Origin of the sequence: Paraburkholderia humisilvae (assembly GCF_902859855.1) — a bacterium.
GTDB lineage: Bacteria > Pseudomonadota > Gammaproteobacteria > Burkholderiales > Burkholderiaceae > Paraburkholderia > Paraburkholderia humisilvae.
In genome coordinates, this window is sequence record NZ_CADIKH010000002.1 from 1 (window position 1) to 57183 (window position 57183).

Annotated in this window: 52 protein-coding genes and 1 pseudogene; 30 read left to right on the forward strand and 23 right to left on the reverse strand. The window is 63.7% G+C overall.

Features of this window, described 5'->3' with window-relative positions; translation table 11 throughout:
* Positions 1-359: 359 nt before the first annotated feature.
* Positions 360-6278, forward strand: coding sequence for an excinuclease ABC subunit UvrA (gene uvrA / locus HV796_RS01715; RefSeq protein ID WP_175224568.1), 5919 nt, complete (start codon positions 360-362; stop codon positions 6276-6278).
* A 72-nt stretch (positions 6279-6350) separates the two neighbouring features.
* On the opposite strand, the gene HV796_RS43965 is transcribed toward uvrA, so the two are convergent.
* The 4 genes from HV796_RS43965 to HV796_RS01735 are packed head-to-tail and all read right to left on the reverse strand — an operon-like array spanning position 6351 to position 10631.
* A complete protein-coding gene (locus HV796_RS43965; RefSeq protein ID WP_246355639.1) occupies positions 6351-7217 on the reverse strand; it encodes a TonB family protein in 867 nt (288 codons plus the stop codon).
* Positions 7207-7608, reverse strand: a complete 402-nt coding sequence (locus HV796_RS01725) for an ExbD/TolR family protein (RefSeq protein WP_175224570.1) — start codon at positions 7606-7608, stop codon at positions 7207-7209. Before HV796_RS01725 ends, HV796_RS43965 begins: the two co-directional genes overlap by 11 nt.
* On the reverse strand, positions 7605-8252 hold the full coding sequence (locus tag HV796_RS01730; protein WP_175224572.1) for a MotA/TolQ/ExbB proton channel family protein: 648 nt from the start codon (positions 8250-8252) through the stop codon (positions 7605-7607). The genes HV796_RS01725 and HV796_RS01730 overlap by 4 nt, the downstream gene beginning before the upstream one ends.
* 27 nt (positions 8253-8279) lie before the next feature.
* Positions 8280-10631: a TonB-dependent receptor gene (locus HV796_RS01735; protein WP_175224574.1), complete on the reverse strand. Its 2352-nt coding sequence runs from the start codon at positions 10629-10631 to the stop codon at positions 8280-8282.
* 380 nt (positions 10632-11011) lie between these two features.
* On the opposite strand from HV796_RS01735, the gene HV796_RS01740 reads away from it, so the two are divergent.
* From HV796_RS01740 to HV796_RS01750, 3 genes are all read left to right on the forward strand, one after another.
* Positions 11012-11716 carry a glutathione S-transferase C-terminal domain-containing protein gene (locus tag HV796_RS01740; RefSeq protein WP_175224576.1) on the forward strand — a complete coding sequence of 235 codons (705 nt, stop codon included), beginning with the start codon at positions 11012-11014 and terminating at the stop codon, positions 11714-11716.
* 456 nt (positions 11717-12172) lie between these two features.
* Positions 12173-12451 carry a type II toxin-antitoxin system RelE/ParE family toxin gene (locus HV796_RS01745; RefSeq protein ID WP_175224578.1) on the forward strand — a complete coding sequence of 93 codons (279 nt, stop codon included), beginning with the start codon at positions 12173-12175 and terminating at the stop codon, positions 12449-12451.
* Positions 12452-12514: 63 nt separating this feature from the next.
* Positions 12515-12835: a HigA family addiction module antitoxin gene (locus HV796_RS01750; protein ID WP_175224580.1), complete on the forward strand. Its 321-nt coding sequence runs from the start codon at positions 12515-12517 to the stop codon at positions 12833-12835.
* 97 nt (positions 12836-12932) lie between these two features.
* Here the strand turns inward: HV796_RS01750 and HV796_RS01755 are convergent, their stop codons facing one another.
* Positions 12933-13805 (reverse strand): alpha/beta fold hydrolase, encoded by an 873-nt coding sequence (locus HV796_RS01755; RefSeq protein ID WP_175224582.1) that lies wholly within the window; start codon positions 13803-13805, stop codon positions 12933-12935.
* A 305-nt stretch (positions 13806-14110) separates the two neighbouring features.
* On the opposite strand from HV796_RS01755, the gene HV796_RS01760 reads away from it, so the two are divergent.
* The 5 genes from HV796_RS01760 to HV796_RS01780 all read left to right on the forward strand — a co-directional run bounded on the left by HV796_RS01760 (position 14111) and on the right by HV796_RS01780 (position 17524).
* On the forward strand, positions 14111-14890 hold the full coding sequence (locus tag HV796_RS01760) for an amino acid ABC transporter substrate-binding protein (protein ID WP_175224584.1): 780 nt from the start codon (positions 14111-14113) through the stop codon (positions 14888-14890).
* A 59-nt stretch (positions 14891-14949) separates the two neighbouring features.
* A complete protein-coding gene (locus HV796_RS01765; protein WP_175224586.1) occupies positions 14950-15627 on the forward strand; it encodes an amino acid ABC transporter permease in 678 nt (225 codons plus the stop codon).
* Positions 15627-16394, forward strand: a complete 768-nt coding sequence (locus HV796_RS01770; RefSeq protein ID WP_175224588.1) for an amino acid ABC transporter ATP-binding protein — start codon at positions 15627-15629, stop codon at positions 16392-16394. Before HV796_RS01765 ends, HV796_RS01770 begins: the two co-directional genes overlap by 1 nt.
* A 149-nt stretch (positions 16395-16543) precedes the next feature.
* Positions 16544-17134 (forward strand): hypothetical protein, encoded by a 591-nt coding sequence (locus HV796_RS01775; RefSeq protein ID WP_175224590.1) that lies wholly within the window; start codon positions 16544-16546, stop codon positions 17132-17134.
* Between the two features lie 159 nt (positions 17135-17293).
* The gene (locus HV796_RS01780) at positions 17294-17524 is read left to right on the forward strand and encodes a hypothetical protein (RefSeq protein WP_175224592.1); all 231 of its coding nucleotides are present in this window, start codon (positions 17294-17296) and stop codon (positions 17522-17524) included.
* An 11-nt stretch (positions 17525-17535) separates the two neighbouring features.
* Here the strand turns inward: HV796_RS01780 and HV796_RS01785 are convergent, their stop codons facing one another.
* Positions 17536-19416 carry a glycosyl transferase family 1 gene (locus HV796_RS01785; protein ID WP_377692511.1) on the reverse strand — a complete coding sequence of 627 codons (1881 nt, stop codon included), beginning with the start codon at positions 19414-19416 and terminating at the stop codon, positions 17536-17538.
* 385 nt (positions 19417-19801) lie between these two features.
* Here HV796_RS01785 and HV796_RS01790 point away from each other — a divergent pair, with 385 nt between their 5' ends.
* Both HV796_RS01790 and HV796_RS01795 read left to right on the forward strand, forming a co-directional pair.
* Positions 19802-21748, forward strand: coding sequence for a YadA family autotransporter adhesin (locus tag HV796_RS01790; protein ID WP_246355640.1), 1947 nt, complete (start codon positions 19802-19804; stop codon positions 21746-21748).
* Between the two features lie 89 nt (positions 21749-21837).
* Complete coding sequence (locus tag HV796_RS01795; RefSeq protein ID WP_175224595.1) at positions 21838-22911, forward strand: OmpA family protein; 1074 nt, start codon at positions 21838-21840, stop codon at positions 22909-22911.
* 145 nt (positions 22912-23056) lie between these two features.
* Here the strand turns inward: HV796_RS01795 and HV796_RS01800 are convergent, their stop codons facing one another.
* Both HV796_RS01800 and HV796_RS01805 read right to left on the reverse strand, forming a co-directional pair.
* A complete protein-coding gene (locus HV796_RS01800) occupies positions 23057-24349 on the reverse strand; it encodes a DUF3443 domain-containing protein (RefSeq protein ID WP_175224597.1) in 1293 nt (430 codons plus the stop codon).
* Between the two features lie 70 nt (positions 24350-24419).
* The gene (locus tag HV796_RS01805; RefSeq protein ID WP_175224599.1) at positions 24420-24887 is read right to left on the reverse strand and encodes a DUF2844 domain-containing protein; all 468 of its coding nucleotides are present in this window, start codon (positions 24885-24887) and stop codon (positions 24420-24422) included.
* A gap of 488 nt (positions 24888-25375) precedes the next feature.
* Between HV796_RS01805 and bamC the strand changes: the two genes are divergently transcribed.
* Entirely contained in the window at positions 25376-26677 is a 1302-nt protein-coding gene (gene bamC, locus HV796_RS01810; RefSeq protein WP_175224601.1) for an outer membrane protein assembly factor BamC, read from the forward strand.
* Positions 26678-26800: 123 nt separating this feature from the next.
* Here bamC and HV796_RS01815 read toward each other — a convergent pair whose 3' ends face one another.
* From HV796_RS01815 to thiC, 5 genes are all read right to left on the reverse strand, one after another.
* The gene (locus HV796_RS01815; RefSeq protein ID WP_175225007.1) at positions 26801-27796 is read right to left on the reverse strand and encodes a DMT family transporter; all 996 of its coding nucleotides are present in this window, start codon (positions 27794-27796) and stop codon (positions 26801-26803) included.
* Between the two features lie 252 nt (positions 27797-28048).
* Entirely contained in the window at positions 28049-29647 is a 1599-nt protein-coding gene (locus tag HV796_RS01820) for an L-lactate permease (RefSeq protein ID WP_175224602.1), read from the reverse strand.
* Positions 29648-29975: 328 nt separating this feature from the next.
* A complete protein-coding gene (locus tag HV796_RS01825) occupies positions 29976-30503 on the reverse strand; it encodes a hypothetical protein (protein WP_175224605.1) in 528 nt (175 codons plus the stop codon).
* 347 nt (positions 30504-30850) lie between these two features.
* Positions 30851-31063: a glycine zipper 2TM domain-containing protein gene (locus tag HV796_RS01830; protein ID WP_175224607.1), complete on the reverse strand. Its 213-nt coding sequence runs from the start codon at positions 31061-31063 to the stop codon at positions 30851-30853.
* Positions 31064-31343: 280 nt separating this feature from the next.
* On the reverse strand, positions 31344-33275 hold the full coding sequence (gene thiC, locus HV796_RS01835; protein ID WP_175224609.1) for a phosphomethylpyrimidine synthase ThiC: 1932 nt from the start codon (positions 33273-33275) through the stop codon (positions 31344-31346).
* A 560-nt stretch (positions 33276-33835) separates the two neighbouring features.
* Between thiC and HV796_RS01840 the strand changes: the two genes are divergently transcribed.
* From HV796_RS01840 to HV796_RS01860, 5 genes and pseudogenes are all read left to right on the forward strand, one after another.
* Entirely contained in the window at positions 33836-34495 is a 660-nt protein-coding gene (locus HV796_RS01840; protein WP_377692506.1) for a cytochrome b/b6 domain-containing protein, read from the forward strand.
* Between the two features lie 10 nt (positions 34496-34505).
* Positions 34506-35299: pseudogene (locus HV796_RS01845) on the forward strand (molybdopterin-dependent oxidoreductase).
* Positions 35300-35402: 103 nt separating this feature from the next.
* On the forward strand, positions 35403-35648 hold the full coding sequence (locus tag HV796_RS01850; protein ID WP_175224613.1) for a pentapeptide MXKDX repeat protein: 246 nt from the start codon (positions 35403-35405) through the stop codon (positions 35646-35648).
* A 462-nt stretch (positions 35649-36110) separates the two neighbouring features.
* A complete protein-coding gene (locus HV796_RS01855) occupies positions 36111-37028 on the forward strand; it encodes an EamA family transporter (RefSeq protein WP_175224615.1) in 918 nt (305 codons plus the stop codon).
* 439 nt (positions 37029-37467) lie between these two features.
* Complete coding sequence (locus tag HV796_RS01860) at positions 37468-38253, forward strand: DUF4397 domain-containing protein (RefSeq protein ID WP_175224617.1); 786 nt, start codon at positions 37468-37470, stop codon at positions 38251-38253.
* Between the two features lie 97 nt (positions 38254-38350).
* Here the strand turns inward: HV796_RS01860 and HV796_RS01865 are convergent, their stop codons facing one another.
* Complete coding sequence (locus HV796_RS01865; protein ID WP_175224619.1) at positions 38351-38491, reverse strand: entericidin A/B family lipoprotein; 141 nt, start codon at positions 38489-38491, stop codon at positions 38351-38353.
* Positions 38492-38715: 224 nt separating this feature from the next.
* Between HV796_RS01865 and HV796_RS01870 the strand changes: the two genes are divergently transcribed.
* From HV796_RS01870 to HV796_RS01880, 3 genes are all read left to right on the forward strand, one after another.
* Complete coding sequence (locus tag HV796_RS01870; RefSeq protein ID WP_134195119.1) at positions 38716-38892, forward strand: DUF1328 domain-containing protein; 177 nt, start codon at positions 38716-38718, stop codon at positions 38890-38892.
* A 55-nt stretch (positions 38893-38947) separates the two neighbouring features.
* Positions 38948-39109, forward strand: a complete 162-nt coding sequence (locus HV796_RS01875; protein WP_012400904.1) for a DUF1328 domain-containing protein — start codon at positions 38948-38950, stop codon at positions 39107-39109.
* A gap of 81 nt (positions 39110-39190) precedes the next feature.
* Positions 39191-39754, forward strand: coding sequence for a ferritin-like domain-containing protein (locus HV796_RS01880; protein ID WP_175224622.1), 564 nt, complete (start codon positions 39191-39193; stop codon positions 39752-39754).
* Positions 39755-39919: 165 nt separating this feature from the next.
* Here HV796_RS01880 and HV796_RS01885 read toward each other — a convergent pair whose 3' ends face one another.
* The 7 genes from HV796_RS01885 to HV796_RS01915 form a co-directional block, all read right to left on the reverse strand.
* Positions 39920-41122, reverse strand: a complete 1203-nt coding sequence (locus HV796_RS01885; RefSeq protein WP_175224624.1) for an MFS transporter — start codon at positions 41120-41122, stop codon at positions 39920-39922.
* 298 nt (positions 41123-41420) lie between these two features.
* Positions 41421-42248, reverse strand: a complete 828-nt coding sequence (locus tag HV796_RS01890; RefSeq protein ID WP_175224626.1) for a phosphodiesterase — start codon at positions 42246-42248, stop codon at positions 41421-41423.
* A gap of 81 nt (positions 42249-42329) precedes the next feature.
* Positions 42330-43397, reverse strand: a complete 1068-nt coding sequence (locus tag HV796_RS01895) for an ABC transporter ATP-binding protein (protein WP_175224628.1) — start codon at positions 43395-43397, stop codon at positions 42330-42332.
* A complete protein-coding gene (locus tag HV796_RS01900) occupies positions 43394-44317 on the reverse strand; it encodes an ABC transporter permease (RefSeq protein ID WP_175224630.1) in 924 nt (307 codons plus the stop codon). Before HV796_RS01900 ends, HV796_RS01895 begins: the two co-directional genes overlap by 4 nt.
* 29 nt (positions 44318-44346) lie before the next feature.
* A complete protein-coding gene (locus HV796_RS01905) occupies positions 44347-45171 on the reverse strand; it encodes an ABC transporter permease (protein ID WP_175224632.1) in 825 nt (274 codons plus the stop codon).
* Positions 45168-46136, reverse strand: a complete 969-nt coding sequence (locus tag HV796_RS01910) for an ABC transporter substrate-binding protein (RefSeq protein WP_377692522.1) — start codon at positions 46134-46136, stop codon at positions 45168-45170. The genes HV796_RS01905 and HV796_RS01910 overlap by 4 nt, the downstream gene beginning before the upstream one ends.
* A gap of 185 nt (positions 46137-46321) precedes the next feature.
* Positions 46322-47419 (reverse strand): LacI family DNA-binding transcriptional regulator, encoded by a 1098-nt coding sequence (locus HV796_RS01915; protein ID WP_175224634.1) that lies wholly within the window; start codon positions 47417-47419, stop codon positions 46322-46324.
* A gap of 691 nt (positions 47420-48110) precedes the next feature.
* On the opposite strand from HV796_RS01915, the gene HV796_RS01920 reads away from it, so the two are divergent.
* The 3 genes from HV796_RS01920 to HV796_RS01930 all read left to right on the forward strand — a co-directional run bounded on the left by HV796_RS01920 (position 48111) and on the right by HV796_RS01930 (position 50055).
* Positions 48111-48293: a type II toxin-antitoxin system HicA family toxin gene (locus tag HV796_RS01920; RefSeq protein ID WP_175224635.1), complete on the forward strand. Its 183-nt coding sequence runs from the start codon at positions 48111-48113 to the stop codon at positions 48291-48293.
* 61 nt (positions 48294-48354) lie between these two features.
* Positions 48355-48756 carry a type II toxin-antitoxin system HicB family antitoxin gene (locus HV796_RS01925; RefSeq protein ID WP_175224637.1) on the forward strand — a complete coding sequence of 134 codons (402 nt, stop codon included), beginning with the start codon at positions 48355-48357 and terminating at the stop codon, positions 48754-48756.
* Between the two features lie 198 nt (positions 48757-48954).
* Complete coding sequence (locus HV796_RS01930) at positions 48955-50055, forward strand: hypothetical protein (RefSeq protein WP_175224639.1); 1101 nt, start codon at positions 48955-48957, stop codon at positions 50053-50055.
* 78 nt (positions 50056-50133) lie between these two features.
* Here the strand turns inward: HV796_RS01930 and HV796_RS01935 are convergent, their stop codons facing one another.
* Positions 50134-50385 (reverse strand): hypothetical protein, encoded by a 252-nt coding sequence (locus HV796_RS01935; RefSeq protein ID WP_175224640.1) that lies wholly within the window; start codon positions 50383-50385, stop codon positions 50134-50136.
* A gap of 250 nt (positions 50386-50635) precedes the next feature.
* Here HV796_RS01935 and HV796_RS01940 point away from each other — a divergent pair, with 250 nt between their 5' ends.
* The 7 genes from HV796_RS01940 (at position 50636) to HV796_RS01970 (ending at position 55403) form a co-directional block, all read left to right on the forward strand.
* On the forward strand, positions 50636-51256 hold the full coding sequence (locus HV796_RS01940) for a glutathione S-transferase family protein (protein ID WP_175224642.1): 621 nt from the start codon (positions 50636-50638) through the stop codon (positions 51254-51256).
* Positions 51257-51439: 183 nt separating this feature from the next.
* Positions 51440-51643 carry a hypothetical protein gene (locus HV796_RS01945; RefSeq protein WP_175224644.1) on the forward strand — a complete coding sequence of 68 codons (204 nt, stop codon included), beginning with the start codon at positions 51440-51442 and terminating at the stop codon, positions 51641-51643.
* 197 nt (positions 51644-51840) lie between these two features.
* A complete protein-coding gene (locus HV796_RS01950; RefSeq protein ID WP_175224647.1) occupies positions 51841-53241 on the forward strand; it encodes an FAD-containing oxidoreductase in 1401 nt (466 codons plus the stop codon).
* 13 nt (positions 53242-53254) lie between these two features.
* Positions 53255-53635 carry a cupin domain-containing protein gene (locus HV796_RS01955; RefSeq protein WP_175224649.1) on the forward strand — a complete coding sequence of 127 codons (381 nt, stop codon included), beginning with the start codon at positions 53255-53257 and terminating at the stop codon, positions 53633-53635.
* A 67-nt stretch (positions 53636-53702) separates the two neighbouring features.
* Positions 53703-54278 carry a TMEM175 family protein gene (locus tag HV796_RS01960; RefSeq protein WP_175224651.1) on the forward strand — a complete coding sequence of 192 codons (576 nt, stop codon included), beginning with the start codon at positions 53703-53705 and terminating at the stop codon, positions 54276-54278.
* 6 nt (positions 54279-54284) lie between these two features.
* Complete coding sequence (locus HV796_RS01965) at positions 54285-54791, forward strand: metallophosphoesterase family protein (protein ID WP_175224653.1); 507 nt, start codon at positions 54285-54287, stop codon at positions 54789-54791.
* A gap of 264 nt (positions 54792-55055) precedes the next feature.
* On the forward strand, positions 55056-55403 hold the full coding sequence (locus tag HV796_RS01970) for a PRC-barrel domain-containing protein (protein ID WP_175224655.1): 348 nt from the start codon (positions 55056-55058) through the stop codon (positions 55401-55403).
* 26 nt (positions 55404-55429) lie between these two features.
* On the opposite strand, the gene proP is transcribed toward HV796_RS01970, so the two are convergent.
* Complete coding sequence (gene proP, locus HV796_RS01975; RefSeq protein ID WP_175224657.1) at positions 55430-56899, reverse strand: glycine betaine/L-proline transporter ProP; 1470 nt, start codon at positions 56897-56899, stop codon at positions 55430-55432.
* Positions 56900-57183 lie beyond the last annotated feature (284 nt).

Here is a 57183-nt window from a genome sequence, read left to right on the forward strand (position 1 = left end):
CCGTTACCAGCGACGCACGATCGAGTAGGCTACTGCTGGCAGAACAGCAGGTCCCATCCATGTGCTATCGGCAGGACAGTTGCAATAGCGACTTTGCAGGTCGCACCTGTATAAACATACAGTATAGTGTCCGTCGGATTTTGGCTTTTCTGGAGCAGTCAACCGGCTTCTCCGATCAGGCGTACATTCACTGCTTCGTGTGCCGCCGCGGCGTGCCGCGCACGTGTGCGGCGCCGCTGCGCACCGGCGTGCACGGGCGAACGCGCATTTTTCACGCTTTCTTTGCGCGTTGTTTGCGCTTTGTTCGCGCTTTGTTCGTACTTCACGCGTTATTTCACGCTCAATTGACGGATAGCAAATTGGCATCTCAAGGAACGATCCGCATCCGCGGAGCCCGCCAGCACAATCTGAAGAATGTCGACCTCGACTTGCGCACCGGCGAAATGACCGTCGTGACCGGGCCCTCCGGGTCGGGTAAATCGAGCCTCGTGTTCGACACGCTGTATGCGGAAGGCCAGCGTCGCTACGTCGAGACCTTCAGCGCCTATGCGCGCCAGTTTCTCGACCGGATGGACCGGCCGCAGGTCGACCGCGTCGACGGTGTACCGCCCGCGATCGCGATCGATCAGACGAATCCGGTGCGCAGTTCGCGTTCGACGGTCGGCACGATGACCGAACTGAACGACCACCTGAAGCTGTTGTACGCGCGCACAGCCGAATTGTTCGACCGCAAGACCGCCCAGCAGGTGCGTCACGACACACCAGAAACGATCTACGCGGAACTCGGCACGCGCACGGTAACGGACGATCCGCGCGTCGTGATCACGTTTCCGGTCGAGTTGCCGGAAAGCGCGAGCAAGTCGGAAGTCGAGCAATGGCTGTCCGCAAGCGGCTACACGCGCGTGCAGGCGCAGCGCGAAGTCGCGTCGTCGACCGGCCCGCGCAAGGTGCTCGACGTTGTCGCCGACCGGTTCCGGCTGCATCAGGTCGACAAGGCGCGCGTCGTCGAGGCGATCGAAGCGTCGTTGAAGCGCGGCGGCGGGCGCGTGAGCGTCTACGTGCTAAATGAAGCTGAAGCGCAGAGCGTGCAAAGCGACGCCGCGCCAGCACCGCAGGTCTGGCGCTTCTCAACAGGCCTGCACAATCCGGATAGCGATTTGCGCTACGCCGATCCACAGCCCGCCTTGTTCTCGTTCAACTCCGCCTATGGAGCGTGCGATACATGCCGCGGCTTTGGCCGCGTCATCGGCGTCGACCTTGGCCTCGTGATTCCCGACGAACGCAAGACGCTGCGCGGCGGCGCGATCAAACCGATGCAAACGCCAGCGTGGAAGGAGTGTCAGGACGACCTGATGCGCTATGCGGCGAAAGCGAATATCCGTCGCGATACTCGCTGGTCGGAGCTGACCGACGCGGAGCGCGACTGGGTCATCAACGGGTCGCCCGATTGGGACGGCGAGTGGCAGCGGCAGTGGTATGGCGTCAAGCGTTTCTTCGCGTACCTCGAATCGAAGGCGTACAAGATGCACATTCGCGTGCTGCTGTCGAAGTACCGCAGCTACACGCCATGCGAAACCTGCGGCGGCGCGCGTCTGAAGCTCGAATCGCTGTTGTGGCGCCTCGGCACCCGGGCGAATGCGAATGCGGTGCTCGACGCCGCGCAGCGCTTCATGCCGCGCGGCGTCGACTGGACCCGCGCGCAGCTCGAAGCGCTGCCCGGCCTGACCGTGCACGACCTGATGCTGCTGCCGATCGAGCGTATCCGCCGTTTCTTCGACGAGATCACGCTGCCCAGCGCGTTGCTCGACGATGCATTGAAGTTGCTGCTCGCCGAGGTGCGCACGCGCCTGAAGTACCTGTGCGACGTCGGCCTCGGCTATCTGACGCTCGACCGGCAAAGCCGCACGCTGTCGGGCGGCGAGGTGCAGCGGATCAACCTGACCACTGCGCTCGGCACGTCGCTGACGAAAACGCTGTTTGTGCTCGACGAGCCGAGCATCGGCCTGCATCCGCGTGATCTGAACCGGATCGTCGAAGCGATGCAGCGCTTGCGCGACGCGGGCAATACGCTGGTTGTCGTCGAGCACGATCCCTCGGTGATGCTGGCAGCGGACCGTCTGATCGACATGGGGCCGGGTCCGGGCGAGCGTGGCGGCACGATCATCTTCGACGGTGCACCGCAGGCCATCCGCACGGCCGGCACGCTGACCGGCGAATACCTCGGCGGCCGCAAGCACGTGGCCGATGCCGCACACTGGTTGCGTCGGGCGGTCGACGCAAGCACGCCGCGCATCGTGCTCGAAGGCGCGCGCGAACACAACCTGCGCGACGTCGACGTCGAGATTCCGCTGCAACGGCTGGTCTGCGTGACGGGCGTATCCGGCTCCGGCAAGTCGACCCTCGTGCAGGATGTGCTGTATCCGGCGCTCGCGCGCCATCTCGGCAAGGCGACCGAAACACCCGGCGTGCATCGTGCGCTATCCGGCGCGGAGCAGATCAGCGACGCGGTGTTCGTCGATCAATCGCCGATCGGCAAGACCACGCGCTCGAATCCGGCCAGCTATGTCGGCGCATTCGACGAGATCCGCAAACTGTTCGCCAAAGCGTCGCTCGCGTTGCAGCGCGGCTATGGCGCCGGCGTATTCAGCTTCAACTCGGGCGACGGGCGCTGCCCGACATGCGGTGGCTCCGGCTTCGAGCATATCGAGATGCAGTTCCTGAGCGACGTCTATTTGCGCTGCCCGGATTGCGACGGACGCCGTTACCGGCCCGAGATTCTCGAAGTCAAGGTCGAGCGCGGCACGCGCGCACTCAGCGTCGCGGATGTGCTCGAACTGACGGTCAATGAAGCGATCGGGTTTTTCTCCGAAGACGCGGAGGTGTTGCGTGTATTGCAGCCCATCGTCGACGTCGGCCTTGAGTACGTGAAGCTCGGCCAGCCGGTGCCGACGCTATCGGGCGGTGAAGCGCAGCGGCTCAAGCTCGCGGGCTTTCTCGCGGAGGCCGCGCAGGCGAGCGGCGCGCGCAACCGGAAGGAAGCGGGGGCGGCGCGTCTTTTCATGTTCGACGAACCGACCACGGGCCTGCATTTCGACGATATCGCGAAGCTGATGCAAGCGTTTGGCAAGCTGCTCGCGTGCGGCCATTCGCTCGTCGTGATCGAGCACAATCTCGACGTGATCCGCGCGGCCGACTGGCTGATCGATCTCGGCCCCGAAGGTGGGGACGGCGGCGGGCTGGTGCTCTGTGCGGGCACGCCTGAAGACGTGAAGCAGTGCGCCGCTTCGCATACTGGCACGGCGCTCGTGCAGTACGACAAGGCGATGGGCCTTGCGGTCGAGCCCGCCGAGGCGGCATCCGAGGGCGTGCCGCTGCAGGCAACGCTCGCCGCGGCACGCGCGCGGCGCGCGGTCGAAGGCGAAAACGTGGTGCGCATCGTGAACGCGCGCGAGCACAACCTGAAAGCGCTTGACGTCGATATTCCGCACGGCCGTTTCAACGTCATTACCGGCGTGTCGGGTTCCGGCAAATCGACGCTTGCGTTCGACATCCTGTTTCATGAGGGCCAGCGCCGCTATCTCGAATCGCTGAATGCGTACGCGCGCTCGATCGTACAGCCGGCCGGACGTTCGGAAGTGGACGCGGTGTACGGCATCCCGCCGACTGTCGCGATCGAGCAGCGGCTCTCGCGTGGCGGCCGCAAGAGTACCGTCGCGACGACCTCCGAGGTCTGGCATTTCCTGCGCCTGCTGTACGTGAAGCTGGGGCTGCAGCATTGCATTCATGACGGCACGCCGGTCACGTCGCAAAGCATCGAGTCGATTGCCGCGCAAGTGCTGCGCGATCACAAAGGTGAGCACGTTGGCATGCTGGCGCCGCTTGTCGTGAACCGCAAAGGTGTCTATACCGATCTCGCGAAATGGGCGAAAGCGCGCGGCAACACACACTTGCGCGTCGACGGTGAGTTCGTGCCGGTTGACCCATGGCCGAAGCTCGACCGCTTCCGCGAACATACGATCGAACTGCCGGTTGGCGATCTGGTCGTGTCGGCTGATCACGAAGCGCAATTACGGCGTTTGCTCGAGCAAACGCTGGAAGCCGGCAAAGGCGTGATGCACCTGCTCGCGCCGCTCGACGGGTTGCAGCGCGCGATGGGCAACGGCGGTACGACGAGAATCGGCGAGGTCAAAGTGCTGTCGGTCAAGCGTGCGTGTCCGGTGTGCGGCACCAGCTACCCGGAACTCGATCCGCGGATGTTCTCGTACAACAGCAAGCATGGCTGGTGCACGACCTGCGTCGGCACAGGCCTCGCGCTGACTCGCGAGCAGCGCGCCGCGTATGACGACACAGTGCTCGTCGACGACAACCGCGGCCGCGAGCAGACGCTGCCGTCGGACGAACAGGAGCCCGAAGGCGTCGTGGATGAGCCGTGCCCGGATTGTCACGGCACGCGGCTGAATCCGACCGCGCGCGCCGTCACGTTCGACGGGAAGCCCATCGTCGACGTCGCGCAATGGACGGTGTCCGATACGCGCCGCTGGATCGACGGGCTGCGGCTCAAGGGCCGTGAAGCGGGGATTGCGCGCGACGTCGTCAGCGAGATTGCGAGCCGGCTGCAGTTTCTCGAGGAAGTCGGGCTCGGCTATCTGAGCCTCGACCGCGCGGCGCCGAGCCTGTCGGGCGGCGAAGCGCAGCGTATCCGTCTTGCCGCGCAACTCGGCAGCAATCTGCAGGGCGTTTGCTATGTGCTCGACGAACCAACCATCGGCCTGCATCCGCGCGACAACCAGATTCTGCTGAATGCACTGCGCAAACTCGGCGACAAGGGCAATACACTCGTCGTCGTCGAGCACGACGAAGATACGATCCGGCGTGCCGATCACATCATCGATATCGGTCCGGGCGCCGGCAAGCGCGGTGGCACGCTAGTCGCACAGGGCGGCGTCAGCGATCTGTCCGCGCAGCCCGATTCGCTGACCGGCCGTTTTCTCGCGCAGCCGATTCCGCATCCGCTGCAGGCGCGCCGGCCGGTGCTGTCGCCAGGTCATGCGGCAGGCAAACGTGCAGCGGCGGTGCCCGAGCAATGGCTCACGGTGCACGGCGGCAAGCTGCACAATCTGCGCGATGTGACGGTCGGTATTCCGCTTGGACGTCTCGTCGCGGTAACGGGCGTGAGCGGCTCTGGTAAGTCGACGCTCGCGCGCGACGTGCTGATGACCAACCTGCTCGACGCGGTCGGCCGCTCGGTGCTGTCGTCGCCCGCGACGCGGCGCGCGCGCAAGGCCGCGCAAACGGACGCGCCGCGGGCCGACCGGCGCGCGAGCGTGCTTGCCCGCAGTGCGCCGCGGCCCGCGTTGAATGTCACGCATACGTGGCAAGGGTGTGCGTCGATCACCGGCTGGGAAGCGATCGATCGCGTGCTCGAAGTCGATCAAACGCCGATCGGCAAGACGCCGCGCTCGTGCCCGGCGACCTACATCGGCGTATGGGATGCGATCCGCCGGCTGTTCGCCGATACGCTCGAGGCGCGTGCGCGCGGCTACACCGCGTCGCGCTTCTCGTTCAACACCGGCGATGGGCGTTGCCCGGCTTGCGAAGGGCAGGGCGTGCGCACGATCGGCATGAGCTTCCTGCCGGACGTGAAAGTGCCGTGCGACGTCTGTCATGGGCAACGCTTCAATCCGGAAACGCTTGCGGTCACCTGGCGCGGCAAGAACATCGGTGACGTGCTGACAATGGAAATCGACGAGGCGGTCGAATTATTCGCACCGATGTCGAACATCGCGCACCCGTTGCAACTGATGAAGGATGTCGGGCTCGGCTATCTGACACTGGGTCAGCCGTCGCCGACGCTGTCGGGCGGTGAAGCGCAGCGTATCAAGCTTGTCACCGAGCTATCGAAGGTGCGCGACGACATCACGCGGCGCGGGCAGAAAGCGCCGCATACGCTGTACGTGCTCGACGAGCCAACCGTCGGGCTGCATATGGCCGATGTTGCGAAGCTGATCCGCGTGCTGCACCGGCTCGCGGACGGCGGGCATAGCGTCGTGGTGATCGAACACGATCTCGACGTGATCGCGGAAGCGGACTGGATTATCGATCTCGGTCCGGAAGGCGGCGTCGGCGGCGGCACGATCGTCGCGGCAACCGATCCCGAGGGACTTGTCAAGGTGCGGGCGAGCCATACGGGGCAGGCGCTTGCGCCCGTGCTTGCACGGGGACGCACGGCGCCACGGGAAAGGGTCGACGAGCGGAATGTCAGGGCTGGCGCTGCGTGAGCGCGCGTGACGGCTGAGCTTTGTCACGCAGGTCGATTGCGCGCATCGTGCGTGTGGCGTTCACTGTCGCGCTCAATCGACGTTGACGTGCACCCGGATCTCCTGCGTGCTTTCGACTGCTTCGCCGTTTTTCATCGCAGGGAAGAAGCGCCACTTCGTTAACGCGTCGAGCAATAGCTGATTGAGCCGAGGGTTGTGTGTCGGCTTGATCAGTTCGACATCGACCGAACCATCGCGATGCACCGCAAAGCGGGCAGTCGCGACGGCCTGAAACGCATCTTCGCGCAAATCGTCGGGTATGGCCGGCAGGGGTTGCAGGATCGCATGAGCAGGACCGTTGCCGGCGCTTGTCGTTCCACTTTGTGTGGATGGCGTGGCGGGCCCGGCGCCCTGCGGCGGTCCGTTCGCTTGCGTGGCCTGTGCGCTGGGCGGTGTCTGCGGTATCGCGTTGGTGGGCGGCGCGGCGGGCGGTGTCGGCAGCGTAGGTTGCGTCGGTTGCGCCATGCCCGGTGCCGCCGTCGCGGTGGTGGCCTGTTGTGGTATCGCGTGCGGTGGCGTTGGCTTCGCCGGTATCGGCGAAGCCACGCCGCGCCGCGCGGCACCCGCGGGCTTAGGTTGCCCGGCCGGCGCGGCGGTTGGCGGTTGCGGCGCGCGCGCAGCCTGCGTGACGCGCGAAGTCTGCGGCTGCGGCCGTGGCGGCGGTTCAGGCGGCGGCAGGCGCACCAGTTTGACGTCGAACGCAACCGGCTTGGGTGAGTTAGCGTGGTCGTCGGCAAACCACAACCCGCGTACGAAGCCCAGTGCAAAACCGAACCAGATCGCCACCGCCGCCAGCGCGCAGATCAACGCGCGCGGCGTGCGTGCATCGAGCACGTCGCCTATCTGCAGCGGCTTGCGGGCGAGGTGATGGGGCGCGTCATGGGCCACGTTATTCGTCACGTTGGACGGCAACCAGAAAATGCTCGGCGCCGCCTTCGCGTGCGCGCAGCATCGCCTCAACGACGATCCCGTTCGACGCCGCCGTATCGGCCGCAATCACGACGTTGCCGTCTGGACCGATCAGTCGCCTGATGGTCGTGGCGACCTGATCGAGTGTGACCCGCTGCCGGTCGATCTCGATATGGCCGTCGCGTGCGACCGCGAGCGTCAACGGCTGTTGTTGGGCCAGCGCTTGCGCGTGCCCCTGCGGCAAGTTCAGCCGGATCGCGTCGAGCCGCTGCATCGACAGTGATGTCAGCATGAACGTCGCCAGCAGGAAAAACATCACATCGATCATCGGAATGATCTCGATGCGGCCGCGTTTTGCGGTGCGGGAGCGGCGCAGCTTCATGCTGTACTGACCGCTTTGGCGGCGCGGTCTCCGCTAAGCGCCTGTTCGCGCGCAAGCCGCATATCGGCGAGCCAAGTGCTGACGAACGTCTCGAGTTCTTCGACGAGCCGGTCGACACGCCGCGAGAAGTAGTTGAACGCGAATAGCGCAACGAGCGCGATCACCAGACCGAGTGCGGTCGCGACCAGTGCCTGCGCGACACCGCCGGTCACGCCCGTTGGGTTGACGAGGCCGTTGCCGCCGATCAGCCGGAACGCGTGCATCATGCCGACGATCGTGCCGAGCAGCCCGACGAGCGGCGCGGCCGTCACGATCGTCTCGAGCACCCACAAACCGCGCGACATGTCGCGTTGCACGTCGAGCGCAAGCGCACTCGCGCGCTCCTCGATCCACCACACCGGCTTCGTGACTTCGCCGACGAGCGGCGTCATCAACCGGCGCAGCGAGTGTGCAGGCGGCAGTGTGACGAGCAGCGCGCCGATGTCGCTGCCGGATGACACGCTGCCGCGCAGGTTCGCGAACCGCCAGAACACCATCAGCCGATCGAGGATGATGAAGAGCGCGACGAGCGCGAGCAACGTGAGCGGGTAGACGATCCACCCCGCGACGCGCGCCGCTTCGATGATACCGAGCCAGTCTTGCATCGAATCCTCCCGTAGAACTCAGATCGTTCAGAAATACTTCGTGATGCCGGCGTAAAACGCGCGATACGGGCCGAACTGCGGCGCACCGACGCCGATACCGGAGCCGTCGCGCAATTCGTACACGCGGCCGAACGCATTCACGACCGCTCCGCGCACATCGACTTTGCCGATCATCGGCGCATTGAGGTGTTCGATGACGCCGAGATTCACCTGCGCATAGAGCGGCAGCTTGTCGGTGTTCGCAAAGCCCGAGCGCAGGCCGCTGCCGACCGTGCCGTCCGCGGAGAAGGTGGTCGTGTGCCACGTGTACGAGCCGCCGAATGACGCGGTGACGCGTTGATCGTGATCGAGGAACACAAAGTGATTCGAGATAAACGCGAGTTCGTCGGCACCGAAGTTGAACTGCGCGGAATTGATGTCCTTGCCCTGCGCGCGGCTATACGCGACGTTCAGATACGCGGACACGTTCTCGTGTTTGTAGTTTGCGGTGAACTCGATACCGTAGACGCGCCCGTACCGGTAATTGAATGGCGCAAAGATCAGCGCGGTACCGAACTGGCCTTCGTCGAGCAGGTTGTGCGCCTTCTTGTAGTACGCGTCGAGCCCGACGGTCACATCGGAGCCGAGCCGCTGCGTGATGCCGACGTCGTAGTAGTCGTCGCGCTCGGGCTGCACCGGGTCGTTCTGCGTGACTTCGGGCGCGTTGGTCGTGCCGGCGAAGCGGCCGATCGTGCCGCTCGACACCAGTTCGAACGACGGTGGCGTGAAGTAGCGCGCATAGCCCGCGTGCAGCGTGGTCGCGGGCGTCAGCTGATAAACGGCGCCGATGCGCGGGCTCAGCTGATGCGCGGTCACGAACTCGTCCATGCCGTCGTAGCGAAGCCCGTAGTTCAGCGTCAGCTTGCTTGTGATCTTCCATTCGTCCTGCAGGTAGGCGCTATACAGGTAGCCGGTCTTGCTGCTCGCATCCTGCAGCGTGATCGGCACGTCGGACGCCTGGTTGCCTTCGGCGTCGGTCGGAAACACCGACACGGTGTCGCTGAATTGCGCGTGTTCCTGCTGCAACTGCACACCGGCGCGCAGGGTATGCGCGCTGTTCAGCCGCCAGGTCGTGTCGGTTTGCAGGCCGTTCGCGGTGTCGTTGTGGAAGTCCTTCGACGCGACGCCGTTGAAGATCAGATCGCCGACCGGATCGGGATTGAACTGCGTGCGCGTATAGCGCGTGAAGAGCGCGACCTGATAGTCGAATGCGGCGCCGTTCGTGCCTTGCAGCGCGACGACCGCGTAGTTGTTCAGCTCCGATTGCGTCTCGTTGAGGTTCGCGGAGTTGAAGGTCGGCGTGCCGGCCAGCTTGAATACCGGTGCGAGACCCGGCGTGTTCGGAATCTCGAACTGATTGGCCGCGGTGCCGAGCATCACGGAGACCCGCGTGAGCGGATTGATCAGATACGACATGTAGCCGAACGCGCTGCCCTGGCGCGTATGGTCGTGGATCGGCGACGGGCTCGCGGTCGGCGCTTCGATACCGAGGTTATTCACGCCGAGCGAGCCGGTGAAGAAGTAGCTGAAATCGCCCTTGCTGCCATACACGTCGGCACTCGTGCGCAGCGTCTGATGGCTGCCGCCGAATACATCGATCGCGCCGCCGTCGCCGGCATCGCCGTTCTTCGTGTGGATGTCGACGATGCCGGCCGTGCGGTCGCCGTACTGCGCGGGTAGCGCGCCCGTTAGCAGATTCACCTGATCGATGATGCGCGTGTCGAGCGACTGGCCAAAGCCGCTAATCGGCTCGGGAATCTGAATGCCGTTGATCCGGTACTGCAGGTCCGCGTGATCGCCGCGCACGTGTACCTGACCGAACGAGTCGTTGGCCACGCCGGGCGCTTGCAGCAGTACCTGGTTCAACGGCGTGTTCTCGCCGAGCGGCATCGCCCGGATATCCTCGTTCGTGATCCGGTAGATGCTGCTGCCGGTTTCCGGAGACAACCCGTTGCGCGCCTGATCGAGCCGCTTCGCGTACACGTTGACGTCGAGCGCGTCGTCCTTCTTGAGCGTCAACGCGAGTGGTGGAGCCGTGCCGCTGGTCGTATCGGCGAGCTTCGTGGTCGCCTCGAAACCGGTGGCGGCGACGGCAACCGCGTACGTGCCGGGCGCAACATCCTTTAGTTCGAAGTGGCCCGCCGCATCGGTGCTTGCATGGCCCGCATCGCTACCGCTCGCGGTTTTCAGGCTGACCTGCGCATGGGCGATCGGCTTGCCGTTCGCGTCTTCAACGGTGCCGCTTAACGTTGTGGCCGCATCGGCGGCCCATGTTTGACTGCCGGCAAGGGCCGTGAACAGCAGCACGGTGGCTTGCGCGATGTGTGTGCGAGATTTCATTCCGGACAAAGTGAATCGAGTTGTTGGTCTTCTTGCGGGCCCCTTCTGGCGGTTCGCCAGTGGACTGCCGTAAATGCGCGCCCGTTATTGCGGCCAGGTGAGCCCGGCCAGTTGTCAAAGCGCAGCGTGGCGAATGATATAACATAACAATTTAAGGTGGCATTAAATATTTACGAGGGTGGTGTCGCCTGTGAGTCAACTCATGTCATGTATTCGATGCCCGTCCACATGACGGCCCTCGCGCGGGAGACAATCGCAATCGGAATGCTTATATTGTTTGTTCCGTCTGCTGATTCGGTGGATGACGTGCGGCGATTGCACGCGGCAACGTGCGGTGTGTGCGGTGTGTGCCGTGCTGGAATAAAACAAGGAGACTCGCGATGGCCGATCTTTCCGCTTTCCCGATCACAACCCGGTGGCGCGCGCAACATCCGGACCGGATCCAGCTCTATTCGCTGCCGACACCGAACGGTGTCAAGGTCTCGACCATGCTGGAGGAGACCGGCTTGCCGTACGAGCCGCATCGTGTGAGCTTCGATACCGGCGATCAGAAGTCGCTCGAATTCCGGTCGTTGAATCCGTACGCGAAAATACCGGCAATCATCGACCCGAACGGGCCAGAAGGGCGGCCGCTCGCGTTGTTCGAATCGGGTGCGATTCTGCTTTATCTCGCCGACAAATCCGGCCAGTTCATTCCGCAAAAGCCCGCCGACCGCTACGAGACGATTCAGTGGCTGATGTTCCAGATGGCAGGCATTGGGCCGATGTTCGGACAAGTTGGTTTTTTCAATAAATTTGCCGGTAAAGACTTTGAAGACAAGCGCCCGCGCGATCGCTATGTCGGTGAAGCGAGACGCTTGCTGACGGTGCTGAATGACCGGCTTGCGGGCCGCGAGTGGATCATGGGTGATGTGTATACGATCGCGGATATCGCGGTATTTCCGTGGGTACGCAATCTGACCGGGTTTTACGAGGCGGGCGAACTGGTCGGCATCGCGGATTTCAAACATGTCACGCGTACGCTCGATGCGTTCGTTGCGCGTCCTGCAGTCGCTCGCGGGTTGACTATTCCGGGTGCGACATGATCCGCGGCGCACGTGGTCCGTCGCGCGGCCGCGTGCCGGTACGGGCACGCTGAAAAGTTCGCCGGAGCTGGCCATACGGCATATTGCGATCGATGTCCCGTATCGCGGAAGATAGACCGCTACGGTGCAGATGGCCGAGAACTCTTCCGGCCGTCTGAGGCCGTTATTAAGGTATCCGTATCGATCGCGGAATGACCGCGTGAGCGCCGCGCAATCTCATCTGTTTCCTACCGAATCTTAGTCAAACAGGCGTGGCAGTAAGACACCGCCCGCTGCATGGCTTCGCGCGCAACGGCCGACCGGATTGATCGGCAGGACCAAACGCACGACGTCCGCGGCGGCACGGAACGCTCCTGCCTGTTCCGTGATTGTAAATCGTGTATTTACGGTTTATAGTGGTGTCCGTGCGGATGAGGATAACGCCGTGAGGCAGGCGCGGTCCCGGAAAGATCGAAGATGATCAAATCATTCAGGCACAAAGGCCTCGAACGTTTTTTTCTGACAGGTTGCGAAAGCGGCATACAACCGTCGCACGCGGCAAAACTGAGGCGCCAGCTCGGTGTGTTGAACCGGGCCAAATGCCCGGCGAACATGAACCAGTTCGGCTGGGGGCTGCATGAGTTGCAGGGCACGCGCAAGCATTGCTGGTCGGTTCAGGTCAACGGTAACTGGCGCCTGACGTTCGGGTTCGATGAGGGGGACGCGGTTCTCGTCAACTACGAGGACTATCACTAAGGTGTCTTTGCGCTTCCGAGCGCTCAATGAAGGTGTTGTTGTTTTTTCTGAGAGAGGTTTGTGATGGCTAAGATGTTCAATCCTCCGCATCCCGGCTCGATTCTGCGAGAAGATGTGCTGCCCGCGCTGCAGTTGAGCGTCACGGAGGCGGCGAGCCAGTTGGGTGTATCGCGCGTGATGCTGTCGCGCGTGCTGAACGAGCGGGCCGGTGTAACGCCCGAGATGGCGTTGCGCATCGAAGCGTGGCTCGGTGTCGAGCGCGGTGGTAGCGCCGACCTGTGGCTCGGTCTGCAGACCGACTACGACTTGTGGCAGGCGCGCAAGCACGCGCCGAAGAAGGTCAAGCCGGCGCCGATGCCCGACACGTTGCAAGCGGTTGCGTGATACTCACGCGTTACGCCTGCCGGAGTGGGCAAGTCTCCGGCAAGGCGGCCTGACGCAGGCCAGCCCGCAGCCCATCATTGTCCGCTGGCAAATCGCGTCACAGGGTTGGCGCGGCAATGAACGCGGCAATGGTGTCATTAAGCGCTTCGGGCGCTTCCGCGTGGGGCGAGTGAGCGCAACCAGCCAGCTTCGCAAGCCGCGCATGCGGCACCTCGGCGGCGATTCCACCGATTTGCGCCATCGTTCCATAGTGGTCGTTGCAGCCTTGAATGGCGAGCAGCGGACAACGAATCGTGCGTAGTTGGCCGACGATGTTCCATGTCCTGAATGCCGTGCTCAGCCAGATATCGCACCAGCCATAAAACGCGGAGTCGACGTCGGTGTGATAGCGAGCGAGCTTGTCGCGCAGGTCCTTTTGCTCGTACGCGCTGCGGGTTTCGACGATTCCCGCGACCGACACGTCTTCGACAAAAATATGCGGTGCGATCACCACAGCTCCGGCGAGGGCATTCGGAAATGCGCTGGCATACAACAGTGCGATCGAGCCACCGTCGCTGTGACCGATGAGCCACATCCGCGAGCGTTCGGCTGCGGCGACGCCGAGCGCGTCCAGCAGCGCAGGCAGGATGTCGTGAGCCTGTGTTGACAAATAATCGACTGGCAATTTCATGTCGTGCGCGCGGGGTGTCGAACGGCCATAGCCGGGCCGCGAATAGACCAGCCCGCGCATGCCGATCCGCTCACATAGGAACTGTGGCCAATCCTTCCACATGGCCACTGAGCCTAGCCCTTCATGCAGGAATACGGCGAGCGGCGCGTCGCGCAAATGCGGGTTGAGCCACCGGTACTCGATGACGGGCGCGGGGCGCGCGGCACGCACGGGCAGTGTGGCAAATGCGCTGCCGGTGTGGTCTGCGGTGTTGCCGGCGGAGTGACGGGCCGGTGGTGCGGGATCGGTTGGGGCGTGCATCGCGTCAATGGGTTTCGTGGGCGGCAGTCTGGTGCGCGGTGTCCCATCTTGCCTGTCGCGGGAACCGCAAGCGCGCGCCGTGCGCGTCTCTGCCACGCCGCGCTGGACCGGAGCAGGCGAGCCCCGTAGAGGTGCGCATTGCTAAACTTACGGTTTCGGTCTAGCTTATTCCGCCACCGCATATGATTAAAGCTCAAAATGCGTTGCCGAAATAGAGTCCGTTTGCTACAGTCCGCGCACTCTGCGGCCGGTCTGATGCCGCAGGCATCGCGTTGACGGGAAAAACAAATTTACGGAGCTCACTCATGAAGTCGATTCGATCCCTCCTTCTGATCGGCCTGCTGCAGGTTGCGACCGCGACGGCGGCGTTCGCGGCGGATGGCCTCGCGCAGATCAAATCCGCCGGCGTATTGAAGATCGGTACGGAAGGCACGTATGCGCCGTTTTCGTTTCATGACGCGTCGGGGCAACTGACGGGCTTTGACGTCGAGATCGGCCGCGAGATCGCGAAACGCATCGGCGTGAAGCCGGAGTTTGTCGAGGGAAAGTGGGATGGACTGATTGCCGGCCTTGATGTGAACCGCTATGACGCAGTCATCAACGAAGTCGCGATTACCGACGCGCGCAAGGTCAAATACGACTTCTCCGATCCGTATATCGTGTCGCATGCGGCACTGATCGTCCGCTCGGACAATACGTCGATCAAGTCGTTCGACGATCTGAAGGGCAAGAAGTCGGCCAACACGCTGACCAGCAACTTCGGCAAACTGGCGGCCGCGCATGGCGCGGAGGTGGTGCCGGTGCAAGGTTTCAACGAATCGATCGACCTGTTGACGTCGGGGCGTGTCGATGCGACCGTCAACGATTCGCTGTCGTTCCTCGACTTCAAGAAGCACAAGCCTGACGCGAAGGTGAAAATCGCTGCGATCGATACGGGCGACCAGAGCGACAAGTCCGCGGTGCTGATTCGCAAGGACAACCCCGAATTGAAGGCCGCGATCGACAAGGCGCTTCGCGACATGAAGGCGGATGGCACGTACGCGAAGCTCTCGGACAAGTACTTCGGCAAAGACGTATCGCAATGAGCGTGACTGGCGCCGCCGCGCACGCCACGCATAAAACACGCATCACGCGAGCCTGAATCATGCCTGCCTGGTTACATCTGATGGGGCAGTCTTTGTGGCCTCTCCTGTACGCGGGCCTCGTCTTCACCGTACCGCTGACGCTCGTGTCGTTCGCGCTCGGGTTGACGCTCGCGTTCGTCGTCGCGCTGCTGCGGCTGTTCGGTCCGCCGTGGGCAGTCGCGATTGTGCGCTTCTACGTGTGGCTGATTCGCGGATCGCCGCTCCTCGTGCAACTGTTCGTGATCTTCTACGGCTTGCCGAACATCGGTATCGTGCTCGATCCGCTGACAGCGGCGATCATCGGCTTTTCGCTGAATGTCGGCGCGTACAATTCGGAAGTGATTCGCGGCGTGATCGAATCGATTCCGAAAGGGCAGTGGGAAGCCTCCTACTCAATCGGCATGACGCGCGCACAGGCGCTATGGCGTGTCGTCCTGCCGCAGGCGGCACGCGTTGCGTTGCCGCCGCTGTCAAACTCGTTTATCTCGCTTGTCAAAGATACATCGCTTGCGGCGGTGCTGACGGTGCCTGAGATTTTCCAGGCCGCGCAGCGGATCGCGTCGGTGACCTATGAGCCGCTGATTCTCTATACGGAAGCCGCGCTGATCTATCTGGTCTTCAGCTCGGTGCTGTCTTCCGCGCAAGTGCGGCTCGAACGCAGGTTCGGACGGCATGCGCTTTTCCAATCGAGTAGCTGATGATTCGTCTCGAGAAAATCGACAAGTACTTCGGCAGCCATCGTGTGCTGAGCGCGGTCGACCTCGCGCTCGAAGCGGGCAGCGTGACGGCGCTGATCGGACCGTCCGGGAGCGGCAAGAGCACGCTGCTGCGGTGTGTGAACCTGCTGGAAATTCCGGAGGCCGGCACGCTCGAGCTGGGCGATCTGCGCGTCGAGTTTAGCCGCACGAGCAAGCCGCCGCGCGACACGGTGCTTGCGATTCGCCGCCGCACCGGCATGGTGTTTCAGAACTTCCAGCTGTTTCCGCACCGGACGGTCCTCGAAAATGTGATGGAAGGGCTCATGACCGTGCAGAAATGGGATCAGGACCGAGCCCGGTCGCGCGCGCTGGGGTTGCTCGAGAAAGTCGGCATCGCGCACAAGGCGGACGCTTGGCCCACGACGCTATCGGGCGGCCAGCAGCAACGTGTCGCGATTGCGCGTGCGCTCGCGCCGTCGCCCGACGTGCTGTTGTGCGATGAACCCACGTCGGCGCTCGACCCCGGTCTTGCGGCTGAGGTCGTCGAGGTGCTGCGTCAGCTCGCCCAGGAGGGGATGACCATGCTGATGGCAACCCACGACCTGCGCCTTGCCGCGTCGATTGCGCGCGACGTGCTGTTTCTGAGCAACGGTGTGGTGGTCGAAGCCGGTCCATCGCGCGAGATCTTCACGCGGCCGCGCGAGAAGGAAACCGCGAACTTTGTCTCCACGCTGACGCAGAGCTTGCCCGACGCGTGGGCGAACTGACCGGCGGGCGGGGTGCGGCAGCTGCCTGCGCGTCCAGCGCGCCGGCAATGGGATGCACCGCGGTCGCGGCGTCGCATCGCGTGCGCCGTCCCGGCGGGCGTTCAGGGACTCCAGGCTACAATGCCCGGCAGATCAAGAACGGACGATTTATGAACACCCGCGTCTTCACCATCGTTTCCTCTGCCGTTGCGCTTACGCTGATCGCCGGATGTACCGCTGCCTTCAAGAATTCCGTCGCATGCCGGGACCAGATGCGCAGCGTGGCAGGCGGCGAAATGGCGGCGTCGGAAACGTTGACGATCAGTCATACCGGCGCCGCCATTCGCGGCAGCCGTGTGGTGGTCGAAGGCGCGTTCGTCAGCATGGTGCCGGCGTCTTCCGTCGCGGCGATGACCGCGGCGTGGGCGACAGCGCCGGCTTCGGGGGCGTCAGCCGCGTCGGCACCGTTGGCCGCCTCGGCGCCGTCGGTGGCACTGGCGGCGTCGCAACCGGCGCTATCCGCGTTGCCGCCGTCGTCGACGATGGGCGTCGCGGGTATCCAGGCGCCGACGTTCGAGTCCACGCCGGCCAACACCGGCGCAGTCGCGCCGAAAGCAACGGCGCAAAATTCGAACAAACCGGTCAGGCTCTCCATTCCCGCGGCGATGGAATGCCAGTTCGATGGCCTGGACCTGACGTCATTTCAGTGGCTTGCACCAGGCAGACTGGTCAAGCGCGCCGACAGCGGCACGGGCGGGTAGTCCGAGGCAGTCTGTATCGTTGGGGAACGTCGTCCGGTACGCTTACTGTTGACACCTACCGCGACGCAACATCGACGACGCAACGTTTACCTGGCATCGCTTGCTACGCGCCGCACCCGCAGTGCTACGATTTCCTGTGTGGCGAACCAGGAGCTCAGCATGGACGGCTACATCAGACACCAGATAGAGGGCGCGTCGGTCGACATCGATGTCGTGCCCGTTACACCGCGCGGTTTCTGCGCACGTTTCCGGATTTTCCGCGATACCGCCGACCAGCCCGAATGGCACCGGGTGCACGTGTCCGGCAGCGTGTTCGATACCGCCGCTGCGGCTGAGGAGGCGGCACGGTCGATGGCGCTCGAACAGGTGCTGGCGCGCGGCGCCGAGTAGCTTGCGCGGTGTCAGTGCCGTGTCGCTGCGGTCAAATTGCCGGTGGCTGCCTGCCTCTCTTCGACCAGCTGTAGCACGCGTTCGCCGAATACTTCCGGTCGGCCTTCAAAAAAGCGATGAGCCGCTCGCGTTTCGATCAACTGTGCACGTAGTGCCTCGCGCTCGTCGTGCCGGTCGATCATCCTGACTGCCGCGTCGACATAGTCGTCGACAGACGATGCGACAGTCCACGTCGGCATGCCCGCACGCGCGAAGAGCGCACCGTCGATGCGCTCGAACACTTCAGGTCCGGTTTTGCAGATGCCCGGCACGCCTGCCGTGAACGCGTCGACGATGCCGTTTGTGTTGCCGAACGGGAACGGGCTTAGAAACAGATCCGCATACTGGACGCGCGCGAGGTAATCCGCATACGGATAGAAGCCGTGGATGATCGCGCCGGGCAGCGCGAGCGCGGCGACGCGGCGCATCTGCTCAAGCAACAGGCCATGCCGCGCGCCGGTCATCAGATGAAACTGCGCGGGCGTTTGAGCGGCTTCGAGAATTCGCCGGCAGGCGTCGAAAAAGCGCGGATTGAGTTTCATCTGGCTTGCCGTCACGACGATTTGCAGCGTGTCGCGTCGCGCGGGCATGGCAGGCGCGAGCGGCGGCAGCGCGCTCGAGGCCACATAGGGCTGGCCGTCGCGTGGCAGCGTCAACAGGTCCTCGCTAAAGCACGCGGGGTTGCCGACGAAATCTTCCTCGACGCTCACGTAGTCGATCCGCGCCGAGCATGTCGTGGACGGATGGCCGAGCCCCGCGATCTGCAACGGCGCGACACGCAGGTTCGACATGAAAATGGTCAGCACGAACATGCCGACGCTCGGCATATAGAGCACGTCGGGATGTTCCGCGTGCGCGAAATCGCGAATCGTCCTCAGGCATTCGCCGATGTAGTCCGGTTCCGTCAGTTCGATGAAGCGGTCGAACAGCGCACGGCCGGCCTCGTCGACCGCGTAGCCAAAGCCGAACCCGACCACTTCGAAACGCGCGCGCGCCGCCGCGAGCGTGCGCGAATGCGTTCGGTAGATCGAATGCGCGCTGCCGAACCACTCAAGTACGACGATCATCAGCGGCTTTCGTTTGCGCTTGCGTGGCGCCGGTCTGGGTAACGGCGGGTACCCGACGTCGTCTACACCCAGTTCGTCCAGTTTTCGGCGCACGAGCGCATTGATGTCGGCCTTGATCGCATGCCGGTACGGCGTGTCCGCGTAGCTGCAGAACATGTATGCGTTGTGCAGCACGCCGGTTGGCAGCAAATCGAGGTTGTCGATCTGCCCGAGCTTGCCCGGCAACCATTCGAGCAGCGCCTCGCGCTTGCGATGTGCGTTCGTGGAGCCCTGGAACTCGGCGGACAGTAACGCGAGCGCGAGATTCGCCGCGATAACCGGTTCGCGTGCCCAAAGCTCGCCTAGTTCGAACGACAGGTCCGATTCGCCCGAATACAGAAGACATCGCTTCTCCAGAGAGCCCTCCGCAGCGCGTGAAGGCGACTCGCCGCTCCAGTCCGGGGCGATGCACCGCGCGATGTGATCGGCGTTGCCCAGCGGCGTGGCGGCGAACAGCGCACCCAGCCACGCGTGCATCGACATCAGTGTGTTGAATACAGACATTCGCGGGCGAAACGCCGGGTCGGCGAAGAGCGTGGCGATTGCCGCAGTGGCACGCGCGCAAAAGCGCTCCCGCTGCCAGTCGGCCGGCAGATCGGCGATACCCGATGCGCGAATGTCGCCATCCAGTTCGCCGCGCTTTTGCTGCAGCAAGGCAAGCAGCACGGTCAATTGTTCAGCAGCCCTGTCGTGCTCGCGAGCGTAGACGGATTGCTCGAAGTCGTCGAGTACGAAAGTGGGTTCCATCAAGCTGGGATGAAAAATTGGGATCGCTAATTGTATGGGATGCCTTGTGCGGTAGAAGTCGTTAATGCGCACGTTTTGATCATTTTGGGAGTTTTCTTGTATCGAAAGATTCGCATTGTTTGTAGGATGCGCCTGTCGTCGATGTCAGCAAGCTTGTCAGTCGACACAGGGGTTCCGTCGGTGCAGCGCCATGTCGACGGTTGGGTGCGGATTGATGTGGCCGTGGCACGGCCGCGGGGTACGGAGGTTCGAGTGTTGTCAGTTCATTAGTGATATTTCGGTATCCACATTAAATGGCGGGATTCATCGCTCATTCCACCGGTCTCGAACGGCGGAGCGGGGTGGGCCCGAATCGGTCGGGTAATTACATGTTGCAGGGCTAGAGATGAAGAAGAAACGATATGTCACGCGTGCGCGCGACAAATATGCATCGGTGGTGGCTTCGCAGCGCAGCGCGCGGCGCGGAACGTCGGCGCGCAAGGCTCGGCTGGCGGCGCTTGCGCTCGGCATCGGCACGGCGTCGCTGGTGCATGCCGCAAGCGCGGATGACGCGACGGAAACGGACCTCGTGCCGCTTCCGGTAATGCGGCAACTCCTCGCGCAGTCATCCGCGCGGCCGCTGGGTGCGAGCCTGCTGGCTGCGGCGCCAGTCACCGACTATATCGCGGTGAGCTCGAACACCACGCCGGGCGCGCCGACGCACGCATCCGACGATCTCAACGCGATGGCGGTGGGGCCGACGTCGGCAGCCACGGGCATCAACGCGACCGCGGTTGGCGCCGGGGCGTTTGCCGCGCGCAGCTATTCAACCGCGGTTGGTGCGGGAGCCGGTGCGCTTGGGCTGCGTACGACTACCATCGGCACGAGCGCGACGACGGGCTTCGAAGCGGACGGCGCGGTCGCAATCGGCTATCTGGCACGAGGCGACACCGCCGGGACACTTGCGCTTGGCAGCGGAGCGACCGCTTCAGGCGTTCAGTCTGTGGCAATGGGTTCGAACGCGACCACTTTCACGGACGCGTCGCTCGCGCTAGGTGCGGACACGCTCGTGACAGCCGCGGGCGGCATCGCGCTCGGTGCCAACTCGATCGGGGACCGGCAGAACGCAGTCTCGGTCGGCAATGCGGGACTGCAGCGGCAGATCATCAACATGGCCGCCGGCACATCCGATACGGATGGTGTCAACGTTGCGCAATTGAAGGGTCTCGCGGTGGCGTTCGGCGGCGGTGCCTCGGTGAAACCTGACGGTACGGTGTCGCCGCCCACCTATGGTATCGGCGGCAATGTGTATCGCAACGTGGGTGATGCGCTCGCGAATCTCGATGGCCGTGTGAACGCCAATACGGTTCGCCTCGACAATCTGACGAACGTGGTGAACAACATCAGTGGCGCAAGCACCGGTCCGATTCGCTACTTCCATGCGAACTCGGCATTGAGCGACGCGGCCGCGACCGGCCGCGAAGCGGTCGCGATCGGCGGCAACGCGCGGGCGTCAGCGGCCAATTCAGTCGCGCTGGGTGCGGACTCGGTCGCGGACCGCGACAACGCCGTGTCGGTCGGTTCGGTGGGGCTCGAACGTCAGATCATGAACGTCGCGGCCGGCACCGCGGATACCGATGCGGTCAACCTCGGCCAGCTGAACAGCGCACTCAGTCAGATCGTCAACGAGCAGCCGCGTACCGCGAGTCCGTTTGTCATCGTGAACGGCAATGCGGCCAGCGAGGCCGCGCAAGCGAATGGCACGCACGCGGCGGCGCTCGGCGCCAACGCCTCGGCAAATGGCGCCGCGGCGCTTGCGCTTGGCGCGAACGCCAGCGCGAACGGCGACACGGCCAGCGCGATCGGCGCCCAGGCGGTGGCGAAAGGCAATCAGACGTCCGCATTCGGCTGGAACAGCGTCGCGTCGGCCGATGGCGCCGTTGCGCTTGGCGCGGGTTCGATTGCCGATCGGGCGAATACGGTATCGGTCGGCAGCGCGGGAGCTGAACGGCAGATCGCGAATGTCGCGCCGGGCACACATGGCACAGACGCCGTCAATCTCGATCAACTGAATGCAGCCTTCAATCAGACCAGCCAGGCGCTCAACGATCTCGACCGAAGCACGCGCAAGGGCATTGCGTCCGCATCCGCGCTGCAGATTGTGACGCCGTATCTGCCGGGACGCACGACGCTCAATGCAGGTGTCGCCGCTTATCGGGGGCAGGCCGCGCTGGCGATCGGCGTGTCGCGCTGGAGTGAGAAGGGCACGTTCAATGTCAATGCGGGGGTCGCTTCGGCGGGCAGCAACAGCACCATCGTCAGGGCGGGCATCGGCATCGTGATCGGAGACTGATGCGCTCCGGTCAATCATCGAACAACTGGTTAGCGCCGCGCGTGAAGGCGCGATTGCGTGCACGCGCGGCGCACGCGTGAGGGAACAACATGAAGCAGCTGGTCATCGTCGCGGCCGCACTTGCACTATCCGGTTGCTCCGGGCAAGCGGCACGCGAACAACTCGATATTCGCAATCCGTCGGTCGCGCACGGCGGATTCGGTACGCCGCAGGATACCGCGGCGGGCGCGGCGGTCAAGCCGTGGACCGACACCTACACACCGATCAAGCGCCGAGGCGCGACGCTCGATGCGTTGCAGAACAGACTGGATCGGCTGGGTTCGAAGAAGGATTCGTATGCAGGCGCGAAGGCGCAATGCTGGATCGAGACCGGCAAACAGGCGTTCGCGGCGCGCGACGAATGGGGCTTCGTCGAGGAAGCGATCGGCGAGGCAAGGGGCTTGATTGAGCGTCTCGAAGCGGGCGTTGGGCCCAGCCCCGTTTCGGCTCATCCGCAGACGGCCGAAGCGCGATCCCTGCGAACGGCCGTACAGGTGCGACCGGATTTATGGACGGAATTGGCCGCGCTCCACGCCGATGCCCGTTTTGCGTCCTGTGCGCCGGCGCAGCAACAGGTCGCATGCGCCGAGGTGGAGTTGTCGCGCGCCGGGCATGACGCGTGGACGCACGCATTTGCCGCCGCCCAGCAGCGTGTCGATACGCTGCAAGCGCGAATGCGTGAAGCGTCACAGGCGTTAGCCGCCTGTACGGTTGCGCCTCCTTTGGCACAGGAATCCGAAATGATCTCGTTGTCCGCCGATGCACTGTTCGAATTTGGACGGGGCGATCTGGCCGCGATCCGCGACGAAGGGCGCCGGCAACTCGACCAGATCGCGGTGCGTTTGCGCGCGCTCGATGCGGTTGACCGGCTGGTCGTATCCGGCTATACGGACCGACTCGGCTCCGCCAGCTATAACTTGCGCCTGTCGTCGCTGCGCGCGGATACGGTGCGACGCTATCTGTCGAACAGTGGAGTGACCGTGCCGATCGACGCGCGAGGTTTCGGCAAAGCGCAGCCGGGCAGCACTTGCGCGATGCGCGAGCGCGAAGTGTTGATCGATTGTCTTGCGCGTGACCGGCGCGTCGAGATCCGTGTGGTTGGGGCGCGGCAGAAGGGGGCATGAAGCGCCGGCTTGCCTGTGCAAGCGAACCCGTCGCGGGCTATGCGTGACGTCATTTGCCGAGCCGGGTCAGCACAACCGGAACCGCGGTTGCGCTTGTGACAGGACCCGCCTATGGCACAGGCGATGCGCGCATCCGCACCGCAGGTCAAAACGCGTAGAACGGTCCGTTGCCCGCGGCGGTCGGCCGCGCTTCGATCGCGGTGAAGATGCGCCTGCCAAAGAAGAAGGGCAGGCCCCAGTCGAACATCGTGCTCGAGACGCCTGCGAGGTTGTCGAATGCATTATTCGAGGTTGCGAACAATGCCTGTGCGTTGGCGACGGAGAACGATAGCGTCATCGCGGCGCCGTCCACGCCGGTCATCGTGGCGGTCTGCGTCGTTTGCGCGGGCGGGCAGTACCAGATACCGCACGGCGTGAGTGTCGTGCTGGCGAAGAACATGCCGTTCGACCCGCTGTCGATGAAGCTGCGCGACCATGTCTGGCCGTCGGCGGTGGTGACCAAGTAGCCGGTCTGCGTGTTCACCCTCAGTACGGTGGCGCCGCCCAGCGTGTTATTCGCCTGTGTGCCGATGCCGAAAATCAGCTGACCGGTCAGGGTCTGCGTGCCGGCGTCGGGTATCGCGGGCAAGTCGATGATCACGCCGTTGTTGTTCTCGGCGAAGTCGGCGACCGGGTTGGTCACTTGCGATGCGAGCGGTTGCGAACTCGACGTGCACGCGCCGCCCGCGTCGCATACGTAGTACCAGCGCGGCAATGCGTTGCCCGCGCACACGCTGCCGCAGTCGGCGGCGAACAGGCCGATGCCGAGAATGCCGTTCACGGGCAGCGTGGCCTGCGTCATCATCGCCGGACCGGAGCTGGCGCAGTCCGCGGGCACAGTCGGTACTGTCGGGTCGGCGATCACCTGAATCGGTAGATCAGCAGCGATCTGTCCGGCGATCCGGACGTCGGCGGTACGCACGGCACCCCACGTGTAACCGGTGCCGAACACTGCGCATGCGCCGCTCACCGTACCCACACCGGCCGCGCCGCCGGCGCCGGCTATCGCCGGCAGCGCGAGCGTCGCGGGCAGTGCGGTGGCGAAGATGCGCAACCCTTGTGATCCGGTATCGACCTGCACGTTGTCGATCGTTGCACAGTCGGCGGTTCCGGGCGTGCAGACGATGACGCTTGTCGTCAGTATGTTGCGCAAGCGGTTCGGCAATGCGTCGACCGTGACCGGCTGCACGTTCGGCGAGCTCGATTGAGGAACCGATGGCGCGACAGCCGGCGGAGCGGCAACGGGCGTCGTGGACGGTGGCGCGACATTGGGGCGCTGTTCGGCACTGGCGTCTGTGCCGCCGCCACCGCCGCATCCGGCGAGCACGGTCAGCGAAGCGAGCGCCACCGCCAGTACGGCTGCGTGCGGAACACGCATCGCTGCGGCGGCCAGTCTCATGCGCATGATCCACAAGACGGGGAACGCAGGCACGGGGTAAAGAGCGGTTCGCGTACACACGATTCCTCCATCATTGCAGGTCGGCAGGCGAGATGCCGGGCGGTATCACGGCCGGCAGCCACGCACGGCCCACATAGCTGCGCATCTGTCCGCCAGAATCGACAACCACATCGGATTGCGCAACGCGGGATGCGTGCAGGCTGCCTCCCGTGGCAAGCAGTGCAGTCGCTTTCGCGCGATAAGACGCTTTGTACGGGCCGAGCAGCCGGTCCAGGTCGGGCATCGTCGGGCCTTGCCACGTGTACGCGAAGATCAGCCCGTCGCCCGTTGCGTATTCGTGGATCGTCGTGCCGCCTTCGTCGATCCACCCGAGTATGCGTATGCTGGCGTCCGTGAGATCGTTCGCGATGACTTCGCTCGCGGCGCGCGGCGTCGCGGACATCGTGCCGCCGAGTTGCGCGCAGGCTGGCGCTGCGCTCAGCAAGAGAGTCGCGCCCATTCCAGCCGCTACGGCGACGCGCATAATGGGGGAGTTCATCGCGAATTTCATTGTGAAGGTTTCCTAACTTTTTTGAGATCGCTAATTCAAGATAGCATCTGGCCCATTTGACCCATCAACCGCGCGCAACGCGTGGCGTTCCGATGTCGAAAAACAAAGCAGCGACGAGCCCGGAATTCCCAAGAAAAACAAAGGGCTTGTCGCAAATTCGACGATTTGCTCCAAATGCGCCGGGAACGTTGCAGAGTGTTAAATTTCGGTTCGCCGAACGACGGCGCATGGCTCCCGATATTGTTGGAAATGCTTGGTCGGGGTCAGAGCAACGACCGGGTAAGCAGGCACGGGGACCGCGCCGCGTCGCGGTTTAGCGTGAAGACGGCGGCGCGCCGGGATGGCGCCGAGTTGGCGTGGCGTGCGCGTCGAAAGGGGGCCGGCACCCCGGTTTTTGCCATCGGAGTCGCCGGACCGGTAAAATAGCGGGTTGATCCACGGATACTGCCGTGGCGTAGCGGAAGGATTCCCAGAACATGACTGATCTTCGTCTCACCAAGCGGTATGCAGCATTGCTGATGGCAGGCGGGCTGGTCGCCGGCTGCGGCACGTCGTCGCCGACCAAAATCGACTACAAGAGCGACCAGAAATCGAAGGAAGTGTCGCTTGCCGTTCCGCCGAACATGATCGACGAAACGGCCGATCAGCGTTCGCTGCCGCCGCAGGGCGGGCAGACGTCCCTTTCCACGCTGCAGCACGTGCAAAGCTCGGCGCCGCCGGAAACCGCTGTGGTGCCGCCGGTAACGGGCATGCATATCCAGCGCGACGGCACCGAAAGCTGGCTCGTGATCGACAGTGAAGCGCCCGATCAGGTATGGCCGCAGGTTCGCCGTTTCTGGCAGGAACAAGGCTTTTTGCTGGTCGTCGACGATCGTAAGAAGAGCGTAATGGAAACGGACTGGAACGAAACCCATCCGGCAATCAACGATGGTCTGATCCGCAATACGCTGTCAAAAGCGATGGGCAACTCGTACGTGACGTCCGAGCGCAACAAGTACCGCACGCGTCTCGAGCCGGCGCCAGATGGCGGCACGTACGTGTTCGTCAGCCAGAAAGGTCTGCGCGAACAGTTGACCGGCGCGAATAACGATTCGAGTACATGGGTCGCGAAACCGAATGATCCGGCACTGGAAGCCGAATATCTGAAGCGGCTGATGGCGTCGCTCATCCAGGCGCAGGCCCGTGCGCAGGCCTCCGGCACGACGAGCGGCGGTGCGATGCAAAACGTCGCACTATCGCCGGCCGGTGCGCAAACGGCGCCGGGCCTGAGCGCGGGCGCTGCCTCTGCGGGCGCCGCGTCCGCAGGCGCCGCCTCCGCGGGAGCGAACGCGGCCGCCGCGGCCGTGGCCGCGCAAAACGTCACGCTCGCCGCGCAAGCACCGGCGCCCGCTACGACCGGAACAGACAGCAGCAGCACGGACACATTCGCGCAAGTGTCGGCGTCGGAGCTGATGCTTGGCGAGCCGTACGATCGCGCATGGCTGCGCGTCGGTCTCGCGCTCGATCGCAGCAATTTCACGGTTGACGACCGCGACCGCACCCGTGGTCTTTATTTCGTGCGCTACGTCGATCCGAAAGATATGAGCTCGGCCGAGCAAGGCTTCTGGAGCCAGATTTTCCATGGCCGCAAGGAGAAGGTCGCGAAGCAGTATCTCGTGAACGTCCGTGCGATTACGCCGAATCAGACTCGCGTTGCGGTGGTGGACGACAAGGGCGCGATCGATTCGTCGTCGCAGGCGAAGCAGATCATGTCGCTGATGGTCGATCAGTTGCATTAAGGGGCCGACACTAGCTGCCCGCATGGCACGCGAAAGTGCAAAAGCCGCGAGACGTTTTCCGTCTCGCGGCTTTTTATTTGATGCTGCGCTCTTCAGCCAGCGGGAGAACAGCCGTCTGCGGACTTAATGCTTGTCAGCCGCCGCGGGTGAGCCACCACCCCGTGCGCCAAACCACGGAATCCGCTTGACGACGCCGGTTGCCAGCGCTGTGCCGACAAGAATCACCGCGCAGCCCGCGAGCATGCCGGGAGACACGCGTTCGCCGAGAAACAGCGCGCCCCACAGAATGCCGAACACCGGAATCACGAACGTGACGGTAATTGCGCGGGCGGGGCCGGCGACGGCGATCAGATGGAAAAACAGCATGTACGCGATGCCCGTGCAACCGATGCCGAGGCAGAGCACCGAGCCCCACGCGTGCAGCGTGATTGGCGCGGCGGGCCACTGCGCGATCGCGAGCGGCAGCAGCACGATGGTCGCGCCGATCATGGTCCCGGTCGCGACGGTCAACGCATCGACGCCCATCAGGTGCCGCTTCGTATAGCTGGCCGCGATGCCGTACAGCAGCGTCGCGCCGAGCGCCGCGGCGGCGGCGAGCGCGGTGGTCGCCGGGGTGGCGCTGACGCCGTTCGCGCCAGGCGCGGCGATCTGATCCCAGACGAGCATTAGCACGCCGGCAAAGCCGATTGAAAGCCCGATACTGCTCAGCGTGCTCAATCGGTCCTTCAGCCACACGAACGCAACGAGCGCACCCCACAACGGCGTGGTCGCGTTGATGACCGATGTCACGCCGGCGGACAGCGTGAGTTCGGCGTAGGCGAACAGGCAAAAGGGCGCCGCTGAATTCAGCACGCCGACGACCGCGAGCGGCCACGCGCGCCGGCCGAGCGTGTCGACCGATGCGCGCAGCGGACGCCGCGCAATCAGCACGACGACGAGAAACAGCGCGCCGATACCGACGCGCAGTGCCATCAACGGCGCGACGCCGAAGTCGGCTACCCCGATGCGGATGAAGAGAAATGACGCGCCCCATAGCGCGGCGAGGATCAATAGTTGAACGATGTTGGTCGGGGACATGGGCAGGGCGTCGCGCGCAGTTGAGTCGGGACGCGCACGAATGTTAGCACCCTTAATCGGGCAAACAGTTCATGCTGGAATGAAGTAGCAAGAAACCGGAAGGCGACGATAAGGCGACGCCAATGCAGTGCCAGTGTCGCGTGAATGTTTCGCGAATGTTTCGAACACGCAGCGCGAGGACCGCGATACGAGACGCGCGACGATACAAAAAAAGACGGCGCCTTGACGGCGCCGCCCAAGGTCTGTCGATCAGCAACCGCGCGCCCTATCAGACGCGCGGCGATCAACGGACGTTCAATGCGGAATCATCCCTTGCAGATAGTTCTGCTGCAGCCACACGAGGATGCCGAGCACGATCGTCAGGATAATCGAATGCTTGAAGGTCTTCGCGAACACGACGCCTTCCTTGCCCTTGAGCTCGGTCGTGGCAACGCCGGTCGAGATGTTTTGCGGCGAGATCATCTTGCCCATCACCCCGCCCGATGAGTTGGTCGCGGCCATCAGCACCGGATGCAAATTCAGCTGATTGGCGGCCACCACCTGCAGATTGCCGAACAGCGCGTTACCGGACGTATCGCTGCCGGAGAGGAACACCGCGACCCAGCCGAGGAACGCCGACACCAGCGGGAAGAACGCGCCGACCGATGCCACACTGAGACCGAGCGTGTAGTTCAGGCCGGAATAGTTCATCAGGTACGCAAGTCCGACGATCGTCGCGACCGTGAAGATCGCGATGCGTGTCTGCACCCACGTATCGACGACCGCGCGGCCGAATTCAGACGGCTTGAGGCCGACGACGAACGACGTGATGATCGCCGCGACGAGAATCGCGGTTCCGGTCGCAAGCGGCTGGAAGTCCCAGATCGCGCCGTACGGCTGGTTATACAGCGTGATGAAGACCGCCTTGTCCAGACCCGGCCACGGCACCTTCACATCGCCGATCAGATAGATTCTCGCGACAGTCCAGATGATCACGACCGCCGACACGATCAGCCACGGATACCAGCCCTGAATGCCGCTCACCTCGCCGCGCACTTCGGTGGCGCGATCGACATTGATCGCGAACGCCGGATCGGGCGCGGGACGCCACACACGCAGGAAAAGGATCGTCACAACCAGCGACACGAGCGATGACAGCACGTCGGTCAGGCTGTAGTTGATGTAGTTCGACGTAATGAACTGCGTCAACGCGAAGCTGCCGCCCGACACGAACAGCACCGGCCAGATGCTCATCATCTTGCGGAAGCCCGAGTAGACGGCCATCACGTAGAACGGCAGCAGGAACGCGAAGAATGGCAACTGACGGCCGACCATCTTGCCGAGCGTATCCGCGGGCAGGTGGGTGACCGCGCCGAGCACCGTGATCGGCACACCGAGCGCACCGAACGCGACCGGCGCGGTATTGAAGATCAGCGTGAAGGTCAGCGCTTCGAGGGTCGGGAAGCCCATCATGATCAGCAGTGAACTCGTGATCGCGATTGGCGTGCCGAAGCCCGAGATGCCTTCGAGCAGCGCGCCGAACGAGAAGCCGATCACGACCAGCACGATGCGCCGGTCGTTGGGCAGGTGATCGATCATCCACATGCGAAACGCGGCGAAACGGCCCGAGCGCACGGCGATGTTGTACAGCAGGATCGCGTTGACCACGATCCACATCACCGGCCAGATCGCGAATACCGCGCCTGCGACGACCGAGTTGATCGCAAGGCCGACGGGAAACTGCCACGCGAAGATTGCCACGAGCAGGCCGACCACCAACCCCGCGAGCGAAGCCTGCCATGCGGGCCGGCGAGCCCAGCCGAGCAGGATAAGCACGACGACGATTGGTAAAACGGCAACGAGGAACGATGGGAACAGTGAATTGCCAACAGGCGTTAACAGCTGGTGAAACATCACGTCTCCTTCTTTGTTGTTCGAATCGCCATGGTTCTGCGCCTTATCGCGCATGACATGACAAGTCGAGGGCGAGCAGTACGGATGGCGATGACGTCGCGCGAACGCGACTCTCTTTTTTAAGCAGGCGTAGCAGTGGCAACCGCAAGCATAGAGATCACGCTGATGCAGTCAATAGGGAAACTACCCTGAAACGCAAAAGCTTGCTGCCTGATGCGCACGGCGATGCACGACGCTTGCCGAAAGAGGTCAACGGTTTTGCGCGGCCTTCTATTCCGTTGTAAAGAAAATGAAGGGTTGATGCGCGGTAGATGTGCAACGCGCATGCTCAATGATGGTGGTGGTAGCCGCCGTGGAAGCCAAAGCCGAACGATATGGAAGGGCCCCACCAGCCGGGGCCGTAGCCGTAGTACGCGGGATACGGATAGGGATACGGATAGTAGGCCGGATAGGCGGGATACGGCGGATAGTACGCGGGTGCGACGGCGACCGGCGGCGGCGGTGCATAAACCGTATAGGGCGCGGGTCCCTGCCCAGGCCCCTGCTCAGGTCCCTGCCCGGGTCCCTGCGGCGGCATCTGCGATTGCGCGATGGGCGGCGGCGCTTCGCCGTCGTTATTCGCGTCGTTCGCATTCGGATCGGCACCTTGCGCTTCCGCTTCGGGGCCGGCAGGCGCATAGCCTGGCCCGAGTGCCGGGTCGCGTTGCGTCGCAGCAGAGGGCCCGGGGGTGGTTGGGTACGCGGCAGGATACGGCGCTGCGCCGTAGTAACCGTATGGATAGGGGTAATAGCAGCCGGATAGCGCAAGCACAACGGCAGCACCGCTCACGCGTGCCGCTGTGGGTAACGGGTTCATGACTTGCTCCTGCTTCGTGGTTGTAACGCCATGCTGCGATGGCGGGCGCGTCAAATGGGATGCAACGAGGGATGCACCGAGCTTACGTCAGCGGTTCAACGCTCGCGTTGCAAACTGGTAACCGCATATTTCACAACGTTGCAAAGCATCGCCGCACGGGACGCGCGACGCTGCGCAATGAGCACGACGGCGGGAAGAGGAGGGAGATGTCGCTATGTCGTAGACAGCGGCGGCGTGGCCGGCATCGCATGCGACGGGGGGCGGTTACACCGTGACCGTTGCCGTGCCGCTCGCTGCTACAGGTCCGTTAGATGATAGGCGTCATGTGACGACGTGCGCTTGCGTGATCACTTGCCGACTTCATGACCGATGACGCCGCCCGCTGCTGCGCCGCCGAGCGTCGATAGCGCATTGCCGCCAACCGCCGCACCTGCCGCCGCACCGAGACCCGCGCCAACCGCGGTGTCACGCCCCTGGGGCGACATCCCGCCGCACGCGGTCAGACTCGCGACGATCATCGCAATCGCGGTCCACGCTCCGATTCGCTTGAACGATTTCATGATCCCACTCCTTATTCTTGAATGGCCAGACCGCGAATCGTCCGCGGCCGTTCGGCCCTTAACTTCATGGTATCGCCCGGTGTCGTTTCGATTTGTGTGACCTTGTCAGCAAATTGTCGGTTCGGTAATCATTTGTTTCGTCGCGGCCTGATTCTTGCAAAGCCTCTGCGGCGTTTTTGCCGGCGCGTAAAAAAGCCCGCGCGTCCAGTGGACGGCGGGCTTATGCATCCCACTCGATCACGCAAGGTTTGCTGCCATGCTTGCGTGCAAGCCGTGCTTTTTACTGACGCTGATAGATCTCGGCGCCGCTCTTCACGAATTCGACGGCCTTCACTTCCATGCCCTTGCGCAGCGCTTCGTCGTCGCTCACGCCCTGCTGCGCGGCGAACTCGCGCACGTCTTGCGTGATCTTCATCGAGCAGAAGTGCGGACCGCACATCGAACAGAAATGCGCCACTTTAGCGGAGTCCTTCGGCAGCGTTTCGTCGTGGAATTCGCGGGCCTTGTCCGGATCGAGGCCAAGGTTGAACTGGTCCTCCCAGCGGAATTCGAAACGCGCCTTCGATAGCGCGTTATCACGCACCTGCGCACCCGGATGGCCTTTCGCGAGATCGGCTGCGTGCGCGGCGAGCTTGTACGTGATGATGCCTTCCTTCACGTCGTCCTTATCCGGCAGGCCGAGGTGCTCCTTCGGCGTCACGTAACACAGCATCGCGGTGCCGAACCAGCCGATCATCGCGGCGCCGATACCGGACGTGATGTGGTCGTAGCCCGGCGCGATGTCGGTCGTGAGCGGGCCGAGCGTGTAGAACGGCGCCTCGTCGCACCAATCGAGCTGCAGGTCCATGTTCTCCTTGATCAACTGCATCGGCACGTGGCCCGGACCTTCGATCATCGTCTGCACATCGTGTTTCCACGCGATCTGCGTCAGTTCGCCGAGGGTCTTCAGTTCGGCGAGCTGCGCTTCGTCGTTCGCGTCGTAGATCGAGCCGGGGCGCAGGCCGTCGCCGAGCGAGAAGCTCACGTCGTACGCCTTCATGATTTCGCAGATGTCTTCGAAATGCTCATACAGGAAGCTTTCGCGATGATGCGCGAGACACCACTTCGCCATGATCGAGCCGCCGCGTGACACGATGCCGGTCATCCGCTTCGCGGTCATCGGCACGTATGGCAGGCGCACGCCCGCGTGAATCGTGAAGTAATCGACCCCTTGCTCAGCCTGTTCGATCAGGGTGTCGCGGAAGATCTCCCACGTCAGTTCCTCGGCTTTGCCGTTCACTTTTTCGAGCGCCTGATAGATGGGCACCGTGCCGATCGGCACCGGGCTGTTGCGGATGATCCATTCGCGCGTCTCATGAATATGCTTGCCGGTCGACAGGTCCATTACCGTGTCGCCGCCCCAGCGGATCGCCCAGGTCATCTTGTCGACTTCCTCGCCGATCGACGACGTGACCGCCGAATTGCCGATATTCGCGTTGACCTTCACGAGGAAGTTGCGGCCGATGATCATCGGCTCGCTCTCCGGGTGATTGATGTTGGCCGGAATGATTGCGCGGCCGCGCGCCACTTCCTCGCGCACGAACTCGGGCGTGATTTCCTTCAGTGCATTCGCGCCGAACGCGGCCGCGCCGAATGCCTGGCCGGGATGCTGACGGCCCATCAGGTCGGCGAGCTTCATGCCGTTCGGGCCGCTCGCGCGCAGACTCTCGAGATATTCGGCGCGCCGCTGGTTCTCGCGAATCGCGATGAATTCCATTTCGGGCGTGACCATGCCTTGCTTCGCGTAGTGCATTTGCGACACGTTCGCGCCGGCCACCGCGCGGCGCGGCGTGCGATGCAGGCCCGGAAAGCGCAGTTGCGCGGTGGCCTGATCGGCTGCGCGCTCGCGGCCGTATTCGCTGGTGAGACCGGGCAGCGCTTCGGTGTCGCCGCGCGCTTCGATCCAGCGCTGGCGCAGCGCGGGCAGGCCGGCGCGGATGTCGATGCGGGCCTCGGGGTCGGTGTACGGGCCCGACGTGTCATACACATAGACCGGCGGGTTTTTTTCGCCGCCGAAGCCGGTCGGCGTATCGGCCTGGCTGATTTCGCGCATCGGCACGCGAATGTCGGGCTGCGACCCGGTGACGTAGATCTTGCGCGAATTCGGCAACGGCGCGACGGCGGCCGCATCGACATGCGCATCGGCGGAAATGAATTTCGGGTTGGCGTTCATGTGGCTCTCCTGCGGCGGACCGCTTCTGTTTGAGCTACACGGGAGACGAGAGGAAGATGGACGGGTTCGCGAGAGGTTGCAGACTTAAGCGGCGAGACCCGAACGCTTCCCTGCGCTGGCATTATCCAGATCAGGTTCAAAGGGTATTTCTCACCCACGCTACGCGATATTGGCGGCCGGACCGAGGTGTGCGACGAGTTCTGAAAACCCGCGACGCCCGGCTTGCGGCGGACAACGATGCGTAACGCAGGACCCCCGCGTTAGCAGCGCACAAGATAACCTGGCTTCGCGGTGCTTGGCAACCCGTCAGAGGGTTCTGCGACGCGCGTACGCACCGAATCCGGCCTCCCGACAAAAATTTCGACGGCGGATGTCATATCGGCCACGTTGCCTCGACAAACGTGCAGATCGGAAATGGCGCTTTGCGATGTTGCCTTGGCTGGTGCGCTCAAGCATCGCCGTGCTGCCACTCGATGTTCGTAAGCGGATTGAACGGAAAGACCGCGGTGCGTCGCTCGCCCATCGCGCTAACGCAAAGCACAACGTAAGAGGAATCGATGATGGCAACCCCTCACGCCGACGCTACGCGGCGTCCCGCGCGCCCGCACATCGCGCCGCCGCCCGTGGCCGGCGCGCGCCCGGTTCACCCGCTGTGGGTGCGCATCGGGCATTGGCTCAACGCGCTGGCCGCGATCGTGATGATGCTGTCGGGCTGGCGCATCTACGACGCGTCGCCGGTTTTTCACGGCTTCGTGATTCCACCGAACCTGACGCTCGGCGGCTGGCTCGGCGGCGCGCTGCAATGGCACTTCGCGGCGATGTGGCTGCTGGTGTTCAACGGCATCGTGTATCTGGCGCTGAACATCGCCAGCGGACGGTTCTTTCGCAAGTTCATGCCGGTCTCGTCGCGCGCCGTTCTGCGCGATCTGGGAGCCGCGCTGACCGGCAAGCTGTCGCATGCCGATCTGAACCACTACAACGCGGTGCAGAAGGTTGCGTATCTGTTCGTCATCTGCGATCTGATCGTGCTCGTGTTGTCGGGCCTCGCGATCTGGAAGTCGGTGCAGTTTCCGCTTTTGCGAGAATTGATGGGCGGCTACGACAACGCGCGCGTCGTGCACTTCTGCGCGATGGCGCTGATGGCGGGTTTTCTCGTCGTGCATCTGGTGATGGTCGCGCTGGTGCCGCGCTCGTTGCTCGCGATGCTTCGCGGTCGATAAGGAGAGCGTGATGGGTGATCAATCCAGGCGCGGATTAGATGGCAAAGCGAGCCGCAAGCTCGACCGCCGATCGATCCTGCAAGACGCGAAGCGCGAACTGGCGATGCCGTCGCGGCGCCTGTTCGGCAAGCAGTTGCTGACCTTGGGCGGGCTGTCGATGCTAACCGGCTGTTCGCTGACCGACGACGATTCCGTCAACAGGTTTCTGATGGCGGTGTCGCGGCTTAACGATCGTGCGCAAGCGTTCCTGTTCGATCCGACACAGCTTGCGCCGACCTATATGGAAGCGCAGATCACGCGGCCATTTCCGTTCAATGCGTATTACAGCATCGACGATGTGCCGCATGTCGATGCGGCTGCATACCGTCTGCAACTGAGCGGCCTCGTCACCGGCAAACGGAGCTGGACGCTGCCTGAACTGTATGCGCTGCCGCACGCGGAACAGATCACGCGGCATATCTGCGTCGAAGGCTGGAGCGCGGTCGGCCGTGGGGCGGTACGCCGTTCAGCGATTTTCTGAAGCGCGTCGGCGCGGACACGAGTGCGAAGTACGTGGGCTTCAAATGCGCGGACGACTACTACGAGAGCATCGATATGCCGACCGCGCTGCATCCGCAGACGCTGCTCACGTTCGACTATGACGGCGAGCGACTGCCCGCGAAATATGGCTTCCCGATGAAGCTGCGGATGCCGACCAAGCTCGGCTACAAGAACCCGAAGCACATCGTCGAGATTTTCGTCACGAATACGTACCCCGGAGGCTATTGGAGCGACCAGGGGTACAACTGGTTCGGAGGCTCCTGATGCGCGTCAGCGTGCTCGCCACGACACGCAGCAGGAGCTTCGGAAGACACCCGGCAGCGCCGGTTTATTTCAAATCAGGCAGGACACACACACGGAGTCAATCATGAAGAAACTCGCAATGATCGCAGCGGCAGCGGCATGTCTCACGACCGGCACCGCCGCGTTTGCGCAGGCCAGCGGCGCGATGTCGAACGACGCGATGGCGCAGGGCGCGATGTCGCACGACAGCATGTCCCACGACAGCATGTCGAAGGCCGGATCGAAGGACAAGATGAAGCACGACAAGATGAAGAAGGGCGGCGACGCGATGGGCATGGGTCACGAGGCATCGGGCGCGATGGCCCAATAAGCACGGCGGCGCGCACGCGCCGGTCGGTTCGAGCCGCGACAGGCCGCCGGAGGAATCCGGCGGTTCACAGGAAGCCGGCACACGCATGCAAGCGTGCGCCGGTTTTGTCTTTCCGGCGCCCGCATTCGAATACGAACCGTGCGGCGTGCACGTTTCGTTACCATTCTGTCGACGGCGAGTAAAACGGTTACTGCATAATTGAGGGTCCGCTTGCGCTACCGGCTGCGAGTCGGTTGTGATCATCTTGTAGTCAGCGTTCCTGATCCACCCTTTGATCGACTTTTGACCCGCTTACCGGCGCGCGAGCCGTGCGTGCCCGCTGTTCTACCGTCCTACTGCCATGCGTTTCAGTCCTGCCTGCCTTGCCGCCGCCGCGCCCGTTTGCGCGGCGATCGTTGCCGTGTTGCCGCCGGGTTACGCTGGCCCGGCTTGCGCACCGACCGGCAGCGGCAGGTATGGCTCATGCGCCTGAATCTTCCCGCGCGTTTCCCGTTCCGCTTGCCGCAATCGACCGGCGGGCGCATTGCGCTTGCGCTCGCGGTGGTCTATCTGGTCTGGGGCTCGACGTACCTCTGTGTGCACGTTGCGCTTGGCTCGTTTCCGCCGCTTCTGATGTCGGGCCTGCGCAACTTCTTCGCCGGCATGGGTCTTTTTATCTTCGCGGTGCGCCGCCGCCCGCCGTGGCCGCGCGTTGAGCAGGTGCGCAATGCGGCGCTGGTCGGCACGATGCTGGTCGGCCTGTCGAGCGGGATGCTCGCGTATGGGATGCGTACCGTCGGCACCGGTACCGCGGCGGTGATGGTCGCGACTGTGCCGCTCTTTGCCACCGTGATCGCCGCGCTGGCCGGACGCCGTATCGCGCGCGGCGAGTGGTTCGCGGTCGGCCTTGGGCTCGTCGGCATCATGATCCTGAGTCACGGCGATACCGCGCCGGGCTCCGCCGGCGGTAGCCTCGCGATTCTCTGCGGCGCGCTGTTCTGGGCCGGCGGCGCGCATCTGGCCGGGCGGCTGTCGCTGCCGTCCGATCTGTTCTTGTCGACGGCACTGCAAATCGGGCTTGGCGGCGCGATCTCGACGTTCGTCGCGTGGGTATCCGGCGAACGGATGCTCGAACTGCATTTTCTGCCGGTGGTCGCCTTTCTCTATCTGATGCTGATCGGCACGATGGCCGCGTATGTCGCGTACGGCTATCTGATCCGCCACACGAGTCCGATCATCGCGAGTAGCTGCATGTATGTGAATCCGCTCGTCGCGGTCGCGCTCGGCGCGCTGCTGCTCGCCGAGCCGGTCACGCGCTCGACGGTCGTCGCGACCGTCGTCATTCTGTCGAGCGTCGGCTTGTCGTTCTGGTTCGACTACCGGCGGCGTGCCCGTGCATAAGCGGATCACGTACCGCGCTGCGTGATCCGTCCCATCCTGTTGAACGTGCGATCCCCCGCATGCGGTAACCGCTGCACGAGCCGTGTAACGCTGGCTCGCCGCGGCCCGTGCGCACGCGCTTGCGTTGCTGCGCGGCAAAGCGTTCCGATGAGAGCTTCTAACCGTTGAAAGTCCCTTATCTGACGGGTCACCTTTGATGTTTGCAGTGCGTAAGGCTTGCATGCGGCACACAGTTTGCTGAATGCGATCGTCCAAACGACGCGGACCGCGGCGATCGACGAGCACCGATTCGTCGCGCTCCACGACCAGGGACACGAAGGCATGCCGCCGTTTGGAAGGCTCGCTGCGCAACTGATCACAACAACCGGACGCGCATCGGTGCCTGCGGCAGGCCGCATATCAACGGGTGCGGGTATGCCCGCTTTCAGGGAGGTGGTCAATGAAGCTTATCCGTACGATTGCGACGCTGTTCGGTGCGGCATCCTTACTAGTGGCGTGCGGTGGAGGAGGCCATGACGCTGGCAAGGAACTCGGCCTGACCAATCCGGAGATGCACTTCGTGCACGCCATTCCGGGTGGCCCGACGGTCGATTTCCTCGTTAATGGAGCCGCATTGCAGTCGAACATCAGCTACAAGCAGGTGACGAACTTCGCGAACGTCAATACCGGACAGACGGTGGTCGGCTACGCGACGACGGGCAGCACGACCCTGCTGGCAAGCGGCACATTCTCCGACGTCGCGAACGGTCACGAGTACACGGTGATCGCGGTGCCGGGACTGACCGCGCCCGACATCGGTCTGATCGACGATCCGTTCGACAAGGGCTTGTTGTCGAACAGCGCGCGCGTGCGGTCGTTCAATGCGTCGGTGAACGCGTCGAACGTCGACCTGTATCTGGTCCCGCAGGGCACCGACGTGAACACGGTCGGCCCGACGTTAGCGGGCGTGTCGTTCAAGAACGCGGTGCCGGCTTCCGGACAGGATTCGGTCTATGTGAACGGCGGTACGTACGTGCTGATCGCAACGACCGCGGGTAGCAAGACAGTGATTTTCCAGTCCGCTCCGTTTGCGCTCGCGAACAACGCGGACTGGCTCATCACGACGGTGCCGATTGCCGGCGCGCTTAGCCAGTTGCTGCCGAACCAGATTCACCTGCTGGTCGCGCAAGGCGGGAACACGTCGCAACCGGCGCTCGAATTGAGCAATACGTTGAACGGAGAATAACGACGAGGCATCAGGGAGAAGCGGGAGTAGCGGCCCGCGTCGCGCGGGCCGCCTTTTTACCGCATCGACGAACGACTAACGATTGAACGACTAACGATTATTTGGCCTTTTCAGCGGTATCGCTGATCGCCTGACCGCCCTTCGAAATATCCTGGCCGGCGCCGGAGACCGTGTTGCAAGCAGAGAGCGTGGCCGTGCCGGTGAACACGAACAGAAGCAAAGCGATGAGTCGAGTCATGAGTCTTCCCCTTATCAAGGATGCACGCTGGAACGCTTGCGCGCCGGGCGCGCCGCGTCTCGTTCGACCCGGCCGAATGCGCCAGCCGATCCGGTCTGATTGGCGCAGCAGCAAGCCGCATTCCCGCCCTGCACGGGGCGACGCGAAAATCAGCGCGCGTCGCGACTCAGGTCCGTTCCGTGCTAGCTACAGAATGTCGATCGCACTATCCTGGAGAAGCCATCATGCTGAAGTGGGCGCTGTTTTTTGCCATCGTGGCCGTGATTGCCGGATTGCTGGGCTTTACCGGCGTAGCAGCGGGCGCCGCGGCGATTGCGAAGATCCTGTTTATCGTGTTCGTCATTCTGTGCGTCGTGTTTCTCATACTCGGCTTTGTCGTGACGAAGAAGATCGTCGACTAGCGGTCGCCAGTCGCGTACCACAACAACGCATCGTTGAAAAAAAGGGAGCGTCGCCATGCTGCATTACGCACTCGTGTTCTTCGTGATCGCGATCATTGCCGCGGTATTCGGTTTTACTGGCATTGCGGCCGGCGCGGCCGAAATCGCGAAGATTCTGTTCTACATCTTTCTGGTGGTGTTCGTCGTCACGTTGTTGCTGGGCGTGTTCCGAACGTAGCCGCTGCAACTTTCCCGCAGGCGCGGCGGTACGCGACGAGCGTGCGCCGCGGTCCCCACCAATCGCATAAGGAGCCGTTAAATGTCGAAGTCATTGGAAGCACAGGGCACGGCGACGAAAGGCCCATTCGTGATAGACCTCGAGAAGATTCGCACGCAGGCGCGCAAGGACATGGACGACGGTCCGGTCACGCAAAGCTACAAGGCCGACCGCAATACGGTGCTCAAGCTGCTCAACGGTGCGCTCGCCACCGAAATTGTCTGCACGCTGCGGTATAAGCGTCACTACTTCATGGCGAAGGGCATCAACTCGGAAGCCGTCGCACAGGAATTTCTCGAGCATGCGAACGAAGAGCAACAGCATGCGGACCAGCTCGCCGCACGCATCGTGCAACTGGGCGGTGCGCCGGATTTCTCGCCGGATAGCCTGACCGCCCGTTCGCACTCGGAATACAAGGAGGGCACCGATCTGACCGATATGATTCGCGAGAATCTCGTCGCGGAGCGGATTGCGATCGACACGTATCGCGAGATGGTCCGTTACCTGGGCGACGCGGATACGACGACCCGCCGCATTTTCGAGGAAATTCTCGCAGTCGAAGAGGAGCACGCGGACGACATGGCCGATCTGCTCGCGCGCCGTTGACGATGCCGGTTCGTCGCCGTCGGTCGGGATAGACGCAGGTGCGGCGCAGTGGGCGCTAGCCGTTGTTGCAGACGCAACGTTCGCTGCACGCGCGCTCGGCGCCGAGCGCGGCGCCTGAGGACGCCCATGCGGGCGCGCCCGCCGACGCCCATGCGGCGTGCGTGTTCATTGGGACGCCGCGACCGTGCCGCGCCCGGTGCGCCGATGGTTCCACGCGGCAATGCCGCTAAAAAGCAGCCCCGCGACGCTCACGCCGACCCAGCCGAACCTCGGCCACACGAGCGCGGCGACCAGCGAGCCGAGCGCGCCGCCGATGAAATAGGCGACCATATACACGGTATTGACGCGGCTGCGCGCCTCGGGCTTGAGCGCATAAATGCGCGACTGGTTCGAGATCTGCGCGGCCTGTACGCCGATGTCCAGCACGATCACGCCGATCACGAGGCCGGTCAGGCTGGATCCCGACAGCGCGAACACGATGAACGATGCGGCGCAAAGCCCGATCGACAGTGTCACGACCGCGCGCGGACCGCGCCGGTCCGCGGATTTGCCGGCGAGCGGCGCGGCGAGCGCGCCTGCCGCGCCGACAATGCCGAACAGACCGGTCGCCTGCGGCCCGAGATGGAACGGCGGGCCCGCAAGCAGCAGCGCGAGTGTCGACCAGAAAATGCTGAACCCTGCGAACAGCGATCCGCCGGTGACGGCCGCTTCGCGCAGCCCGCGCAATTCGACGCTCAGATGCCACATCGACGCGAGCAACTGGCCATACGGCAGCGTCGACGTCGGTTTGCTGTGCGGCAGTCGCATGATGATCACGATGGACAGCACGATCAGCACCACGATCGACACGCCGAACACCGCGCGCCAGCCGAAATATTCAGCGATAAAACCGGCCGCCGTCCGCGCGAGCAGAATGCCGAGCAACAAACCGCTCATCACGATGCCGACCGCGTGACCGCGTTGCGATCCCGGTGCGATTTCGGCCGCGAATGGCACGGCCTGCTGGGCGATCGTCGCGAGTATGCCGATCGCGAGGCTCGCGGCCGCCAGGACCGCGAGTGTTGGCGCGAAGGTCGCGCACAGTAGCGCGACGCAGAGCGCGGCGGTTTGCAGAAGAATCAGCGCGCGCCGGTCGAAGCGGTCGCCAAGCGGCGCAAGCAGCAGCATGCCGCCCGCGTAGCCGAGTTGTGTTGCGGCCGGCACCACGCCGACCCACGCCGCGCTATGCGGATACGACTTGCGAAAATCGTCGAGCAGCGGCTGGTTGTAGTAGATGTTCGCGACCGAGATACCGGCGATCGTCGCGAGGAGCAGCAGCAGGCCGCTTAGCGAGCGATCGGACGGAGCGGTGCTTTCGGAAGTGGACATGTGCGGCTGACGGGTTGAATCGGCGAAGCGCCTGATTGGCGGAGTGCACGATCGGCAGATGCCCGCTCGGCAGGGGACGCGATCGGGGCCGATTGCACGCACGGCAGCATGGTGACCGGCCGCCGGCGCGCGGGGCGATGCATGCGCGATGCAAATGACACATCGGGCACGCCCGGCGACACCCACCGGGCGTGCCCGATGATACCGGACGCGCGCCGATCGTGCATCGGCGGCGCAGCATCGCCGTGAGTGGCCTGCCGCTTCACCGCTTCAGTACCCGCGTGATGCCGGTGCGCGGTCAGTCGATCAGCGCGCCGGCGGGCTCATGGAACGGGTAGGGACCGTCGCCTTGATCGACATACGCATGATGCGTGACGAGTCCCGTCGCCGCATCGTACCAATGCAGCGCGAACGCTGGCGCTTCCATGCGAAACACGGACGGTGCATCGTCGCGCAGATCGAGCGCCACCTGATGCGCGGGCGCCGGTACCGCCGACGCGATCGTGCCGCCGAAGCGCACGAACATCGGCCGGTGCACGTGTCCGCAGATCACACGCTCGACGTTCGGATGGCGTGCGATCAGCGTTTCGACTTCGCGCGCGGCGGCGGGGTCGAGGCGCACTTGATCCATATGACCGATGCCGGACACGAACGGCGGGTGGTGCAGCGCGACGATCACCGGCTTGCCGCTCGCCGCGTCGAGCTGCGCGGCGAGCCACGCGAGGCGCGTGGCGCACAGCGTGCCGCCGCTCGCGCCAGGCACGATCGAATCGAGCGCGAGCACGCGCAACGCGCCGACATCGAACGCGTATTGCACGAATTCACCCCCCGCGAACAGTTCCTGCCGTTCGCTGAACACCGTGCGCAATGCGGCGCGGTCATCGTGATTGCCGACCAGCAGGTAATAGGGAATCTGCAACGGCTCGAGCAGCGCTTTCAGATGTTCGTATTGTTCGACGTCGCCCTGATCGACCAGATCGCCGGTGACGATCACGGCGTTCGGGCGCGGCACGAGTGCGTTGAGCGCCGCCACGCAACGGCTGAAGTAGGCGGCGGTATCGACGCGGCGATAGGCGAGTGCGCCGGGGCGTTTGATATGCAGGTCGCTGATCTGGGCTAGCAGCATGAAAGCCTCTGACTGTTCACGAAAGGAGCAAGGGACGGATGGCGCATGGGGTCTCGCCGGCGCGTGTCACGAAGTGTTGCGTCACGATAGCGCAATCAGCGCATCCTGCGCGATCGAGATGCCGACCGCTGTGCCGCGTGCGAGCTCGACGCGCCCCGCGACGTCGACGATCAGCGCATCGGGCGCCGCATCGCGGATCGTCAGCCGGGTGCGCTCGCCAAGAAACGCCGCGTGTTCGACCGTGCCGCGCAATTGTGCGCTCGACGGATCGGCGAGCCACGCGTCTTCGGGGCGGAAGAACACTTCATGTGTTTCTTGCGCGCCATTTTGCGCAGCATGTGCGGCCGCCCGAGGTGTCGGGACGGGCACCGCGCCGCCGCGGGTCGTGAGCACGCCGTCGCGCCATGCGCCGGCCAGCCGGTTGACGGTGCCGATAAATTGCGCAACCGTGCGATTGGCCGGACGGTAATAGATGTCGCGCGGTGCGCCGATCTGTTCAATGCGACCGTGGCTCATGACGACGATGCGGTCGCCGAGTTCCATCGCCTCGGCCTGATCGTGTGTCACATAGACGGTCGTGATGCCGAGTTCGCGCAGCAGCGTATTCATCTCAGTGCGCAGCGTGTCGCGCAGCCGTGCATCGAGTGCGGTCAGAGGCTCGTCGAGCAGCAGGACACGCGGCTGCGGCGCGATTGCGCGGGCCAGCGCGACACGCTGACGCTGCCCGCCCGACAACTGATCAACCGGTTTGTCCGCGTGTCCGGTGAGCCGCATCATCGCGAGCAGTTCGTCGACGCGGCGGCGCGTCTCCGGCGCGGGCACGCGGCGTATCTTCAATCCGTAGCCGATATTGCCGCGCACCGTCAGGTTCGGAAACAGCGCGTAGTTCTGAAACACCATGCCGACCGCGCGCCGCTCGATCGGCAGCGTGGTCACGTCATCGTCGCCGAAGCGCACGCGGCCGCCCGCGTCGGGCGTCTCGAGGCCCGCGATCAGCCGCAGGGTCGTGGTCTTGCCGCAGCCGGAGGGGCCGAGCAGCACCAGCGTCTCGCCCGCGCCGATCTGCAGTTCGAGCGGTTCGAGCACGCGCGCGCCGCGAAACGTCTTCGCGCAGTTCGACAGGGTGATGGGCACGGGGGCGAGCTTCATGATGTCACCTCGTCGGAACGGGAAGGGCGCGCTGCGGCGCTGTCGTTTTGCCGGTGCGCCGCGCGTCGCTGGCCGCTTGCATCGACGCCGAGCCATTGCATCGCCACCAGCAGCGGCATCGTCATGATGAAAAACACGATGGTGTACGCGCTGCCCACTTCGATGCGCATCGACGCGTACGTGTCGGCGAGGCCGACTGGCAGCGTTTTGGTGTCGGGCGTATGCAGCATCCACGTGAGGTTGAATTCGCCGATCGACAGCGTCACCACGGCAAGCGCGCCCGCGACGATACCCGGCCGGATATTGGGCAGCACGATCGTCACGAAGCGCTGCGCGAAGCCTGCGCCGAGGCTTGCGGCGCCCTCTTCGAGCGTGCGCAGTCCGGCGCTCGCGCAGACCGCGGCGACCGCGCGCACCATGAACGGCAGCGTGAACACCACGTGACCGACGACGATAAACGCCGCGCTCATCCGGAACGCGCTGAACCCGCCGTAGACGACCAGCAACGCGAGCGCCGAAGCAAGCCCGGGCAACGCGACCGGCAGCACGAGCATTTCTTCGACGACACGCGCGAGGCGCGTCTTGCTGCGCGCGAGCGCATAGCCGGCCGGCACGCCGGTGATCAGCGTCACGATCAGCGTGGCGGCGGCCACTTCGAGCGACAGAAACACCGACGCGTGATACTGCGTCCACACTTCGCCGAGCCAGCGCAGCGTGAGACCGCTTGCGACGCCGCGAAAGTAGTTGACGGTGAGACCCGCGACGATCGACATCACGACCGGTACGATCAGAAATGCGCACAGCGCGAGCGTGACGAACCATTGGCCTGCTGCAAGCCAGCCGCGCGCAGACGGCAGTGCGAACGCGCGGCTGCGGCGCGGCGCGGGCGAGTCCGGGTGTGTTTCGACGAGGGTGTTCATGCGAATGGGCTCGTCGTCATTCATGCGCGTCATGCGGTCGCCGCGACGGCGGAGCCAGTCGCGCTGCGCGCCGCAGCCAGTACTGCCCAGGTGACGATGCCGAGAATGATCGACAGGCCTGCCGCCGTCACCATGTTCGCGCTTAGCGTGAACTGCGTGTAGATCGTCATGGGCAGCACATCGATGTCGGTTGCCAGCGTGAAGGCGGTGCCGAATGCGCCCATCGAGGTTGCGAAGCACACGGCGCCCGCCGCGATCAGCCCCGGCGCAAGCGCGGGCAGCACGATGTCGCACAGGATTCGCCACGGCGACGCGCCGAGCGAGCGCGCTGCTTCTTCGAGCGACGCATCGAGCTTGGTTGCCGACGCCATCACGGTGATGATCACGCGTGGAATCGAAAAGTAGAGGTAACCGACGAAGAGACCCGCGATCGAGTAGGCGAATACCCAGCGGTCGCCGGTCAGCTTCATCGACAGGGAACCGATCAGGCCTTGCCGGCCCGCCAGCATGATCACCATAAAGCCGACCACGACGCCCGGAAAGGCAAGCGGGAAGGTGAGCAGCGCGAGCAGCAGGCGCTTGCCGGTGAACTCGCGGCGCGCGAGCAGCAGGCCGGCGATGACCGACAGCACGAGCGTGGTTAGCGTGACCGCCGCCGATAGCAAGACAGTCTGGCCAAGGCTGCGCATATAGCTCGCGTTGGTCAGGAGTGCAGCATAGGTCGCGAACGGATGACCGTCGCCGCTGACCTGCACGAGCGCGGCGATCGGCAGCAGCCAGAACGCGATAAACACCGATAGCGCCGGCGCGATAAACGCGACGCGCCAGCGCTGCGGGAACGTGATGTCGTTCAATGCATCACCTGAAGATACTGCTCGCCGAAGCTTTGCTGCTTGTCGGCCATCTTCGCGAAGTCGACCGCTTTCGCGCGTGCGTAGTCGGCCGCGGGCAGGAATCTGCTCGCCGCGTCCGCGCTCATCTCATTCGCACGTACCGGCCGCAGATAGGCGTTCGCCCACAGCTTCTGACCTTCGTCGGACAGCACGAAGTCGAGCACCTTCTTGCCGTTCGCGTCGTGCGGCGCGCCCTTCACGAGGCTCATCACATACGGCACCGAGATCGTGCCTTCCTGGGGAATCACGAATTCGACGTTCGCGTGATCCTTGTATTTCGCGCGATAGGCGTCGAAATCGTAGTCGAGCAGGATCGGAATTTCGCCGGATAGCACGCGAGCATAGGCGGTCTGCTTCGGCACGATCGGATCGTTTGCCTTCAGCTTGCGAAACCAGTCGAGGCCAGGCTTGAAGTTGTCGAAGCTGCCGCCGAGCGCCTGATTCACGGCGACCGCGCCGGCATAACCGACGAACGCGCTCGACGGGTCGAGATAGCCGATCATTCCCTTGTACTCGGGCTTGAGCAGGTCGGCCCACGAGCGCGGCACGGGCTTGCCTTCGAGCGCGTCCTTGTTGACGAAGAAGCCGAGCGTGCCCGAATGGATCGCGAACCAGTAGCCTTGCGGGTCTTTCATGTTCGCGGGGATGTCGTTCCAGTGGGCGGGCTTGTACGGCTGGATCACGCCCTTGTCCTTCGCCTGGAACGCCGACGACACGCCGAGATAGACAACGTCCGCGACCGGGCTTTTTGCTTCGGCCATCAGTTGCGCGATGGCCTGACCGGAGTTCTTGTTGTCGAACGGGACGCGAATGCCGGTCTTTTGCTGGATCGCGTTGATCTGGCTCGCCCAGTCGGCCCATTCGGGCGGGCAGTTGTAGCAGATCGCGGTTTCTTCCGCATGGGCAAGCGGCGCGGCGGCAAGCATACCGAGCACCGCCGCGGTGGTAAATGTGGCGGTGAGTGTTGCGAGACGGCGTGACAGCGTGTTGATTATCGTTCGGCGAGACAGGTTCACAGCGATCTCCAAGGCGGTGTGAAAAACGGGCGGGCGCGATGCGAGGTGGCGGCCTGCACCGGTGAGCCGGGCGTGCGGCACGCTCGGACCTGGCGCTAACCCGCGGAATGCGCGGCCTGGTACGACGAGCCCGATTGCGCAGCGGCCGGCGTCGTTTCGTGCGAGCGCCTCGCCGATGCCGCATCGGCGTGACTGGAAATCGCGGCGATCGTCGCGCCTTCGCGCAACGTGTACGGCAGCGTCAGCGACAGCGATGCGTCCGCATACGTTCCATCGATTCTCGCGATCAGCCGGCGCCACGCGGAGCAGCCGATCTCCCGATTCGGCGAGCCGATGCTCGCTAGCGGCGGCGCGAGCAGTTCGCCCATCGCGAGGCCGTCGAAACCGAGAATCGACATGTCGCGCGGCACGTCCAGGTGCGCGCGGCGCAGCCCGCGCATCACGACCATCGCGAGCAGGTCGTTGCTGCAGAAGAGGGCGGTCGGGCGCTGGCTGCCGGTCAGATGCGCGAGCACCGACGGCGCGAGTTCGTCCGCATTGAAATCGATTTCGAGCGCCGGGGCGGGCGTGAGTCCGGCTTGCTGCATCGCCTGCGAGTAGCCGACGTGACGCAGCCGCGCGCGGTCCGACGCGGCCAGCGTGCCGGCCAGCATCAGGATGTGCCGATGTCCGTGCGCGATCAGCATGCGCACGCCCTCGAATGCGGCGAGCCGGTTGTCGACCGACACGGACGGGCGACGCACGGTGTCGTTGTGCATCAGCACGTAGAGCATGCCGGCATGGTCGAGTTCGTCGAGCAGCGGGTGGGTGTCGGCGTCCGCGACGGTCAGGATCAGCCCTTCGACGCGCTGTTCGCGCAGTGTCTCGATCGCATGGCGTTCCCGTTCGGCGTCGTATTGGGTCGTCATCAGCATCAGCCGGAAGCCCTGCGCGGCGGCGAGTTCGTCGATTCCTTGCAGGCATTCGGCGAACACTGGGTTCGCGATGGTCGGCAGCACGACGCCGATCAGACGGCTGCGCTCGCCGCGTAGCTGGCGGCCGAGCGGGCTCGGGCGGAAGTCGAGCGCGTCGATCGACTGGCGGACTTTTTCGAGCGTCACCGGATTCACGGTATGGGGCGCGTTGATCGCGCGCGACACGGTCGCGATCGAGAATCCCGCGTGGGCGGCGACATCTTTGATGGTCGGAGTCATCGTGTCGGCAGGTTTCGTGTAAACGTTTTCGCCGGGCCGATTATCGATAGCGAATATGACGAACGCGTGACGTACAAAAGGCTGACACGCTCTTTTGGTGCGGCTCGCCGGGCGATGGTAGAATCCCGTCCGCCCTGCCGGGGTGATGAAATTGGTAAACATAGCGGACTTAAATGATTGAGTGCCTGGTCGGAAACGGCCGGTGCAGAACCCCTCAAATTCGGCGAAACCCCTGGGCCGGCCCCGCGCCGCCGCGGCAACGCCGAGCCAAGCCCGCCGCCGCTCAAAAGGCGAAGGCGCGGAAGGTGTAGAGACTAGACGGGGGGCGCCTAAGGCGGTGCGCGGTAGGGTCGGTTTTCTTCGTTGGTGAAATCGGCACTGCGGTGTGCGGCAATGGCGAAGGCATAGTCCAGCGCACGAACGGGAATGCCGCCTGGTATTCGCCGGCGTCGAAAGACGTGGTGTGAAGAAAATCCGCCGCTTAACGGCTTGCCGGTTCGAGTCCGGTCCCCGGCACCAGTTTGGCCATCTTCACCCATCCTCAAACCTAATCAACACGTTGCCCTTTCCAGGCGTTTGCCTGGTCGCTCACGGTGTCGTCGTGACTGCATAGTTACACACAACTACACAAAAAACTGGCGACTTCGCGATCTTCGTGTGTATAGTTACACACCGAGAGCCGGAGGTGACGATGAATTCATCGCAACTGATCCGGGTGCTCAAGGACGATGGCTGGAAGTTGATACGTGTGACAGGCAGTCATCATCACTTTAAACATGCGGTGAAGCCGGGCCTTGTCACGGTGCCTCACCCGAAGAAGGACCTGCCAATCGGCACGACGAAGAGCATCCTGAAATCCGCCGGTCTTCAATGACTGGCGGTTTTTTCGGGCAGACGGTGCCACTACCGGAGTTGACCTCATAGGAAGAGCAAAAATGGAATTTCCCATCGCAGTTCATAAGGACGATGGGAGCGTCTACGGAGTGACCGTTCCGGATATTCCGGGCGTCCACTCCTGGGGCGACACCATCGATGATGCGATCAGAAACGCGAAGGAGGCGATTGTCGGTCACGTTTCGACGTTGGTTGAACTCGGCGAAGACGTGGGCTTCATGTGTTCGACGGTCGAAGAACTGGTCGCGAGGCCCGAATATGCCGGCGCCGTATGGGCGCTGGTCGAAGTCGATCTGACGAAGCTCGATTCGAAGCCGGAACGGATCAACGTCAGCCTGCCGCGATTCGTGTTGCGTAAGATCGATGCCTACGTCGCGGCGCGTCACGAAACGCGAAGCGGCTTCCTCGCGCGCGCCGCACTGGAAGCATTGGCGCATTCATAAAGCCTGTGCATGGCGCTTTGAGGCCCGCTTCAGCGGGCCTTTGTATTTCTGGATGGCCGACCGGCGTACGGCCGTCCTCAAAACACGCAACCTCCTCAAGACACGCAACAATCTGCCGATAACGTCAGACAAGATCCACCGTTCGCCACCCTGCGGCGGCTCGCGGTATGCGGACACTTCCCCCTCCGATCACCAGATATGTCGACTCCAATCAGCGGCAGTAATCTCAGCGGGTTGCTGGGCGCACTGAATCCTAATTCGAACGATCCGTCCGCCAACGCGGGCCGGACCAAGTCCAGCCAGACGGGCTCGGTCGCGGACCCCGGTTCTCAGTTGGCCGCGTCACTCGCCGCCGCGCTTCAGGCGCAGGCAGCCAGCGTCAACCAGCTTATGCAGGCATTCGGGCAGGCGCTGCAGGGCGCGACGACCGTCGACCCGTCGACCGGCGTGCGCGAGGTGTCGGCGAGCGCAAGCACCCAGTTGAGCACCGCGCTCAACGGCTTCTTCGTGCAAAACGGCTTCAGCCAGCAGCAGGCCGACGCGGCAACCAAAGACTTCGTCGCGGAACTGGCCAAGGGCGGTCCGGTCGATCTCGACGCGAGTTTCGACGAATCCGTTTCTGTCGCATCGTCGATGTCCACCAGTTATGGCTCGACGACGATGTCCGCGTCGTCGGTGGCGGTCAATGAGCGTTCCGGCTCGGTCGCGATCGATTTCGATCCGACGACCGGCAAGATCTCGATTTCGCTCAAGGAACAGCAGATGAGTGCGATCACGACATTGACCCAGATCTCGGGCCCGGCCGCGTTGACGTTGCCGTTGTTGGCGCTGCCTCAACCGCAGGACGGCCTCCTGAACCTGCTGCCCGGCCACGGCCACAACAGCACGGACAACGGCGACAGCAACGACGCAACGAATGGTCAGGGGGCTGCCGCGCAGTCCGGCAGCGCCAGCGACAAGACGGCGGCGTCGAACGACGCAAACAGCACGTTGAACGGACTGCTTGCGGGCCTGACGCAGCCGACGTTGCACACGACGCAGGAAGCGCTGGACCTGCTGGGCCAGATGCTTAAGTCCATGCAACCGGGCGGTGCGGCGGCAAGCGCGAACGGCGGTGCCGCAGCGGCGGGCGGTACGCAGGATCAATCCGCTTCCGGTGCTTTCTCCGTGTCGATCGGCTTTACGCAGACGTTGTCGATCGCGCTGCACGACCTGACCGGCCATGGCACGACGCTGTTCAAGCGGCCCGACGGTAGCACGGGAGCAATGTCGTTCGAGCCGACGCACGTTGAGGTTTGAGCGGTAGACACGCGGCGCGAGGGGGGTGTGTCCGCGCCGTGTGTCGTTTGCATTACTCGCGGTGCTCAATGCTGTTCTTCACTCCGCAGCCGGTTCTTCGGGCCGTTGTTGTGTCACCGTGATGTATTGCTCCAGTTCTGGCTGGTCGATTGCCAACAACAGCAGGGCGGTTCCGCCGAGCTGTCGGGCAAATTCGTCGTCAAGCGCAAAGGAACGACTTTCAAGCGACCAGGGCATGACAAGCGCACTTTCCTTTAACGCAGAGACTGAGTGTCGGTCGACCGTGCATGTCTCGATCCGTTGTCCTTCTTCGTTGTACGTGATCAGCACGCACCGCGCGCTTCTTTGACTCATCCGAATTCCCTTAGGAAGTTGGCATTGCGATTCATCGCGGTGGAAGCCCTGCTCTCGGCCATATGGGCTCCGTACTTTCGCACAAAAAACACTCGCCATATTCCATCCACCACCTCTCGCCACTCGCCCTCCATTCGTCTAAAGTAACCGCAGCCCCGCATCGCCCAGACCGTGCGCATCGAACGATCGAAAACCCGAAAAGCCAACTGAATGGAGGAGAGCAAACATGCAACTGATCGGTATGATGGATTCCCCATACGTGCGTCGCGTCGCGATCGCGCTCGCGATGTACGGCATTCCGTGCGAGCACCGCGCGCTGTCGGTATTCCGTCACTTCGACGAATTCGCGAAGACAAATCCGGTAGTCAAAGCACCGACCCTGATCACCGACGACGGCACGATGCTAGTCGATTCGTCGCTGATCCTCGACTATCTGGACCACAAGGCCGCACCCCAGCGGCGGCTGATGCCCGAGGACCTCGCGCTGCGGGCCAAAGCGCTGCATCTGATCGGCTTTGCGCTCGCCGCATGCGAAAAGACCATGCAGCACGTGTACGAAGATATGCTGCGGCCGAAGGAGAAACGGCATGAGCCGTGGGTCGCGCGCGTTCGAACCCAGTTGCACGGCGCATATGGCCAACTGGAAGCCGAACTCGCCGCGCACCAAGGCAATGGCTGGCTGCTCGGCGACTGGGTGATGCTGCCGGATATCACGATCGCCGTCGCATGGCGCTTTACGCAGTTTGTTTTGCTGGACGAGGTCGATCCGGCACGTTATCCGGCGCTTGCCGCATTTTCCGCGCGGGCCGAGGCGTTGCCCGCGTTCGTCGAGACGCCGCTCGAGTAGCGAGGCCCTGTTGGCTGCCAGCACGCGCGCAGCGCCCGTGTGCCGGGATTGTTGTCCTGGTTCGACAAGTGACTTCATGTTTGTGCCATTTATCCGCAAGTGGCACATCTCTACAATTGCTTCCATCGGCAAATAAGTTGGCGGCGCGCCCCAGACAGGCTGCGACGCATTTTGGGAGCAGTCATGAAATCGTTGATCGAGCGGCAGATCTATCATCCGGCGGTGGTGCTGCCGATGCTGTCGCTCATGCAAATGATGGTGTCCACGGACTTCAACCTCGGGCAGGTCGGCGTACTGGTCGCGACCAATGGCGCACGCGCGGCGTTACAGCGCTCGCGCGATTTGATGTGCCATATGGTGTGCCACGGCGAAGATCGGGCGCACTAAGAACCTCGTCAAAGACCACCTCGAGGAAACCGCATCACGCGCCTGAAAGGCGCGTCTGTCGATAGAAACCGGGCGCTCGACGCCCGGTTTTCTTTTGCCGAAGGCTTTTGGCATGGGCTGCCGCCCTGCTTGCAGGGCATTGTCGTCGGGCTGGCGTAAGATGACCGATCCTCGACCCGCGCTTTGGGAGATCTGCCATGCCACAGCACTTCGACGCAATCGTGATCGGCACAGGGCAGGGCGGCTCGCCGCTCGCCGTCCGGCTCGGCAAGAGCGGCCGCAAAACGGCCATCGTCGAACGTGATTTGTTCGGCGGCACGTGCGTCAACGTTGGCTGTACGCCCACCAAGGCTTATGTGGCGAGCGCGCGCGCCGCGCATGTCGCGCGTCATGCGGCCGGCTATGGCGTGCAGGTCAGCGGTGAAGTCACCGTCGATCTGGCTCAGGTGAAGGCGCGTAAGGATCGCATCATCGGCCAGTCGCGCACCGGCGTCGAAAAGTGGCTGCGCACCGCGCAGAACGTGTCGGTGTTCACTGGCCACGGCCGCTTTACCGGCCCGCGCACCCTTTCGATCACGGACCACGAAGGGCGCGTCAGCGATGAACTGAGCGCCGACGAATTCTTCCTGAACACCGGCACGCGCCCTGTGATTCCAAAGGTCGACGGCCTCGAGCGGATCCGCTACTACACGAACTCGACGCTGCTCGATCTGACCGAGCTTCCCGAGCATCTGGTGATCGTCGGCGGCAGCTATATCGCACTCGAGTTTGCGCAGGTGTTCCGCCGCTTCGGCAGCCGCGTGACCGTGCTGGTGCGTAGCGACCGGTTGCTCAAGCGCGAAGACGCGGATTTCGCGGAAGCGGTGCAAAAGGTGCTTGCGCGCGAGGGCATCGCGTTTCGTTTCATGTCCGAGCCCGTTCGCATCGAGCCGCTGCATGGCGACGGTTCAACGGCCGCACGAGTCACGTGCGCGTCTGGCATTCCGGTCGAAGCGTCGCATCTGCTATTCGCGACCGGCCGCCGGCCGAACACCGACGATCTCGGTCTCGACGTTGCGGGCGTCCACGTGGACCCACATGGCACGGTTCCGGTCGACGGGCAATTGCGCACGAATGCGCCCGGCATCTGGGCGATCGGCGATATCAATGGCCGCGGCGCATTCACGCATACCTCGTACGACGACTATCTGATCGTCGCCGCCAATCTGCTCGACGGCGGCAAGCGCAGCGTCGACGACCGGATCATGGCGTCTGCGGTGTTCATCGATCCGCCGCTCGCGCGCGTCGGGTTATCGGAAACGGACGTTCGCCAATCGGGCCGCGCGGCGCTGATCGCCACGATGCCGATGACGCGTGTCGGCCGTGCGCGCGAGAAAGGCGAAACGGACGGCTTCATGAAAGCGCTGGTCGACTCGCAAACGAAACAGATTCTCGGTGCGACCATTTACGGCGTCGACGGCGATGAAGCGATTCACACTTTCATCGACATCATGACGGCGCGCGCGCCGTATCCGACGCTGCAATTCGCGATGCATGTCCACCCGACAGTCAGCGAGCTGGTGCCGACGCTGCTCGATAGCCTGAAGCCGCTCGAATGACGCCGAGGCCGCGTTGAACCCCGCTGCGAAACGTCCGCCCGGCGTAGCCGGCAATCTATTCAGCGCTGTCGAACAGGGTCCGCACGAGCATGTCGACGTGCTCGCCGAACGCGGCGATCTGACCATCGAACGCATCGTTTCAATGGCGCATGCGAGCCCCGCTGGCTTCTGGTACGACAGCCCCCGCGACGAATGGGTCGTGCTGCTGACGGGTGCGGCGGCGCTCGAGTTCGAACACGATGCCGCGCGGCACGACATGCGGCCCGGCGACTACCTGCTGATCGAAGCGCATCGCCGCCATCGCGTCGCATGGACCCATCCGGATCAGCCAACCGTGTGGCTCGCGGTTCACTATTCAGCCGAGGTCGACAAACGGCGGGACGATCGCCGATAATCGGCCGCAGCGCGCGCGGTCGCCACGTGCACCGTCGTTATCCAACTGAGACAAAGGAAACCGGCAGATGGGCAAAGGGCGTATCGAAGCGTTCAGCGACGGCGTGATTGCGATCATCATCACGATCATGGTGCTTGAGCTCAAAGTGCCCGAAGGCTTCGATCTGGAATCGCTGCGGCCTGTCGGGCCCGTGTTCTGTGCGTATGTGCTGAGCTTTATCTATGTCGGCATTTACTGGAACAATCACCATCATATGTTCCATACGGTGCAGAAGGTCAACGGCGCGACACTTTGGGCGAATCTGCATCTGCTGTTCTGGCTGTCGCTGCTGCCGGCGGTGACTCACTGGCTGGGCGAGAGTCACCTGTCCGCGTGGCCCACCGCGCTATACGGCGTCGTGCTGCTGATGTCCGCAATCGCGTATTTCATTCTGGCGCATGTGATGGTGCGCCACCATGGTCCCGATTCGACGCTCGCGCGTGCACTCGGCGCCGACCGGAAAGGCAAGCTATCGGTCGTGGTGTATCTGGCGGGCGTGGTGCTTGCGTTTGTGGAGCCGTGGATGTCGGCCGTGCTGTACACGTTGATGGCCGCAATCTGGCTGGTGCCGGACCGGCGCATTGAACGCGCGCTGGCGGAGTGATCTGCGATGACCTCGTCACCTTCAGCTTCGTCGTCTTTGGCATCGTCGAAAGTGGCCCGCATCGGTCTGATCTCCGATACGCATAATCTCGTGCGTCCCGAAGCGCTGCGCCATCTCGAAGGCTGCGATGCGATCGTACATGCCGGCGATATCTGCGAACCGGCGGTGCTCGACGCATTGCGCGAGATCGCACCGGTTACGGCGGTCCGCGGCAACAATGACACCGGCGCATGGGCCGCGGCATTGCCGACGCACGCGACGCTGACGGTGCGCGACGTGACGATTCTCGTTGTGCACGATATGGCCGATGTCGGCAAGAATGTGCATCGCGACGGCGTGCGCGTGGTCGTCACCGGGCATTCGCATCAGCCGCGCATCGACGAACGCGATGGCGTGCTGTACGTAAATCCCGGCAGCGCGGGGCCGCGGCGTTTCAGGCTGCCGATATCCGCGGGCCTTTTGCTGATCGACGGCGCGCAGGTTCATGCAACGTTGCATACGCTGATTGCGTGAGCGGCGGGCCGCGGCGCGGCGCGTCCGCGGCACGTCCTTTGCTATCCCTACTGGAAAGACCTCGGTCCAACGCGCGACGCGCATGCGATGCGTGTGCGTGTGGCCGGGTCATTGAACGATTGCTTTGTGTTGAGCGCATAAATGCACGCGCAAGCGCACGCACCAACGCACGCACCAACGCACGCACGCACCAACGCGAAGGGAGGAGCCGTGATCCAGCGACCCATTACTCAGTTTGTCGCAGCACTCATTGCAGCGAGCGCGATGAGTGTGGCAACGGGCGCCGCCGCGCAAGGCGCGCCACAATCGGTGACGCAAACACGCGTCGATGTGGTTCACATGGGCGCGGGTTTCCGCGCGTCGAAGCTCACCGGTGCGACCGTCTACAACCGTGACAAGGATCGGATCGGCACAATCGACGATCTGATCCTGTCGCCGTCCGAGCAGAATGCGTTCGCTATTCTGTCGGTCGGCGGTTTCCTTGGCATGGGCAAGCACTACGTCGCGGTGCCGTTCAACAGCCTGCAGATCAGCGACAAGCAGATCGTGCTGCCCGATGCGACGAAGCAGTCAATCGAAGCATTGCCCGAATTCAAGTACGCGCCGGATTGAACCCCGGCGCGCGGTTGCGGGTTTGCTTAAGCCCGTACCGTGGCCGTCGCCGCATAGGCTTCGTCGAGCTCTTCCGCTTCACGCTGGCCGCGCAGCACCGCATGCGCTTCCGCACGGGTCGCCACGCAGGGCGCGGAGCCGAGCAGCGGCTTCCTCGCGGTCTCGCGCAACGCGACCACCGACACCAGGCCGATCAGCGACGCACCCATCAGATAGTACGCAGGCATCATCAGATTGCCGGTGTGCTCGACGAGCCACGCGGCAACCAGCGGCGTCGTGCCGCCGAACAGCGACACCGATACGTTGAAGCCGATCGCCAGCGCACCGTACCGGATCCTGGTCGGAAACAGCGCGGGCAGCGCGGATGGCATCACGCCGGTGAACGTTGAGAGCAGTGCGCCGAGTATCAGCAGGCCGGCGAATACCGGCACCACGGTGCCCATGCGTATCAGCAGCAGCGCGGGCGCCGACAGCACGAACAGCCCCACGCAGCCGAACAGCATCACCGGCTTGCGGCCGATCGCGTCGGACAGACGGCCGGCGAAGAGCGTCATCGGCATCATCAGCACCATCACGAGCAGCACGAGGAACAGGCCGTGCGTTTCGTTGAAGTGCAGCGTCGCCGACAGGTAGCTCGGCAGATAGGACAGCGCCATGTAGTCGGTCACATTGAAGATCAGTACGAGGCCGACGCACAGCAACAGCGGCTTCCATTGCTGCGCAAGCAGTGCGCGCAGCGTTTCTTTCGGCCGCGCCTTGTCTTCCGCTTCGCGCGCTTGCGCTTCCTGTTTGAACGCCGGCGTTTCTTCGAGCTTCAGGCGGATATACAGACCGACGAGGCCAAGCGGCCCGGCGATCATGAACGGCACGCGCCAGCCCCACGACAGCAGTGCATCCTGCGACAGCGTCGCGGTCAGGATCGCGACCGTGCCCGCGCCGAGGATGTAGCCGACCAGCGTGCCGAACTCGAGGAAGCTGCCCATAAAGCCGCGCCGCCGGTCAGTCGAGAACTCCGCGATGAAGGTGGCCGCGCCGCCGTATTCGCCGCCGGTCGAAAAGCCTTGGACCAGACGCGCGACCAGCAGCAGCACCGGCGCGAGCACGCCGATCGACGTGTAGCTCGGAATCAGGCCGATCGCGAACGTGCCGACCGCCATCATGATCATCGTCATCGCGAGTACGCGCTGGCGACCGATGCGGTCGCCAAGCGGCCCGAACACCATGCCGCCGATCGGCCGCACGAGGAACGCGGCGGCGAACGTGCCGAAGGTCGCGATCAGTTGCGCGGACGGGCTGCTGGACGGGAAGAACACTTTGCCGAGCGTGACCGCGATGTAGCTGTACACACCGAAGTCGAACCATTCCATCGCGTTGCCGAGCGCCATCGCGCCGACGGCGCGTTTGAGAAGGCTGTTGTCGACGATCGTGATGTCGTCGAGTGAGAGGCGGTTTTCGTGGTTGTTGTGTCGCCAGAAGCTGTTGCGGGATGCGGTCAAGTCAAACTCTCCAATGACTGCGGCTTGACGCGCGTCCATGCATGCACGTCGAGCCACGGTTGCTGGGAAGTGCGCTTTCGTCGACGGCCGGCTTCAGCAAGAATCTCGCGGAAATTCGTGGAAGTCCGGTGCCGGGATGCGCCCGGCGAAGCCTCTCGCAGGCGCGACAAGTCAGCGCCGGTGCGTCGCGGGTCGTCGCGAAATTGCACTTGGTCAGGTACTGCTGCAGGTTTGCATCCGCCTGGCCGTGAGACCAGAGCCCGCGAAGCGGGGCGGATACAGCG

Bases quoted from the DNA above. Each gene is read 5' to 3' on its own strand.
- HV796_RS01725 (WP_175224570.1), bottom strand. From the start codon at position 7,608: ATGAAGCTGCGCCGCTCCCGCACCGCAAAACGCGGCCGCATCGAGATC.
- HV796_RS01730 (WP_175224572.1), bottom strand. From the start codon at position 8,252: ATGCAAGACTGGCTCGGTATCATCGAAGCGGCGCGCGTCGCGGGGTGG.
- HV796_RS01735 (WP_175224574.1), bottom strand. From the start codon at position 10,631: ATGAAATCTCGCACACACATCGCGCAAGCCACCGTGCTGCTGTTCACG.
- HV796_RS01740 (WP_175224576.1), top strand. From the start codon at position 11,012: ATGGCCGATCTTTCCGCTTTCCCGATCACAACCCGGTGGCGCGCGCAA.
- HV796_RS01745 (WP_175224578.1), top strand. From the start codon at position 12,173: ATGATCAAATCATTCAGGCACAAAGGCCTCGAACGTTTTTTTCTGACA.
- HV796_RS01750 (WP_175224580.1), top strand. From the start codon at position 12,515: ATGGCTAAGATGTTCAATCCTCCGCATCCCGGCTCGATTCTGCGAGAA.
- HV796_RS01755 (WP_175224582.1), bottom strand. From the start codon at position 13,805: ATGCACGCCCCAACCGATCCCGCACCACCGGCCCGTCACTCCGCCGGC.
- HV796_RS01760 (WP_175224584.1), top strand. From the start codon at position 14,111: ATGAAGTCGATTCGATCCCTCCTTCTGATCGGCCTGCTGCAGGTTGCG.
- HV796_RS01765 (WP_175224586.1), top strand. From the start codon at position 14,950: ATGCCTGCCTGGTTACATCTGATGGGGCAGTCTTTGTGGCCTCTCCTG.
- HV796_RS01770 (WP_175224588.1), top strand. From the start codon at position 15,627: ATGATTCGTCTCGAGAAAATCGACAAGTACTTCGGCAGCCATCGTGTG.
- HV796_RS01775 (WP_175224590.1), top strand. From the start codon at position 16,544: ATGAACACCCGCGTCTTCACCATCGTTTCCTCTGCCGTTGCGCTTACG.
- HV796_RS01780 (WP_175224592.1), top strand. From the start codon at position 17,294: ATGGACGGCTACATCAGACACCAGATAGAGGGCGCGTCGGTCGACATC.
- HV796_RS01785 (WP_377692511.1), bottom strand. From the start codon at position 19,416: ATGGAACCCACTTTCGTACTCGACGACTTCGAGCAATCCGTCTACGCT.
- HV796_RS01790 (WP_246355640.1), top strand. From the start codon at position 19,802: ATGAAGAAGAAACGATATGTCACGCGTGCGCGCGACAAATATGCATCG.
- HV796_RS01795 (WP_175224595.1), top strand. From the start codon at position 21,838: ATGAAGCAGCTGGTCATCGTCGCGGCCGCACTTGCACTATCCGGTTGC.
- HV796_RS01800 (WP_175224597.1), bottom strand. From the start codon at position 24,349: ATGAGACTGGCCGCCGCAGCGATGCGTGTTCCGCACGCAGCCGTACTG.
- HV796_RS01805 (WP_175224599.1), bottom strand. From the start codon at position 24,887: ATGAACTCCCCCATTATGCGCGTCGCCGTAGCGGCTGGAATGGGCGCG.
- bamC (WP_175224601.1), top strand. From the start codon at position 25,376: ATGACTGATCTTCGTCTCACCAAGCGGTATGCAGCATTGCTGATGGCA.
- HV796_RS01820 (WP_175224602.1), bottom strand. From the start codon at position 29,647: ATGTTTCACCAGCTGTTAACGCCTGTTGGCAATTCACTGTTCCCATCG.
- HV796_RS01825 (WP_175224605.1), bottom strand. From the start codon at position 30,503: ATGAACCCGTTACCCACAGCGGCACGCGTGAGCGGTGCTGCCGTTGTG.
- HV796_RS01830 (WP_175224607.1), bottom strand. From the start codon at position 31,063: ATGAAATCGTTCAAGCGAATCGGAGCGTGGACCGCGATTGCGATGATC.
- thiC (WP_175224609.1), bottom strand. From the start codon at position 33,275: ATGAACGCCAACCCGAAATTCATTTCCGCCGATGCGCATGTCGATGCG.
- HV796_RS01840 (WP_377692506.1), top strand. From the start codon at position 33,836: ATGGCAACCCCTCACGCCGACGCTACGCGGCGTCCCGCGCGCCCGCAC.
- HV796_RS01850 (WP_175224613.1), top strand. From the start codon at position 35,403: ATGAAGAAACTCGCAATGATCGCAGCGGCAGCGGCATGTCTCACGACC.
- HV796_RS01855 (WP_175224615.1), top strand. From the start codon at position 36,111: ATGCGCCTGAATCTTCCCGCGCGTTTCCCGTTCCGCTTGCCGCAATCG.
- HV796_RS01860 (WP_175224617.1), top strand. From the start codon at position 37,468: ATGAAGCTTATCCGTACGATTGCGACGCTGTTCGGTGCGGCATCCTTA.
- HV796_RS01865 (WP_175224619.1), bottom strand. From the start codon at position 38,491: ATGACTCGACTCATCGCTTTGCTTCTGTTCGTGTTCACCGGCACGGCC.
- HV796_RS01870 (WP_134195119.1), top strand. From the start codon at position 38,716: ATGCTGAAGTGGGCGCTGTTTTTTGCCATCGTGGCCGTGATTGCCGGA.
- HV796_RS01875 (WP_012400904.1), top strand. From the start codon at position 38,948: ATGCTGCATTACGCACTCGTGTTCTTCGTGATCGCGATCATTGCCGCG.
- HV796_RS01880 (WP_175224622.1), top strand. From the start codon at position 39,191: ATGTCGAAGTCATTGGAAGCACAGGGCACGGCGACGAAAGGCCCATTC.
- HV796_RS01885 (WP_175224624.1), bottom strand. From the start codon at position 41,122: ATGTCCACTTCCGAAAGCACCGCTCCGTCCGATCGCTCGCTAAGCGGC.
- HV796_RS01890 (WP_175224626.1), bottom strand. From the start codon at position 42,248: ATGCTGCTAGCCCAGATCAGCGACCTGCATATCAAACGCCCCGGCGCA.
- HV796_RS01895 (WP_175224628.1), bottom strand. From the start codon at position 43,397: ATGAAGCTCGCCCCCGTGCCCATCACCCTGTCGAACTGCGCGAAGACG.
- HV796_RS01900 (WP_175224630.1), bottom strand. From the start codon at position 44,317: ATGAACACCCTCGTCGAAACACACCCGGACTCGCCCGCGCCGCGCCGC.
- HV796_RS01910 (WP_377692522.1), bottom strand. From the start codon at position 46,136: ATGCTTGCCGCCGCGCCGCTTGCCCATGCGGAAGAAACCGCGATCTGC.
- HV796_RS01915 (WP_175224634.1), bottom strand. From the start codon at position 47,419: ATGACTCCGACCATCAAAGATGTCGCCGCCCACGCGGGATTCTCGATC.
- HV796_RS01920 (WP_175224635.1), top strand. From the start codon at position 48,111: ATGAATTCATCGCAACTGATCCGGGTGCTCAAGGACGATGGCTGGAAG.
- HV796_RS01925 (WP_175224637.1), top strand. From the start codon at position 48,355: ATGGAATTTCCCATCGCAGTTCATAAGGACGATGGGAGCGTCTACGGA.
- HV796_RS01930 (WP_175224639.1), top strand. From the start codon at position 48,955: ATGTCGACTCCAATCAGCGGCAGTAATCTCAGCGGGTTGCTGGGCGCA.
- HV796_RS01940 (WP_175224642.1), top strand. From the start codon at position 50,636: ATGCAACTGATCGGTATGATGGATTCCCCATACGTGCGTCGCGTCGCG.
- HV796_RS01945 (WP_175224644.1), top strand. From the start codon at position 51,440: ATGAAATCGTTGATCGAGCGGCAGATCTATCATCCGGCGGTGGTGCTG.
- HV796_RS01950 (WP_175224647.1), top strand. From the start codon at position 51,841: ATGCCACAGCACTTCGACGCAATCGTGATCGGCACAGGGCAGGGCGGC.
- HV796_RS01960 (WP_175224651.1), top strand. From the start codon at position 53,703: ATGGGCAAAGGGCGTATCGAAGCGTTCAGCGACGGCGTGATTGCGATC.
- HV796_RS01965 (WP_175224653.1), top strand. From the start codon at position 54,285: ATGACCTCGTCACCTTCAGCTTCGTCGTCTTTGGCATCGTCGAAAGTG.
- HV796_RS01970 (WP_175224655.1), top strand. From the start codon at position 55,056: ATGAGTGTGGCAACGGGCGCCGCCGCGCAAGGCGCGCCACAATCGGTG.